Origin of the sequence: Aggregatibacter aphrophilus ATCC 33389 (assembly GCF_900636915.1) — a bacterium.
In the GTDB taxonomy this organism is placed as follows: domain Bacteria; phylum Pseudomonadota; class Gammaproteobacteria; order Enterobacterales; family Pasteurellaceae; genus Aggregatibacter; species Aggregatibacter aphrophilus.
In genome coordinates this window covers 1,670,209-1,727,879 of record NZ_LR134327.1, presented here as the reverse complement: position 1 = coordinate 1,727,879, position 57,671 = coordinate 1,670,209, and the positions used below count along the sequence as shown (strand labels likewise).

Below are 57,671 nucleotides of genomic sequence, written 5' to 3'. Positions count from 1 at the left end.
TGGCGACCGGAGTAAATCAAATCCTGCCATTGTTTCACTATGCCGAGGAAATGGTTATTTAAACAAATGACGACCACAGGAATATCATACTGTTTAGCGGTCGGTGGAAAGCCCTTGAATGTTCATTTGAATACTACCGCCACAGGTAATACAAACAACTGTTGCTTTCGGAGTGGCAAGTTTTACGCCAAGTGCAGCAGGTAAACCGAAGCCTATGATGCCGAGCCCACCGGAGTTGATCCAACGATGTGGTTTGTCGAACGGGTAGTGTAATGCAGCAAGCATTTGGTGTTGTCCTACATCAGATGCCACATAGGCATTACCCTTGGTTGGGCGATAAATCGTTTCAAGCACTTGCTGTGGTTTAATAACGCCACTGTTACGATCGAAATTTAGGCATTTTTCTGCTTTCCATTGTTCGATTTCTTTCCACTAATCGGTTAAATCAGATTGGGACTTCGCAAGGTTTTCATCTTCCAATAACGATAAAAATTCATCTATACGCTTTCTGCACTGCCTACAATCGGAATGTCAACCGGTACGGTTTTGGAAATGGAGGTTGGATCTACATCCATATGAATCACTTTGGCATGTGGGCAATATTTGGCGAGATCATTGATCGTGCGATCATCAAAGCGAACGCCGATACCTAAAATCAAGTCACTGTTATGCATTGCGGTGTTAGCTTCATAAGTACCGTGCATACCAAGCATACCGAGGAATTGTTTATCTGTGCCCGGAAAGGCGCCTAAACCCATGAGGGAAGAGGTTACCGGCAAATTTAACTATTTCGCAAACTGGGCCAAAGCATCGTGACAGTTGGCTGAAATCATACCACCGCCCACGAAAAGCACCGGTTTTTTGCTACTAATAAGGCCTTTAAAGCGCGTTTAATTTGCCCTTTGTGCCCCTGCACCGTCGGATTGTAGGAACGTAATGTCACGTCTTCTGGATAGGTGTAGGCAAATTTGTTTAATGGATTAACGACATCTTTCGGCAAGTCAATCACCACAGGACCGGGACGACCGGTAGAAGCGATATAAAAGGCTTTTTTGATAATAGTTGGAATGTCTTTCGGATCTTTTACTAAAAAGCTATGTTTTACTACCGGACGGGAAATTCCTATCATGTTGTATTCTTGGAAAGCGTCACTGCCGATTAAGCCGGAAGGTACTTGACCGGAAAGCACCACTAAAGGAATGGAATCCGCATACGCGGTGGCAATACCGGTAATGGTATTGGTGGCCCCCGGGCCGGATGTGACTAGAACACAGCCAACTTTGCCTGTGGCACGAGCATAACTGTCAGCCATATGAACTGCCGCTTGTTCGTGACGTACTAAAATATGTTCAATACCACCTAGGGTATGAATGGCATCATAAATGTCTAAAACCGACCCACTCGGGTAGCAGAATAAAAACTCAACCCCCTGATCGCGCAAGGATTGCACAACCATTTCTGCACCCTATAATTTCTTCATTTTTACCTCTTGATTAGCCGTAAATTGCCATTGCGATTATTTGAAATGTTAAAAAATTATAGACCCACTTGCTTACTTATTTACCCTAAGGGGACATTGATGAAGTCAACGTTGAAAAAGCATTTAATTTTTTGACTGCACTTTATATAGATGGTGTGCTATTCCAGCAGCGTGAACTTTGTATTTGTGATTCACTATGTAGTAGTTTTAACGGAAAATATTTTGTTTATCTATTGATAAAATGCATATTTTAAGTAATTTTTAAACATAAAATTTTGCAAAATAAATTTAAACGATATTTAATAAATAAAAATTAATCTTTAAATATAAAAATGCGACTTTATATCGCATTTTATAAAATATACAAAATAATCGTTTGAATTTAATTTTTGTGCGTCAGATCACAATTTAGCGTTTCTTAAAGATAAGCACTAATATGGCTAAAACTACGCCGGTGATAATAAATCCTAAGATACCGGAGTACGTTAGGCCAACAGTGATATAGCCCGCGATACTTGCGGTAGCAACCATTATGGCATAAGGCAATTGTGACGTTACATGATCCATATGGTCACATTTCGCACCGGTAGAAGATAAGATAGTGGTGTCAGACACTGGTGAGCAGTGGTCACCACATACTGCACCCGCCATAACGGCAGATAAACATGGCAACATAAGTTCTACGGAGCCTGCTGCTGCGTGAGCGGCAATGGCAGCAGCAATTGGCAACATAATGCCGAATGTTCCCCAACTGGTTCCTGTGGAAAAGGCCATGATCGCAGCCAAGATAAAGAGTAATGCAGGTAATAAAGCCAATGGTAACGTGTCGGAAACTAGAGACGCCAAATATGTCCCGGTTTGTACGTCACTGACCACATTATTAATCGTCCATGCGAAGAATAAAATTAAAATAGCGCCAAGCATGGATTTCATGCCGAGTAACCAACCTTTGATATATTCTTGACCGCTAACTAGACGATCTGCCGCAATACAAATAGACGCCATAATGACCGCACTTAAACCGCCGGCAACAAGGGAGATACCTACGGTAGTATTTTCAAATGCGCCTAATACACTAAATGGTTTGCCATCGGCGGCCAAGGCTTCGTTACCGGTATACATCATGGCAGAAACGGTGACAATGATAAGCGTTAAAATAGGTAACACGAGATTACGCACATGGCCGTTAACGCCGGAGAGTTTTTCTTCTGTATTATTTGCTTCTAAAGCCAGTTTTTCATGTCTTGCCATGGAACCGATATCAAAAGAAAAATAGGCCACGAAAAACACCATAAAAATAGAGAAAATAGCGTAATAGTTCATTGCACTCATTGCCATGAAAGCGCCAATAGGTGAATATCCGGTGATGGAATAGGTAGCTAATAAGCCTGCAATTAAGGTGATGATGTAAGCTCCCCAGCTGGATACCGGCATTAACACACACATCGGCGCTGCGGTGGAGTCTAAAATATAGGCTAGTTTAGCTCGGGAGACTTTGAATTTATCGGTAATAGGACGGGCAATGGCGCCTACGGCTAAGCTGTGGAAATAATCATCAATAAAGGTGATAAATACTAAAGAAGCCGCAACTAATTTAGCACCTCGACGACCTTTAATATGTTTTTGTGCCCATTCGGCAAAAGCGCGGTTACTCCCAGACATGCTTAAAAGTGCGGTTAAAATGCCGAGCAATAATAAGAAAATCAGGATATTTATATTATTGGTATTTAATCCGTCATCTTTTACGAATAGGGATGAGATGTTATTTTTTAAATAGATGAGGGTATTAAGCGGATTAAAATTAGCCAGCATGACCGCTCCGACCAGAATACCGATACTTAAAGAAAGTAATACTTTACGCGTCACAATAGCAAGTAATAAGGCAAGTACCGGAGGCAGTATTGACCAAGTTGATGTCGAATAGTTTATGAGTTCCATAATGTTGTTCTACCTAAATTAAGGGAGAACCACTGACTTTAAATATTTAAAATAATGTTAGAAATGATTTAAAAAAGGTAGGCAAAATAAGACCTAACCTAACCAGTAGCGCTCCATAGTTGTAAATATACTATGACAGTGACGGTTCTTTCGAAGACGCCACCAACCGATTAAAATGACTTTTAATCGATTTCGGCAAATGTTCCTTTCCATTTTCTTCACCGTTATCCACTCGGAAAATATACTTATAACATTTGCACCTCTACATACGTAGGATGGCATAAGACTACAATAAAAAAGTACTAATGCCAATAATTATTGTCTATAAATTTGCAAATTGTTTTATGACATAGTAAATCATATTTACGTTGCTCCATAATTTGTTTATGATAGCATATGTTTGTGTTAATTAATGTATATATAGAGAGGAGAGAAATTAATGACTGATGTGTTAAAAGTTTTAACCAATATTCGTAGTTTACGTGTAATTGCTCGTGACTTAGCATTAGAACAATTGGAAAGTATTTTAGAAAAAATTCAGTTGGTTGTGGCTGAGAAAAAAGAAGAGTTATTAAAAGCTCAACAAGAAGAAAATGATCGTCAGGAACGTATTGCCAAATATAAAGAATTGTTAAAACAAGAAGGCATCACTACAGACGAATTAGCCGAAATTTTAGGTTCTAATGTTGTTCGTAAAAAGAGAGAATCTCGCCCAGCTAAATACCAATATGTTGATGAAAATGGTGTGACTAAAACTTGGACAGGTCAAGGCAGAACACCAAAAGCAATTCAAGTGCAGTTAGATAAAGGTAAATCCTTATCTTCTTTTGAAATTTAATCATTTATTGCATTTTCACGAAGAAGCCCATTTTTATGGGTTTTCTTTTTTATTAAGATGATAGAAACTTATGATTGAAAATAAAATATTATTAACTGATTGTCCGGATGATAAAGGTCTGATCTCTAAAATCACAAATATTTGTTACAAGCATCAATTAAATATTATTCATAATAATGAATTCGTTGATTTTGAAACTAAACATTTTTTTATGCGTACGGAACTACAAGGCATTTTTAATGAAGAAACATTATTGACGGATTTAAATTTTAGCCTACCGGAAAAAACAAACTGCCGATTAATTAGTGCAAAACGTAAACGGATTGTTATTTTAGTCACCAAGGAAGCGCATTGTTTAGGTGATATTTTAATGAAAAATTACTATGGTGGTTTAGATGTAGAAATCGCTGCAGTGATTGGTAACCATGATGTGTTACGTAGTTTAACAGAACGTTTCGATATCCCATTCTTTTGTATTAGTCATCAAGATTTAACCCGTGAGCAGCATGATCAATTATTGGCAGAAAAAATTGATGAATTCGCACCGGATTACATTGTCCTTGCGAAGTATATGCGTGTGCTGAATCCAAAATTTGTGGCACGCTATCCTAACCGGGTTATCAATATTCACCACTCATTCTTACCGGCTTTTATTGGCGCTAAACCTTATCAACAGGCATATGAACGTGGCGTTAAGATTATTGGAGCAACGGCACATTTTATTAATAATGAGTTGGATCAAGGTCCGATTATTATGCAAAATGTGATTAATATCGATCATACTTACAGTGCCGAAGCTATGATGAAAGCAGGGCGTGATGTGGAAAAAACAGTATTAAGCCGCGCCTTAGATTTAGCGTTGCACGATCGGATTTTTGTTTATAAAAATAAAACGATCGTTTTATAGACCGCACTTTAGTTGCTACAATAAGCACCTTTCTGATTTAAGCCACCTTTCTGTCTGTCAAAAATCGAGGAGAGGTGGATTTTTTTATTAATTATGGTTTGAAGCTTGAAAAGTAAAGCTTCTGCCTTCATATACAACGACATTGCAAAATACAAGACAGGTTATGGGCAAAAAAAAACGCTCGGCGAGTTCTAGTCGCTGGTTAAACGAACACTTTAAAGATCCTTTTGTACAAAAAGCGCATAAACAAAAACTGCGTTCCCGTGCATATTTTAAACTTGATGAAATCCAACAAACTGATCGTTTATTTAAACCTGGTATGACCGTAGTGGATCTCGGTGCCGCTCCTGGGGGATGGTCACAATATGTAGTGAGTCAAATAGGTCGTAATGGACGGGTTATCGCTTGTGATATTTTGGAAATGGATCCTATTGTTGGTGTGGACTTTCTACAAGGTGATTTTCGTGATGAAAATGTGTTGAATACCTTATTGGAACGTGTGGGCGAAGATAAAGTGGATGTTGTGATGTCTGATATGGCGCCGAATTTCAGTGGAATGCCGTCGGTAGATATCCCACGAGCAATGTATTTGGTGGAATTAGCACTGGATATGTGTAAACAAGTTCTCGCCAATAAAGGAAGTTTTGTAGTAAAAGTTTTTCAGGGTGAAGGTTTTGATGAATACTTAAAAGAGATTCGTTCTCTGTTTAGTGTGGTGAAAGTTCGGAAACCTGAAGCCTCTCGAGATCGTTCTCGGGAAGTCTATATCGTAGCAAGTGGATATAAGCTTTAGTTAAATAGGTTAGCAATAAAACTAATTAATTTGATAACTTTAACTTTAGTAACAAATATAGTAACCTTGCGACATTTTGTTAACTTTATGAATGGGGTAATGCCTTGAACGACATGGTAAAAAATTTAATTCTTTGGGTGGTTGTTGCAGTTGTGATGATGACTGCATATCAAAGTTTTAATGCCGCTTCTAGCGGGGGAATAACGGACTATACAACGTTTATTTCAGATGTTGAAAATAATCAGGTACGTCAGGCTAAATTTGAAGACAATGAAATTTTAGTCACCAAAGCCGACGGCGCTAAATATACAACAGTTATTCCATTGGAAGATAAAGATCTTTTGAATGACTTATTGAAGAAAAAAGTAAAAGTTGAAGGCACCCCGCCAGAAAGAAGAGGATTGTTATCTCAAATTCTGATTTCTTGGTTCCCGATGTTGTTATTAATCGGAGTTTGGGTTTTCTTCATGCGTCAGATGCAAGGCGGTGGTGGTAAAACTATGAGCTTTGGTAAAAGTCGTGCTCGCATGATGACACAAGAACAGATAAAAACCACTTTTGCAGATGTAGCCGGTTGTGATGAAGCAAAAGAAGAAGTCGCTGAAATTGTTGATTTCTTACGTGAGCCAAAAAAATTCCAAAATCTTGGCGGTAAAATTCCAAAAGGGATTTTAATGGTTGGCCCTCCGGGTACGGGTAAAACCTTATTGGCGAAAGCCATTGCCGGGGAAGCAAAAGTGCCTTTCTTTACTATTTCCGGTTCTGATTTCGTAGAAATGTTTGTTGGGGTAGGGGCATCCCGTGTGCGTGATATGTTTGAACAAGCTAAGAAAAATGCGCCTTGTTTGATTTTTATCGATGAAATCGATGCCGTCGGTCGCCAACGTGGTGCTGGGCTTGGTGGTGGTCATGATGAACGCGAGCAAACCTTAAACCAAATGTTGGTTGAAATGGATGGATTTGAAGGTAATGAAGGCGTTATCGTGATTGCTGCAACTAACCGTCCAGATGTTTTAGACCCTGCGTTAACCCGCCCGGGGCGTTTCGACCGTCAAGTTGTGGTTGGATTGCCTGATGTGAAAGGTCGTGAGCAAATTCTTAAAGTTCACATGCGAAAAGTACCTGTTGGGCTGGATGTTGATGCAATGACGCTTGCGCGTGGTACGCCAGGCTATTCAGGTGCAGATTTGGCAAACTTGGTGAATGAGGCGGCGTTATTTGCTGCACGTACCAATAAACGTATCGTTACGATGGTTGAGTTTGAAAAAGCCAAAGACAAAATCAACATGGGGCCTGAACGTCGCACCATGATCATGACGGATAAGCAAAAAGAGTCCACTGCGTATCACGAAGCGGGTCATGCTATCGTTGGTTATTTAGTACCGGAACATGATCCTGTGCATAAAGTGACTATCATTCCACGCGGACGTGCCCTAGGGGTAACCTTCTTCCTGCCGGAAGGAGACCAAGTGAGTATCAGCCAAAAACAATTGGAAAGTAAACTTTCCACATTGTATGCAGGTCGTTTAGCAGAAGATTTAATTTATGGCGAAGAAAATATTTCGACCGGTGCATCTAACGATATTAAAGTGGCAACCAATATTGCGCGCAATATGGTCACCCAATGGGGGTTCTCCGATAAACTCGGTCCAATTCTTTATACAGAAGATGATGGTGAAGTTTTCCTCGGTCGTTCAATGGCGAAAGCAAAACATATGTCCGATGAAACGGCTCACGTGATTGACGAAGAGGTTCGCGCAATTGTTAACCGTAACTATGAGCGTGCAAGACAAATTCTGAGCGATAATATGGATATTTTACATGCCATGAAAGATGCTTTAGTAAAATATGAAACTATCGAAGAAGAGCAAATTAAGCAACTTATGAATCGTGAACCGGTGACTCCGCCATCAGGTTGGGAAGTGCCGAGAGACAATGGCAACAAGGCGCAGCCGCAACAACCAAAAGCGGAAAAGCCAAAAACAGAAGAGCCAGAGTCTACCGCAGACACACAAAGTGCGGTTGAAAAAGATACCGATTCCGAATCTTTATAATGCTAATTAAAAAGCCTTTCTCCTTTGTTAGAAAGGCTTTATTATTACAACCCACTTTTTGAAGTGGGTTTTATTTTTTTGGAGACAAAATGGAACTGGAACACAAAATCGAAGATTTAATTGCAATTTTCAATCAATGTTTTGAACAGGAATACAACACTAAATTGGTTAAAGGCGGAGATGAACCGCTATATGTGCCGGCAAATGAGGATTGCCCTTACAATGTCATCTATTTTGCTCGCGGATTTTACAGTAGCGGATTACACGAGATTGCGCACTGGCTGGTTGCCGGCAAGGAGCGGCGTAAATTAGAAGATTTCGGTTATTGGTATGAACCCGATGGGAGAACAGAAGAGCAACAGCGCTTATTTGAAAAAGTAGAAGTCAAACCGCAAGCGCTTGAATGGATCCTCGCCACAGCGGCCAATTTCCGCTATTTCGCCAGCTCCGATAACCTTAACGGCCAACCGGGCGATACCCAACCTTTTAAGCTGGCGGTGTATGAACAAGTCAAAACTTATGCGACTAAAGGGCTGCCGAAACGTGCTGAAACCCTCCGTCAAGCCTTAGCTAAGTTTTATGGCACGGAAAATAAAATTGATTTAACCAAGTTTGATGTAACAAGAATTTAGGACAAGAAATAAAAGTGCGGTTAAAAAACGAAGTGAATTTTAACCGCACTTTTGCTTTTATTATTGACGAGCCAATCTTAAATTTGGTGGTAATGGCTCAAAATTTGAACGATAAGGATTGATATCTAGGCCACCTCGGCGGGTATAGCGTGCGTAAACAGTGAGTTTTTCCGGTGCGGCGAAGTGCATTAAATCGCAAAAAATACGCTCGACACATTGCTCATGGAATTCGTTATGTTTCCGGAAGGAAATGATATAACGCAATAGCTGTTCACGGTTGATTTGCTTGCCTACATAATGAATTTGCAGACTGCCCCAGTCCGGTTGTTGGGTGATAAGACAGTTAGACTTGAGTAAGTGGCTGACCAACGTTTCTTCTACAATATTGTCGTTTGTACAATCTTTCAGTAACTCCGCATTAAACGCATAATCCTCAATTTCAATATCCAACCCATCAATACAGCTGCCGGCTAATGCTACGATGGGTTGTTGAGTATAATCCGTTAAGGAATTTAATCGCACTTTCACCTCACCCTTAGCACAATCTTGCAAATCCTGCTGCAAAATTTGCTGAACCTCATTGAAATTGGCAAATTGGGTTTGATTAAAGCTATTTAAATAAAGTTTAAAGCTTTTCGATTCGATCAAATTTTCACTACGAAAATCAATGCTGACATCGGCAATCGCCACTTGTGGAACGCCTTTCTGGTTAAGCCACGAAATTTCGTATGCCGTCCAAATATCCGCACCGATGGTGAAAGGTTGAGTTGTTGTAATGTTCAGCATGTCGCGGTTTAAGTGACGTGGAACGGGTTGTAATAAAGTGCGGTCATATTTTTCCGCATATTTTGTTTGTTGACCGAGTTTAAGGGCGTTTAGGCTTTTATCTTGATAATGCATGGGATTCCTTATTGCCAGTGCCATGAGAGATTGGAAATGAGGCGGCAATGATCACATTTAAAATATAAGAAGTCAAAAAGTGGTTGCTCCAGTGTCCAAGCACGTTTGCATAATGGACAATGGGAATGTAATTCGGCTTCTCGGCTTTCGCCGCCGATTCGATACAAATAATAGTATGTGGGGATGCCGCTGTGGCGAGTAATTTCTTGAGCTAAGTGATAACCATGTTTAAACAAATGAGTTTCCGTACTGCTAATTTGTTCCAATGCTTCTTTTTCTAACACGGAACCATTCATTTGCAACTGATCGCACGCCTGCCAATTTTCTTGCCATTTGATGGTGTCCATTGCCAAGTGCGGTATGTTTTTCAGTTGTTTATACAACGGAATCGGTTGCAAAGTATCACCGCTATGTAATGGTGAGCAAGATTGCAAATAGGTCGTGTAGAGCAGTTGCCAAGAAGGTGTTTCCGACGCGGTAATGTCGGAATTGAGATCTTCCGCTACGATTTGAAAACTCTCGAAAAACACACCGCACTTTTCTGCTTCTAGAAGGGCTTGGGTGACCGGCTGATTGTTAAATTCAGCCAATAATGAGGTTTGTTCGGGACAAGTCACACGCACGGCCAAGCCTTGTTGATTTTCCTGCTCAGCAAGAAATTGCGGGATTTCACGTCCAATAATCTGTCCGTTATAACGCCATTGCTCAATCAGTTGATTGACGCAATGGGCTTGTTTTTCCAGTGAAAAATCACTTTTTTGAAGAGAAAAAAAGGCTTCGATTAAATACATAATAGATCACGTTAATATGAAAAGCCGAATTTTACACTAAATTCGTTCAACTGGCGCAAAAGCATGAAATCTTCTACAATGGCGCGTTTATTTTTATGAGGTGTTTTATGCATCAACAAACCCGATTACATTTGCAAAATTTACAGCATACTATGGAACGCTTGGCGCTGTGGCAAAGTGTTCCGCCACAAGAAGCGGCTTTTTTAAGCGAACAACCTTTTGCGTTGGATACGATGAATCCGACGGAGTGGTTGCAATGGATTTTTATTCCGCGGATGCATGCTTTGGTTGAAAGCCAAGCGCCATTGCCGCGCCAAATCGCTATTAGCCCTTATTTGGAAGAGGCTTTGAAAGAAGAGGATTATTTAGCGGAATTATTAATCCCGATCATGGAAATTGAAAAGCTGTTGCAACAACAATGTTAGAGATTTTATATCAGGATGATGTATTGGTCGCCGTAAACAAACCGGCGGGAATGTTGGTACATCGCAGTTGGCTTGATCGCCATGAAACACAATTTGTTATGCAAACCTTACGCGATCAAATCGGGCAGCTGGTTTATCCTATTCATCGATTAGATCGTCCGACATCCGGCGTTCTGCTTTTTGCCTTAAACAGTGAAATAGCTAATTTGTTATGCCAACAGTTTCAGCAAAAACAAACGGAAAAACAGTATCTAGCTGTAGTTAGAGGATATGTGACAGGGCATGGCAAAATTGATTATCCGCTAAAGATTCAGTTAGATAAAATTGCCGATAAGTTTTCTCAACAGGATAAAGCACCACAAAGTGCGGTCACTTTTTATGAAGGATTGCAGACTGTGGAAATGCCTTACGGTGTAGGGCGTTATGCCACTTCCCGTTATTCTTTGGTGCGTTTGGTACCGAAAACGGGGCGTAAGCACCAGTTACGTCGTCACATGAAGCATATTTTTCACCCGATTTTAGGGGATACACAATATGGTGATTTACATTAAAATCGTGCTTTAACGGAGCACACCGGCTGTTCCTGTTTAATGTTACACGCGGAAAAATTAACCTTTGTTCATCCGTTGACTCAACTTCCGATTACGATTCAGGCAGGATTGGATGCACAATGGCGGAATTTAATGCAAACTTTTCAGTGGTAAAAAATACGTAAAAAAACGACCGCACTTTTCGTAAAAATAAGATAAGGAAAGAAAATGTTAGATAAAGACTTATTAAACCTCACTCATGAACAGCAACAACGTGCAGTTGAGAAAATTCAAGAATTAATGGCTCAAGGCATTGGTAGCGGAGAGGCGATAGCCTTAGTGGCAAAGCAATTACGTGAACAGAATAAAAATACGCAAAATCATAAATAATCAGCTAAAAAACCGGAAAAGCTGAAGGGTTTTTGCACGTTATTTTTATGAATTTTTGTGATCTCTGTTTGATTTTCAAACTTTTTTTATTGCATGAGCGATAAATTTATTTAAAGATGGGCACCAGCAAATTAAGGTGATAGGGCAGTATGTCTTATTGAAGTAAAGGTAGTTCTAAATGGACTAAAAAACCATAAGAGGTTTAAATTATGGAAGTTGGTGTTGTTAAATGGTTTAATAATGCGAAAGGATTTGGGTTTATTTCTGTAGAAGGCAGTAATACCGACATTTTTGCACATTATTCTGTCATTGAAATGGAAGGCTATCGTTCCTTAAAAGCGGGGCAAAAAGTACAATTTGAGGTCATTCATGGCGACAAAGGTTCTCATGCCACAAAAATTATTCCGGTTGTAGAATAACTATAAAAATTTCCTTATTTAGTCATTGAAATTTAAAGACAAGCACCTTTCGGTCTTGTCTTTTTTTATTTCAGTAAATCTTTCAACCCGGCTTTCATGGCTGACATTTGGCTTTCGTACAAGGCTTTCTTTTCACGTTCATCGATCATGTAAGAAATAGTTTCCGACAACGTCATTTTCATTTTGCGGGAATATTTGGACAAACGTAGCCAAACGGCATATTCCAAATCAATGGATTTTTTCTTGGTGGATTGTTTTTCACCGTTAAAGAAACGCTTTCTTCTGGCGCGAATGGCTTGATCGAGTTTAATGACCAATTCGGGTGCCAAATGGGTTTTTATCCATTCTTCAATTTGTTGCGGATAGTTTTGGCGACTGATGAGTTGCTTTACGATGTCTTCTTGTAAACTTTTTTCGGCGTAACGGGTGATATTTTCGCCTTCACGGGCTTTTTTGGTTAAATAAACCCATTTCCAATGTGCTTCTTGATTTTCTAGCTTTTGATATTTCATTTTTATACATGATTTTAGTGACGTGGTAACTGTGTCACTATACGCTTTTTGTGACGGATTTTCTAGCAAATTTTTACTCAATACGCATAAATATGCGATAATGCCGCCAAACAACCTTTAACTTAGAGAGTAGTCGTGACTTCATCTTATAACACTTTGCCTTGGCAGGAACTTCGTCCGGAATTGAGCGTGACGGAAATATCTTCACAGCCTCAAGATTTTTTCGCATTACAACCCCGCGCAGAAAAAGCGATTCGTCATTTCATTAAAAATTCCCACCGCACTTTATTGGTGCTTAAAGCTGATGATCAGGCAGAATATGCGCCGTTATTGGAACAATTTATTCAATCTCAAAAGCCAATGCCGGATTTGTGTGGCGTGCAATACATTATTGAACAAGGAGATTCTTTTTCTTTTCCTCGTATTTCTGCAGAATTGGCGCAGTCTCATGATGACAATTTTGCTACGCAAAAAAGCGTAGGAACGGCGTTATATTTCGATCAGTTTCAGTTATTTGGCTCAGTGAAAATTCACGCCACATCACACGACATTCAGCTTAACCCCGGTTTGGTGCATCAATTAAATAGCGGTGTTTTAATTGTGACTGCCGGCGCATTATTGGCACAATTTGATTTATGGCAACGACTAAAACAAATTCTCACCACCGGCGTGTTTAACTGGTATTCCGCGCATCCGTTTAAAACCTTGCCTTGTGACATTCCAAGTTATCCGTTGCAGTTAAAAGTCATTGTCTTAGGCAATCGTACAGAATTGGCGACATTGGAAGAGTTGGAAGAAGATCTTTATCATTTGGCGGATTATGCGGAAATCGAGAGTTATTGCCGTGTTGCCAATGCGGAGCAACAGCAACAATGGATGGGTTATGTTCAGTCCGTAGCGCAACAACATCAATTGCCGATGTTGGATTTGAGCGGCTTTAATAAACTTTATCAATTATTGGTACGTGACAGTGAAAACCGCGAATTGATTAATATATCGCCGTTGACGTTAAAAAATATATTGACGGAGACGGCACTTTTAACGCAGTCCACCTCCTTAAGTGCGGTGGATTTTGAGCGTTATTTTTTACATAAAGCAGAGCAATTTGGCTTCTTGCGTGAACAAACTTACGACAGCATTTTGCAGGAACAAATTTATGTGGCGACCGAAGGTGAAATGGTTGGACAGATTAATGGTTTGTCAGTCATTGAATATCCGGGGACGCCGTTAGTTTTTGGCGAACCTTCCCGTATTAGTTGTATTGTGCAATATGGTGATGGTGAAGTCGTAGACGTGGAGCGCAAAACCGAATTGGCGGGGAATATTCACAGCAAAGGCATTTTAATTGCAGAAGCCTGTTTGGCGAATATTTTAGAATTGCCTTCTCAGTTGCCGTTTTCTGCTTCCTTGGTTTTTGAACAATCTTACGGCGAAATTGATGGTGATAGCGCTTCTTTAGCCGGCTTTTGTGTGCTAGTCAGTGCCTTGTCCGATTTACCATTGCCACAATCTATCGCCATTACCGGGGCGATCGATCAGTTTGGTTTGGTGCATTCTGTCGGAGGCATAAATGAAAAAATCGAAGGATTTTTCACAATTTGTCAGCGTCGCGGACTTACAGGTAAACAGGGCGTAATTATTCCGAGCGCAGTGGTGAATCAACTGAGTTTATCTGAGACGGTTATAAGTGCGGTTAAAAATCAGGAATTTTTTATTTATCCTGTAGAAACCGTGGATCAAGCCTGTGAAATTTTGTTACAACGTGACTTAGTGGAACAGGAAAATAAAACCTACACGATGGATACCATGCCCTTGTCACGCTTAATTAATCAACGTATTAACCAATATGCAGATCGGCAGTCACATCGATATGGTTTTTGGGATTTTCTCTTTTCCCGCAAAAGCCATTAATTCAAAATTGCCATTAAAAATTAACTGATCGGACAAGTTAGGCGTACAAGTGTTAGCTATTCTAAATGCAGGAAGGCTTTGTTAGAATCCTTTTCGCGTTTGTATTTCAACAAAACATTTACTTTTTATAGGATTTTTATAATGAACACTTGTACACCAAACATTAAAGACAGTTATTCTTACGAAGATTTATTAGCTTCCGGACGCGGAGAACTGTTTGGCAAAGAAGGCCCGCAGCTTCCTGCGCCGACCATGCTAATGATGGATCGTATTGTGAAAATGACTGAAGATGGTGGTACATTTGGTAAAGGTTACATTGAAGCCGAACTTGACATCCATCCTGATTTACCGTTTTTCGCTTGTCACTTTATCGGTGATCCCGTTATGCCGGGTTGTTTAGGTTTAGATGCTATGTGGCAATTAGTCGGCTTTTTCCTTGGTTGGGTTGGTGGCAAAGGCAAAGGTCGAGCTCTTGGCGTAGGCGAAGTGAAATTTACCGGGCAAATCCTGCCGACCGCCAAGAAAGTGATTTATCGCATTAACATGAAACGCGTCATCAACCGCAAATTAGTGATGGGCATGGCGGACGGCGAAGTGGAAGTGGACGGTCGTGTCATTTATACTGCAACGGATTTGAAAGTCGGTTTATTCCAAGATACGTCAAGTTTCTAATTCACGTTTCCAAAAACACTGAAATTTTTGACCGCCCTTTTCTACCAATGAAAGTGCGGTTTGTTTTTTCGGTGTTTTTATCTTCATAATGAACTGGTTATTTTTTTTGCAATCATCAACACAATCAAATAAAAAACTTGTTTTAGCCTGAAAAGCTAGCTATCATTAGCGCACTTTTCACTGCGACCGTAGCTCAGTTGGTTAGAGCACCACCTTGACATGGTGGGGGTCACTGGTTCGAGTCCAGCCGGTCGCACCATCTTTTCTTTCCTTATAATTTCTTCATATTTAGTTATATTTTTTATTTCTCCAAACCCGTCGCAGTTTTTCTGATCTTTTGCTAGAATCAGCGGGAAAAACACCTTTCTTATAACCTTGTTTTTCATCGTCTTTATTTTGTCTCTGATTGGAAATAACAATGAAAAATCAATCTTTTCTACAACAATTCTTTAAATTAAAAGAAAAAGGAACCTCCTCCAAAACGGAAATTATTGCCGGAATCACCACTTTTTTTACTATGGTGTATATCGTTTTCGTGAACCCATCCGTGTTGGGTGATGCAGGCATGGATAAACAAGTTGTGTTCGTGACTACGTGTTTAATTGCAGGCTTCGGTACGATTGCCATGGGGTTATTTAGTAACTTGCCTATCGCATTGGCACCGGCAATGGGCTTGAATGCGTTTTTTGCGTATGTGGTTGTCGGTAAACTTGGTTATTCTTGGCAAGTGGGCATGGGTACCATTTTTTGGAGCTCTGTCGGCTTGTTGCTATTGACTATTTTCCAAATCCGTTATTGGCTGATGGCGTCTATTCCGCTCAGTTTACGGGTAGGTATCGGCGCGGGGATTGGTTTCTTTATCGCCTTAATTGGTTTCAAAAATATGGGTTTGGTTGTTGCAAATCCTGCAACCTTAGTTGCTTTAGGCGATCTACACAGTCCGCAAGTGTTATTAGGTATCCTTGGCTTCTTTATTATCGTGGTGTTGGCCGCACGCAATATTTATTCCGGCGTGTTAATTTCTATTGCAGCAGTCACCGCACTTGCATCGTATTTTGACGAAAGCGTGATGTTCCATGGCATCGTTTCCATGCCACCGGCATTAACTCAAGTGGTTGGCCAAGTGGATATCGCCGGTGCCTTGGATACGGCACTTATTGGTATCATCTTCTCTTTCTTATTAGTGAACTTATTTGACTCTTCAGGAACTTTATTGGGCGTGACGGACAAAGCCGGTTTCAGCGATGAAAAAGGGCGTTTTCCGAAAATGAAACAAGCCTTATATGTAGATAGTGCCAGCGCCGTAGTTGGTTCTTATATCGGTACCTCTGCAATCAGTACTTATATTGAAAGTGGTGCCGGTGTTTCTGTCGGCGGACGTACGGGAATGACTGCGGTTGTTGTCGGATTATTGTTTTTACTAACCATTTTCTTCTCGCCATTGGCCGGTATGGTGCCGGCTTATGCGACAGCAGGTGCGTTAGTTTATGTGGGTATTTTAATGGCATCCAGTTTGATTAAAGTGACGTGGGAGGACTTAACCGAAGCTACCCCGGCCTTTATTACTTCAGCTATGATGCCATTTACATACTCCATCACGGAAGGGATCGCCTTCGGTTTCATCAGCTATTGTGTGATGAAAGTGGGAACAGGACGTTGGCATGAAGTTAACGCGCCGGTTTGGGTGGTTTCCGTATTGTTCTTGATTAAATTTATATGGATAGGTTAATCATTATGCAAAAAATTCTTTTTATCTTAAATGAATCGCCGTATGGCAGTGAAAAAAGCTTCAATGCCTTACGTTTTGCCGTCAATTTGCAGGAAGAGCATGGCAAAGAAGTGGGCATTAAAGTATTCTGTTTCTCCGATTCAGTTTTAAGCGGTCTCGTTGGTCAAAATCCAAATGAAGGTTCTAATGTGCAACAAGTTATGGAGATTTTGATTGCACAAGGCGCTGAAGTCAAACTTTGCACTAGTTGTACAAAAGCCCGCGGCTTGTCTGAGGCCAAACTTATTGACGGCGTTACCCGTGGCACATTGGATGATGTGTCTAACTGGACGTTATGGGCCGATAAAGTTATCAACTTTTAATTGAGCATCATCGGGCGGAGACTTTCCGCCCTTGTTTTATCTTTTTTCATTCATCGATCACCATGCAACAACTCAATCCTATTTCTACGCCACTTAATGCCATCAGCCTTATTGAAGCTTCCGCCGGTACGGGAAAAACCTATACCATGGGTTCGCTTTATTTGCGTTTATTGTTACAGGCGGGGGAAAATGCTTTTCCTTATGCGTTAAATGTAGAACAAATTCTCGTCGTGACGTTTACCGAGATGGCGACAGAAGAGTTGAAAAAGAAAATCCGTGAACGAATTTATGATGCAAAACAGAAATTTATCATTTATCACCAAACACAGGATTTATGTGCATTTGAACAAGATGATTTTTTACGTGGATTAGCCGAAACAATCACTGATCTGCCTCTTGCCATCCAACGGCTGACTTTGGCGGAACAGAATATGGATTTGGCGGCGATTTATACCATTCACGGATTTTGTCGCCGAATGCTCGTGCAATATGCCTTCAATTCGGGGATTCATTTCAATTTGGAACTGAGCGGCGAAGAAGACGAATTGTTGTTACATTTAGCACAAAATGTGTGGCGCACACATTTTTATTCGCAACCTTATACCGTTGTGGAATTTATTCAACAAAACCTCACTTCACCATCCAATGTGATTTCTCGAATTAAAAAATTTGCCGGTACGGAATTAAAACTTCCGAAAAATCTACCGCACTTTTTTGATGGTTCTTTATCCGAATTTCTCCCCAAACTTGCCGATTATTCACAACAGTTAACAACACGAATAATGGAACTGAAAGGAAAATGGTTAGAAAAAGAAGCGGAAATCGTGGAGTTGATTGAAACGGAAGTCAACACCAAATATAAAAACACGAAAGAACAAAAATTAAACCGACGTAGCTTCACTTCAGCAACTCGCCCGAAATGGCTTGCCGCCATGAAACAATGGGCGGAAAAAGAGACCGCAGATTTCCCCGATTGTTTTTATCGTTTTGGGCAGCAGGCAATGAACGAACAAGCAGGGGAAGCGTGTGAACAACCTTTGACCCATGCCGTGTTTAGTCAAATTGATAAATTATTACAAGTGTTCCAACAGAGCGAATGTTTGGCACAAGCGCTGTGGTTTCATTATTTAAATGCCCTTAATACGCAATTAGTGGAATACAAACTCAATCACAGCGAAAAGAGTTTTAACGATTTGTTGCGCCTGTTAAAAGAGGCGTTGTATCACCCGCAAAATACCGAATTCGCCCGTCTGATTAGGTATCAATTCCCATTTGCCATGATTGATGAATTTCAAGATACGGACGCGGTGCAATATCAGATTTTCTCAAAAATTTACGTAGAACAATCGCAGCCCGATTTCCAGCCAGATAAAGGTTTTATCATGATTGGCGATCCGAAACAGGCGATTTATAAATTCCGTGGTGCAGACATTTTTACTTATTTCCAAGCCGCCCGCCAAGCCGAACATTGTTTCAATTTAGATAAAAACTACCGTTCTGAACAAAATGTTGTGGCTTGCGTCAATCATTTATTTGATTTCAGCGAAAATTCCCCATTTTTATATCAAGATATTCAATTTTTACCGGTAAAAGCGCGAGAAGATCATCCGCAATTTTGGTTAAACGGAAAGGCTGAGCCTGCCGTGCGTTTTTATCTAGATGAATCTTCTGTAAAAGAAAATATGGCGAAAAACTGTGCCATTTCTATTCAACATTGGCTGCAAAGTGCGGTGGAAAATCAGGCTGTTTTTAGCACTGATGGTCAGACAGTAGAAAAAGTGCTGAAACCGGAAAGCATTGCTGTCTTGGTGCGTAGCCGCAAAGAAGCGGAATTGATTAAAAATGAGTTGCGCCAACTTGGCATTGCCTCAGTGTATTTGTCGGAAGACAGCAACGTGTTTGACAGTCATGTAGCGAAAGATTTGCTACTTATCCTCACAGCCTGCCTGAATCCGTTTAGTGAACGCCATATTTTAAATGCCGTGGCAACGGAAATTTTTGCGCAAACATCTGCCGATATTCAACGTATCAGATTGAATGAAACGCTTTGGGAACACTGGGTGGAGAAATTTATTCAGTATCAAAAAACGTGGCAAAAACAAGGGGTGTTGGTGATGTTACACCGTTTGTTTTTACAAGAAAAAATCACGGAAAAATGGTACCTAACGGCAGATGGCAAACGCATAGTCACAGATTTATTACATTTGGCGGAACTGTTGCAGGAAGCGGCAACATTAAATGAAAGTGAAGCGGCGTTGTTGCGTTGGTTTGAAAAACAAATTCAGGGTGAAGATCGGCAAAAAGAGCAACAAGTGCGGTTGGAAAGCGAGTTGCAATTGGTCAAGATCGTGACCATTCATAAATCCAAAGGTTTGGAATACGATTTGGTTTGGTTGCCGTTTATCGGTTATGCCTCTTCATTTAAACCGAATCAACTTTCCACTTATTTTGATGAAGAACAGCAACAGGTGCTGTGGGATTTTGATAAATCACATATCGACTTGGTACAAAAAGAAGATTTTGCCGAACAATTACGTTTGCTTTATGTCGCGTTAACTCGAGCCAAATATCAGTTGGTCATTGGCGTGCCTCAAACCTTTGAGAAAAAATGGAGTAGTTTGCTTTATGTGTTGACGCAGGGGGATATTCAAACGGAAAGCAAGCCGAATGCGTATGAAAGTCTGCCGTTGTTGGATAAATTGGTGGCAAAAGCGCCGGCAAATAGTATTGTGATTACCGATACGAAGACATTAACACCATTACCGTTGCGGCAACAGGCCGAAATTCAAACCACCTTGCAGGCTGCCAAATTTAGCGGACATATTGAACAAAACTGGGCGGTTACCAGTTTCAGCGCCATTGAAAACATTCATCAAAATAAAAAATATTATAAAGCGCAACAGGTAGCGGAAAGTGCGGTCATTTTTGAGCGTGTTTTTGATGTCGGTAAGGATTACGATTTTAATGAACAACCGACAGAAACGCTGCCGGAAACCGCAAGCTGTGAATCCGCCTATCCTTTCGGCTATTCACCGTTTGATTTTCCGCATGGCATTAAAATCGGTACGGCATTGCACCGCTTTTTAGAAAAATACGATTTTAGCCAACCGTTGAATGAAGAAAAAGTCCAAAAACTTTGCCACTGGTTACAGTTAGAGGAAACTTGGCTGCCGTCGTTACAACAATGGATGAACGCTATTTTACATACGCCGTTAAGTGCAGAGGAACCGACTTTAAAATTAGCGAATTTATCCCGTCGGCACTGTGTGAAAGAAATGCAATTTTATTTGAAATTGAATCAATTATTTGATGTTTCGGTATTCAATCGTGCGTTGCAACAATACCATCACCTGCCTTCCGAGTCGCTACAATTTGATGCTATCCGAGGAATGTTACGGGGTTTTATGGATTTGGTGTTTTATCATAATGGCCAATATTATTTGCTGGATTACAAATCCAATTTCCTTGGTGTAGAGCCGCAAAACTACGTTGGCAAAAGCCTTGAGCAAGCCATGCTGACGAACCACTACGACTGGCAATATCTGTTTTATACATTGGCACTGCACCGTTATTTACAACAACGTGACGCAAATTATGCCTACGAAACCCATTTCGGCGGTGTGTTTTATTGCTTCTTACGTGGCATGAACGGCGAAAATCAAAACGGCGTGTTTTTTGATAAACCGGATTACGCGTTGATTCAGGCTTTGGAGAATTTGTTCTAATGTTAGCTTTATTATCCCAACTCAAAGAAAAGGGCATTATCAACGCCGCCGACTATTATTTCGCTGAATTTATTCACCGCAAACAACAGCCATTTCAATATACGCCGTCGATTCAAAATTTGGCGGTGCTTATGGCGGCGTTGTGTAATTTCAGTTATCGGCAGGGCAATACTTGTATTTTGCTGAATCACGCCACGGAGCAGGATTTGTTCGGTTTGCAGGATTATTTTAACGAACGCGTTTATTTAACGGACATTCAGCAAAAAATTGATTATTTACCCATTGAGCAATGGCAGGCAGCATTGCTGGCGGCGCAACATATCGCTTTCACCGCCGCGCCGTTGCAACAGATCGCGCCGTTGGTATTGCAGTTTGACCGCTTGTATTTTTATCGCATCTGGCAGGATGAATTCCGTATCGCCGATTACTTTAAAAGTGCGATCTGTTTTCAACACGTTTTTTCAGCCGAACAGATGGCGCAAATCGCTCCGATTTTGAACCGCTATTTTCATGAAGAACAGGGTATCGACTGGCAAAAAATCGCGGCGGTGATGGCGTTGCGTCAACGATTTTGCCTTATTACCGGCGGGCCAGGCACGGGCAAAACCACTACCGTCACCAAACTGTTATTGACCTTGCAGGAGCTTCACCAAAACGGCTTGCGCATTAAACTTGTCGCCCCGACAGGGAAAGCGGCGGCACGGCTTACGGAATCCATTGTGGACGCGGTAGATCGCCTGAAACAGACTTTTTCCACGGAAAAACACGAGCGAGAAATCATCGAAAATCTGCGCATTCCCATGAATGCGGAAACCATTCATCGCTTGCTCGGCGTGCGTTTTTTCAGTGAGGAAACCCGCTATCATGCCGACAATCCTTTGCCGGTGGATGTGTTGGTGGTGGACGAAGCGTCCATGATCGATTTAACTTTGATGGCAAAACTGCTTAATGCGCTCAAACCGGAAACCAAATTGATTTTATTGGGTGATAAAGACCAGCTGGCTTCTGTAGAAGCCGGGGCGATTTTAGGCGAATTAGGACGTTTCGTGAATGCGTCGGCGCCGACGTATAGCCCCGCAATGACGCAATATTTACAGGCGACCACGGGCATTTCTCTTGCTGCGTCGGAACATGGTAATCCTATCAGCGACAGCATTTGTTATTTGCAGGTCAGCCGCCGTTTCGGGGCAAATCCGGAAGTGGGTGCGTTGGCGGCTGCGGTGAATTCAGGCAACGCGGCGGAAAGCTGGCAGTTATTGCAGCAATATCAGCAACATCAAGCAAAAAAATGCGGCGTATATTTAACGGATTTTGCTCGTTATTTGACCAACAAAGAAGATAGTCAGCAACATAAAACCTGTGTGAAGCTCATCGTGGAACGTGCGGCAGAGGAATATCGTCGTTATTTGCAGTTGATTTCACAAGAAGGGCAGATGGATGAAGAAAAAGTGCGGTCGATTTTCGCGGCGTTTAACGGCATTCGTTTTTTAACAGCGTTGCGTGTGGGCGAATTCGGCGTGGAGCAATTAAATCTCGCCATCGCAGAAAAATTACGCCAAAAACGCCTGTTGCAATTTCATCAGGAACGGGAATGGTACATCGGCAAACCGATTATGGTGACGCAAAATGATAGCAATGTGGGCTTGTATAACGGTGACATCGGCATGTATTTGGGAAACGGACGGGTATGGTTCGAGCAGGGACAAAACAGTTATAAAACTGTGCTGGCAAGTCGTGTGCCGAATCATGAAACCGCATTCGTAATGACGGTACACAAATCACAAGGTTCGGAATTTCCGCATACTTTCCTGATTTTGCCGCTGGAAAACAGCCCCGTGTTATCCAAAGAACTAGTTTACACCGGCGTTACCCGCACCAAAGATTTTTTAACGGTGTTCGCGCTGCAAAGCGTATGGGAAAGTGCGGTGAAAAATCCGGTGCAACGGCAAAGCGGATTGGGTCAATTACTGGAAATCTAAAAAGGAGAAACTATGACAAAATGGGATGAGCGTTATCAAACGGAAGACTATATTTTTGGTACGGAACCTAATGAATTTATCGCCAGAATTCAATCTTATCTGCCCACTTCCGGGCGAGCATTGGATCTGGCTACCGGAGAAGGGCGTAATGGTGTCTTTTTAGCTTTGCATGGATTGGAAACGGAAGGGGTTGATATGTCTAAAGTGGGTTTGCTCAAAGCGCAAGCGTTGGCGCGTAAGCAAAATGTTTCGTTTACTACAAGATTGGCCAATATTGCAGAGATGGATATGCCGACAGCATATTATGCCGTAATTACTTCCGTTTTTTGTCATTTTATGGAACCGCAAAGAACGCAAGTGATGCAACGTATTGTGAATGCATTGCAACCGGGTGGGTTATTTGCCGGCGTGTTTTATCATCCGGACCAAATTCATTATGGCACTGGTGGACCCGGTCAGGTTGAAATGTTGGGTACATTGGCACAGATGCAGCAGGCGTTAGCAGGCTTGGAATGGCTTATTGCAGAGCATAGCGTGCGTGAGATGAATGAAGGAAATCGCCATATCGGCACCAGTTCGGTAATTTGTCTGTTGGGACGTAAGCCTTAAGTATTTTTGGCATTATGGTGAATGAAAAGAGAAAAAGTGCGGTTAAAATTTATCATGTTTTCCGGATAAACCGTTAGCTTTTCATTGAAACTTTTTGTATAATCGCGCGACCCTGTGAATGCTGCGGATTCCCACCGCGCATTATTTTGTCGAGATCGCACTCGAAGGGGTGAAGATTAAGATAACTGGTTGTGCTTTTTTAAGCACTGGGTATTAATATTATTATATTGGTAATTAATTAATGAAAACTTTTGTAGCAAAACCAGAAACGGTTCAACGCGACTGGTATGTAGTAGATGCGACAGGTAAAACTTTAGGTCGTTTGGCGACTGAATTAGCGCGTCGTCTTCGTGGTAAACATAAAGCTGAATATACTCCGCACGTTGATACAGGTGATTACATCATCGTGATTAACGCGGACAAAGTTGCTGTAACCGGTAACAAAGAAAGCGATAAAATTTACTACTGGCACACAGGCTATGTAGGTGGTATCAAACAAGCGACTTTCAAAGAAATGATCGCGCGCCGTCCTGAAGCAGTGATTGAAATTGCGGTTAAAGGTATGTTGCCGAAAGGTCCATTAGGCCGTGCAATGTTCCGCAAATTAAAAGTGTATGCGGGTGCTGAACACCAACACGCTGCACAACAACCACAAGTATTAGACATTTAATCACGAGGTTTTAGGATATGGCAGAGAATCAAAACTACGGCACAGGTCGCCGCAAAAGCTCTTCAGCTCGTGTATTTATCAAACCGGGCAATGGTAAGATCACCATCAACCAACGTGAATTAGACGTATATTTCGGTCGCGAGACTTCTCGTATGATCGTACGTCAGCCATTAGAATTGGTTGAATTAACTGATAAATTAGACCTATACATCACTGTTAAAGGTGGTGGTATTTCCGGTCAAGCGGGTGCAATCCGTCATGGTATTACCCGTGCATTGATGGAATACGATGAAACCCTACGTCCTGCACTTCGTGCAGCCGGCTTCGTTACTCGTGACGCACGTCGCGTTGAACGTAAAAAAGTGGGTTTACACAAAGCACGTCGTCGTCCACAATACTCCAAACGTTAATTTTTATACGTTTTTCCAAAAAAGCAGAGAGCAATCTCTGCTTTTTTTATGTGTGAAATTCAGCAAAAGTGCGGTGGGTTTTTAGAATGTTTTTGAGATCCGCCAAGCCTTGTTATAATGCACGCCGTTTTAAGTAAAATCAGGGCAGAACATGAAAATTGCATTAGGTGTGGAATACGACGGAAAAGATTATTTCGGTTGGCAGAAACAAGAGAAAGTTGCCAGCGTACAGGCTGAACTGGAACGGGCGATTTCCACCGTTGCCAATGAGGAAATCGGTATTTTCTGTGCAGGTCGTACGGATTCCGGCGTACATGCCACAGGGCAGGTGATCCATTTTGAAACAACAGCCAATCGTCCTGAGAAGGCCTGGAGTTTCGGTGTCAACGCCAATTTGCCTGATGATATTGCTGTGCGGTGGGCGAAAGTAGTCGATGATGATTTTCATGCCCGTTTTAGCGCCACCGCCCGCCGTTATCGTTACATTTTATATTGCAACAAACTGCGTTCAGCCATTTTGCCGCAGGGCGTAACTCATTGCCATTTGGAACTCGATCATCAATTAATGCACCAGGCGGGGCAGGCGTTGCTCGGTGAAAATGATTTCAGTTCTTTCCGTGCCGCGCAATGCCAATCCAACACGCCGTGGCGTAATGTGCACCATTTAAACGTCAGTCGCCAAGGGCAATATATCATCGCGGATATTCAAGCTAACGCTTTTGTACATCACATGGTGCGTAACATTGTGGGGAGCTTGATTGAGGTAGGTTGCGGCAATCAATCGGTGGAATGGTTAGCTTGGTTGTTGGCTCAGAAAGATCGTACTCTCGCCGCACCAACGGCTAAACCGGAGGGGTTGTACTTAGTGAATGTGCTTTATCCCGACCGATTTGCATTGCCGAAAATGCCGTTGGGACCGTTGTTTCTAGCAGATTAAGCATAATAATACTAAGAAAATAACCGCACTTTAATTTGCTCCTCACGGTTAAATAGCAGATCAAAGTGCGGTCATTTTTTAGCTAAATTTTCTTGCCTTTTCCACAAAGTGAGAAATTTTCTTATTTACCTCGATCGGGTTATAATCCAAACAGTATTTTCTGATTGGAGGCTATTATGGCGAAACAAAAAATCGATCCACAATATGTTGATCAACTTATTCAATACATTGGTGGACGGGAAAATATTTCCACCGTCACCCATTGTATTACCCGTCTACGCTTTGTTTTAAACGACGAAAGCAAAATTGATACCGCAGGCATTGAATCCTTGCCAATGGTAAAAGCTAATTTCTCCACCGGTGGGCAGTATCAGGTGGTGATTGGTCAGGAAGTGGGGGATTATTACAAAATCCTGCTGGAGAAAACCGGTTTGGCGAGCGTGGATAAAGAACAAGTGAAAGCCGCAGCACGCAAAAACCAGAAATGGTATGAAAGCCTGATTTCCCACTTGGCAGATATTTTTATTCCGTTACTACCGGCGTTGATCAGCGGAGGTTTGATTCTCGGTTTCCGTAACGTCATCGGTGACATTGCCATGTTTGATGGCAAAACCCTGACTCAAGTCAGTCCGTTCTGGGCAAGTATGCACTCCTTCTTATGGCTTATCGGTGAAGCGATTTTCTTCTTCCTGCCGGTGGGCATTTGTTGGTCTATCGCACGGAAAATGGGGACTTCACCGATTCTCGGGATCGTGCTTGGTGTAACATTGGTTTCCCCTCAACTAATGAACTCTTACGCCCTCGGTACGCAAACACCGGAAACCTGGGATTTCGGTTTATTTATGATTGAAAAAGTGGGTTATCAAGCACAAGTGATTCCGGCCATTATGGCAGGTTTGGCGTTATCTTATATTGAACGCTTCCTCAACAAAGTTGTGCCGGATTTCTTGAATTTAATTATCGTCCCCGTAACGTCTATAATTTTGGCTGTGATTTTAGCCCATTCCATCATCGGCCCTATCGGACGGGAAATCGGTAACGGCGTTGCCTTTGTGGTAAAACACGCGATGACCGGTAGCTTTGCGCCAATTGGTGCGGCATTATTCGGTTTTTTATATGCGCCGTTAGTGGTAACGGGTGTTCACCAAACCTCTCTTGCCATTGATATGCAAATGATTCAAAGCATTGGCGGCACACCGGTTTGGCCGTTAATTGCGTTATCCAATATTGCACAGGCCTCCGCGGTACTCGCTATCATTTATGTGAACAAAACCGCACAATCCCGTGAAGTAGCAATTCCTGCCGCTTTATCTGCTTATTTAGGTGTTACCGAACCGGCAATGTACGGTATCAACTTAAAATACCGTTTCCCAATGTTGTGCGCAATGACAGGTTCCGCCTGTGCGGCATTAGTGTGCGGTTTTGCCGGCGTGTTGGCGAATAGTATCGGTGTAGGCGGTTTGCCGGGCATCTTATCTATTCAACAACAATTCTGGGGCACTTTTACCGTTGCCATGGCTGTTGCTATCGCTGTGCCTTTTCTTCTCACCACGATCATTTATAAACGTAAAGAAAAAGCGGGAACTTTAGCTTAATTCTATGAGTTAACCTCCCAAAGTGCGGTCGTTTTTTACGGTAAATTCTGACCGCACTTTTAACTTTTTTGCTAGCACGCATCAGCAGACGCGTTCCATCCAGATTCAAATTAAGAAATGAAAAGGACACAACATGAACAACTCCCAATGGTGGAAAAACGGCGTTATCTACCAAATCTATCCGAAATCCTTCCAAGACACCACAGGCAGCGGAACAGGCGATATTCAAGGCATTATCAAGCGCTTGGATTATTTACAAACCTTAGGCATTGACGCTATTTGGATTACGCCTATGTATGTATCGCCACAAATTGATAACGGCTATGACATTGCCGATTACCGCAATATTGATCCAAGTTACGGCACTATGGCTGATTTTGAACAGCTGGTCGCCGAAGCTCATAAACGCAATATTCGCATTGTAATGGACATGGTGTTTAACCACAGTTCCACTTTTCACGAATGGTTTCAAAAAGGCGAAGATCCATCCTCCGAATATCATGATTACTACATTTGGTGCGAACAACCCACCAACTGGAAATCTAAATTCGGTGGTTCTGCGTGGAAATGGTCGGACAAAGCACAGCAATATTATTTGCATCTATTTGCAACCGAACAGGCGGATTTAAACTGGGAGAATCCGAAAGTGCGGTCGGAATTGTTTGCGATTTGCAAATTTTGGGCGGAAAAGGGCATTGACGGTCTGCGTTTAGATGTAGTGAATTTAATTTCCAAACCGGAGGTATTTGAAAACGATTATGAGGGCGACGGTCGCCGTTTCTATACTGATGGGCCCAAAATTCACGAATATTTACAAATACTTAACCAAAACGCCTTAACGCCTTACGGCTTGATGTCAGTGGGCGAAATGTCTTCTACACAATTAGAACATTGTCAGCAGTATGCCAATTTAGACGGCACCGAACTTTCCATGACCTTCAATTTTCATCACCTGAAAGTGGATTATCCGAACGGCGAAAAATGGACCTACGCAAAACCCGATTATGTAGCACTGAAATCTATTTTCAATTATTGGCAGCAGGGAATGCATGGACGTGCTTGGAATGCGCTGTTCTGGTGTAATCACGATCAACCGCGCATTGTTTCCCGTTTTGGGGACGAAGGCGAATTGCATCAAACCTCAGCGAAAATGCTCGCTATGTTGCTGCACGGAATGCAAGGTACGCCATATATTTATCAAGGCGAAGAAATCGGCATGACCAATCCGAATTTTACCTCTATTAAAGACTATCGCGATGTGGAAAGCCTAAACGCTTACCAAGAATTGAAAGATAAACACTTGTCTGAGACAGAAATTCTGAAAATTTTGGCACAAAAATCCCGTGATAACGCTCGCACGCCGGTTCAGTGGGACGCTTCCGAAAATGCCGGTTTCTCCGACGGCAAGCCATGGATTAACGTGGCGCAAAATTATCATGAAATTAACGCAGAACAGGCTCTACAAGATAAAAAATCTGTGTTCTACACTTACCAACGGTTAATTAAATTACGCAAAGAATTGCCGGTGTTCACTGATGGCGACTATCGTGATTTATTGCCGGAACATCCTTGGGTTTGGGCATATCAACGCCATGCCGATGGCAAAACATTGACTGTGCTTGCCAATTTAAGCGATGAATTGCAATCAATTACATTAAATGTGAAAGGCGAAGAGTTAATGAATAATTATGTAGATTTGGAACGCAATACCGAAGAAATCGCCTTACAGCCCTACCAAGGTGTTTATTTATTATCCTAAAAATGGTGTTTGTTTTTTGTAAATAAGATTGTTTATTGGCTTTCTCTTAATGTGGTTATTGAAAAGCTAATATTTAAAAAAATTATATCATTATGTGACCGTACTTTGATTTTAACGTAAAAAGTGCGGTCGTTTTTTTGAGTGTTTCTTGCAATACATTACTTAGTTTTCAGCGTAGAATAAAACAGTTGCAATAAAAGTGAGGTTAGCATGGCAAAACAAAATTTAATCCGACAATTATTTGATTATGTCTTAACCCAATATGGCACTAAGCCGGAATATCTTTGGAAAAATCACCCTAACTATGGTGTATTGCGTCATGCCGATAATCGAAAATGGTATGCCATTGTGATGAATGTCGAAAAATCATCGTTGGGGCTAAGTGGTGCAGGGAAATTGCCTGTGATGAACGTGAAATGCACTCCTGAAATGTTGAGTTTATTTCTGCCGCAAACAGGCTTCCTACCGGCGTATCACATGAACAAAAATCATTGGTTGACGGTGTTGTTGGATGGCTCTGTGGAGAAAGATACCGTGCTGTTTTTATTGAACGCCAGCTTTGATCTCACAGCCACCCGACAAGTGAAGAAGCAACTTGGGATCTCCCGTTATACAGAATGGATCGTGCCGGCCAACCCGAAATATTATGATGTGGAGAAGGACTTGCGCGAAGGCGGTGAGATACATTGGAAGCAGAGCAACAATATTGCCGCGGATGACATTGTGTATATGTACGTCACTGAACCTACGGGTGCTATTCGCTATAAATGTTTGGTATTAGAGGTAAACATTCCGTATCACAAAAAACGAACGGATGATTTACAGGTGAAAAGAGTTATGAAAATTCGTTGTCTGAAAGAATACGATAAGACCCTAATCCTCCGCGCTAAAATGGCACAATTCGGTGTCACTGCTGTACGCGGACCACGGCATATGCCGTATGCATTAAAACAGGAAATTGCGATGCTAAGCGGGGAGTCCTGTGAAAAGTAAAAATACCTCCAAAACAAACCGCACTTTGATTTTATCAACCAAAGTGCGGTCATTTTTTATAGCGTTTTTACGCTGCGTGTTTTGGTTGTTTGAACACCGTGACTTCAGGGGCTTGGCCGACGAATTTTTCTACTTGCACGATACACGTATTCGGTGAGTTACCTTGCGCCAGTTTTGAGGTGCCTTCGTCGCGGGTAAGCACGTTCGGACAGCCGTTTTTGCACAATGGTTTTTCACTTTCGCCTAAATCCATCGGGTCATACCATGCGCCTTCGTGTAAGGCGACGGTGCCTTTGATGATATTTTCCGTGACAACTGCGCCTGCAAGCACTTGTCCGCGTTTGCTGTGAATGCGCACGATGTCACCGTCTTTAATACCACGTGGTGCGGCATCTTCTGGGTGAATCATCACCGGTTCACGATCATTGACTGCATATTTTTGGCGTAATGAGGTATGCGCCAATTGGCTATGCAAACGGTAGTACGGGTGTGGCGTCACCAAGGCGAGCGGGTATTCTTGGGTAACGTTGCCGGCAAACTCTTCCGGCTCCATCCAAGTTGGATGCCCTTTGCAGTCGTCGTAATCCATTTTGGCAATCACATCGGAATAAATTTCGATTTTACCGGATGGTGTGCCGAGCGGATTAAGCAACGGATCTTCACGGAATTCACCATAGCGTACCCATTTTTTCGCCGCTTCATTTGCTTCAAAATTTAGCGGTTTGTTTTCTGCCCAGAATTTATCAAAACGTGGCATCGCAACGCGGTTTGTGCGTGCGGCAGTAAAGGCGGCGTTGTAGAATTCCTCCAGCCATTCCATTTCGGTTTTGCCTTCGGTGTATTGTTCTTCCACGCCGGCACGTTTAGCGAGTTCAACGAAAATATCGTAGTCATTTTTGGCTTCAAATTGCGGCGGGACCACTTGTTTCATCGGGTAAATGCTCATCATGGAATAGTCGCCTGCCATGGTTAAGTCATTGCGTTCGTAACTGGTGGTTGCCGGCAACACAATATCCGCCATGCGCGCAGTCGGCGTCCAGTTCACTTCGTTCACAATCACCACTTCCGGTTGTTGGAAGGCTTTCACTAAAGTATTGGTGTCTTGGTGGTGAACAAATGGGTTACCGCCCGCCCAATATACGGCTTTGATGTCCGGATACGTGATTTCGGTGCCGTTATATTGAATGGTTTTGCCCGGATTGAGCAACACATCGGCAATACGAGCCAATGGGAAAGCCGATTTGGAGGTGTCATCCAACCAGGTTTTTGCACCGGCTTTGCCTGATGGACTTGCTGTGATGGAACCGATGATGCCGCCAGTGGCTGTCGGTACACCGCCGTTTGAATAATGGTAGCTCAAGCCGAAACCGCCGCCCGGTAAGCCGATTTGTCCTAACATGGAAGCGAGTGTGACCAACATCCAGTGGCTTTGTTCGCCGTGGCGTTGACGTTGCATTCCCCAGCCGCCCATTAACATGGTGCGTTTACTTGAGAAATCTTTTGCCAGTTGTTTGATTTTATCGGCGGGTATGCCACAGATTTTTGCCGCCCATTCTGCATCTTTCGGTTGGTGGTCGGTTTTGCCTAAGAGGTAATCCTCAAACTTGCTATAACCGGTGGTGTATTTTTTCAGGAAGTCTTTGTCGTGTTTATTTTCGCTCACTAAGGTGTGCGCAATACCAAGCATTAACGGCACATCCGTTGCCGTGTTAATCGGCAACCATTCGGCATTCAACATTTGGCAGGTTTCACTTTTTTGTGGATCGATACAAATAATGCGTTTGCCGCTGGCTTGGAATTTTTTGAAATACTCAATCCCTTTTTGATCGGTGGACATCCATGCAATACGCATGGTAGTGAGTGGGTTGGCTGACCAAAGCACGATAATATCGCTATTTTCCAACACCGATTCCCAGCTGGTTTGTTGTTCATAGACTTCAATCGTACCCAACACGTGCGGCATAATCACTTGCGCCGCGCCGGTGGAGTAGTCGCCTTTATGCCCTACGAAACCGCCGGTGGCGTTCATATAACGTTGTAACAACGTACGGGAAGCGTGCAATGAACCGCAACTAAACCAACCGTAAGAACCGGCAAAAATGCTTGTCGCGCCATGCTCTTCACGCACCCGTTTGAGTTGATTGTGCACTAAATCCAAGGCGTCATCCCAAGAAACGCGCACCCATTCATCGCGCCCACGCATGGTGGTGTCGCTTTTGCCCGGGTTGGTAAGAAATCCTTTGCGCACCATCGGATATTTCACGCGGGTTTCGCTATAAAGTTGATCGGGTACAACGCTTTGCAATTCATTGGGTACGGCAGGTTCAATCGCCGGGCCGGATTTTACCGCTTTACCGTTTTCCAATACCACACCAATCGGCCCCCAGTGAGCCGCAGTGACAACGGTTGTCATTTTGGTTTCTACTGCATTCGCATTTGAGGAAACCATAGAGCCGACTACACCACCGGACAGTGATGCGCCCGCAACACCCGCAGACGTTTTTTTCAAAAAATCGCGGCGTTGTTGATTAATCATTGTGTTTTTCATTTAAACCTCGTCTTGTCGTCGTCATTAAACTTAAAAATTGCCAAGATAGATTATTTTGTTTTCATATCTTTGGCATTGCGTTGCAAATAAATGGTGAGGGCGCGAACCTCATCTTTGTTCATTGAAGTACGATCTTTCATGGAATTGACCACGCCAATCCACTGGTTGGCCGTGTAGTGATCCGCGCCGATAACAGCATGGCAACCGCTACAATTGTTTTGATTTAAGTTGTTGCCATATTGACTAAGTGCGGTCAAATCCGAAGACATTTTTGCTTTTGCTACGTTTACGGCAACATTCACTTCTTTCCATTCGGAATCGGTCACTTCATCGTGTTTGGTTTGCAACACTTGCACATTGTTGCGTGCATCTTCATCTAACAATGCCACTGTAATACGTTTGCCTAAATCCAAATACACCACAGATTCCGCGCCTGTTTGTTGCCAACCATGTATCGTGCCGTGAACTTGATCGCCTTGCGCCTCCCACTGTATGACTTCGGTAAATGGCATTAAACGCACTTCGCCGCCTTTTGCATCTTGTGCTTTCACCATTTCGCTCGCGTAAAGGGATGGCGTCTCGACGATGTTGCTACCTTTTGGCGTAGCCGATTTATCGGTGGACTCTTCCGCGTGCATCACCGGTAAGAAGTGAGCGATGCCTTTGTGGCAATCAATACAGGTTTGTTTGTTGGCATTAGCTTCAATATGCATTTGTTTGGCCAGTTTGGTCTGTTGTGACAATTCCATAGCATCAAAACTGTGGCAGCTACGACAAGTTTCCGAATCGGTGGCTTTTAAATCATCCCAAACCGCTTGCGCCAGTTCCGCACGATGTTGTTCGTATTTCTCTTTGCTGTCCAACTTGCCGACGGCTTCGAAATACAAATCTTTCAAAGTGATAAATTTGGCTTTCACATAATGCCAGCCTTCCTGCGGAATATGGCAATCGACACATTCCGCTCGAATACCTTTTGCGTTGGCAAAATGTTTGGAACCTTCCCATTCTTGACGCGGATAATCCATGGAATGACAACTGACACAAAATTCAGGCGTACTTGTTTTGTGCATAATCCACTGAGAACCCCACAATAAGCCCGCACCCAGCCCCATGAGACAAAGTGCGGTCACTATTTTTGTTGTTTTCATAATTCACCCCTAACAAAGAAAATTTTATTATTTTTATAACAAGAAAGAATAATAACCATAATTGGTTAGATGGATTCTAGTGGGAGAGATGAAAAATAACCATGATCTTAATCAAACAAATGAGCCAACAGTTAGTATTCTCTTAATAATCAATTTGTTATAGAGGTTTTAAAAATGATGAATAATATAATTATTCATTATATAAATTAATATGCAAACAATACCTATAAAGACTTATGGGTACGGTGCGAATAGCATTTTTCCCCTTATCTGCTAAAATGCACGGCATTTTTTTAATGGAACAAAGAAGTTAACCCAACATGAAATTTATTATCAAATTATTCCCTGAAATTATGATTAAAAGCGAATCCGTTCGGAAACGGTTCGTGAAAATCCTGACCGGCAATATCCGTAATGTGTTGACAAAATATGACGACACGGTCGCGGTAGTGAAACATTGGGATTACATCGAAGTGCGGTCAAAAATCGAAGCGAATTTACCGACGCTCATTGAGCAACTGCAACGCATTCCGGGGATTCACCATTTTCTGCAAGTGGAAGAGAAACCTTTTTCCGGTCTGCATGATATTTTTGAGCAAACGTTATCGGATGTGGCATCTCAGTTGGAAAATAAGACCTTTTGCGTACGGGTAAAACGCAAAGGTAAACACGAATTTAATTCACTAGAAGCGGAGCGTTACATCGGTGGCGGATTGAATCAACATATTGCCAGTGCCAAAGTGCAACTGAAAAATCCTGATGTAACGGTGCGTATTGAAATTGAAGACGACAAAATGATGTTGGTTCGCGCCCGTTATGAAGGCATCGGCGGTTATCCGATCGGCACTCAGGAAGATGTGTTGTCGCTGATTTCCGGCGGGTTTGACTCCGGTGTGTCCAGTTATATGCTGTTACGTCGCGGTTCACGCGTACATTATTGCTTCTTTAATTTAGGCGGTGCGGCGCATGAAATCGGCGTAAAACAAATGGCGTATCACATTTGGCAACGTTATGGCAGTTCTCACAAAGTGCGTTTCGTAGCGATTAACTTTGAAGGCGTGGTGGGTGAGATCCTCGAGAACGTGGATAACGGACAAATGGGCGTGGTGCTCAAGCGCATGATGGTGCGCGCCGCGTCTAAAGTGGCGCACCGTTTCGACATTCAGGCGATTGTGACAGGGGAAGCGCTAGGACAGGTTTCCAGCCAAACTTTAACCAATTTACGTTTAATTGATGAAGCCTCTGAGGTGTTGGTGTTGCGTCCGTTAATTACGCACGACAAAGAACAAATCATCGCCATGGCAAAACACATTGGCACCGATGATATCGCCAAATCCATGCCGGAATTTTGCGGCGTGATTTCCAAGAATCCGACGGTGAAAGCGATAAGAGCGAAAATTGAACAAGAAGAAGGCAATTTCAATTTTGCCGTGTTAGAAAGTGCGGTGGAAAATGCGCAATATTTAGATATTCGCCAAATTGCCGAGCAAGCGGAGAAAGAGGTCGTTTCTGTGGATACGGTGTCCGTGTTGGCTGCAAATGATGTGATTATTGATATTCGTAGCCCGGAAGAAATCGACGAAAACCCGTTGCATATTGAAAATCAAGCAATGATACTTCTGCCGTTCTATAAACTTTCCGGTCAATTCGCTGACTTGGATCAAAGCAAAAATTATGTGCTGTATTGCGAGCGTGGCGTGATGAGTAAGTTGCAGGCGCTGTATTTAAAAGAAAGCGGGTTTAATAATGTGAGGGTGTTTAAGAAATAGCGTTAGAATTAATCGTAACTATTTAGAATAGTTTATTTTTTTATTTAAATGGCTACCAAATTTAACGTTTAAAACGTTGTTTTTTATGACCGCACTTTAGATGTAAAACTTCCCCAAAAGGGAAGTTTTTTTATTTTCTAGACCTTACATTTATTAAAATTTCCTATTGAGTTACTTTTTATTGATTTGTGTCAATAACTACTCATTTGTGATTAGGTAGTATTCCGCCCCATTTTATTATGAATATGGGGGATACTATGAATGATATAAAAAAACACTCGGAATGGAGTTCTTTATTGTTGCTACTATTTGTCATCCTGCCATTGGGCATGATTGCTTGTATTGGTATTTACGGCTTTGTCATATGGTTTTTACAACTCTATGTTATTGGCTTGCCGACGGCATAATAAGGAAGTTTTAGCATGAGAAACAAATTAAAAAGTTTATTTTTTACACCCTCTAAGCGTTTTGGGTTAGGAATTTTACTGACGTTAGGATTTATTGTTGGTGCTGTTAGTTGGCAGCAATTTAATAATGTGATGGATGCCACTAGCGCAGAAGAATTTTGTGTTGGTTGCCACTCTATGCAGACGCCTTTTAATGAATTAAAACAAACGGTTCACTGGAAAAATAACAGTGGCGTGCGTGCGACCTGTCCGGATTGTCATCTTCCGCACGATAAGACTAATAAATTTGCCCGTAAAATGCAGGCGAGTCGCGAAGTTTTGGCGGAAATGACCGGTAAATATAACGAAGAAGGTGCTTTTGAACAACATCGTGCGGAAATGGCAGAACGCGAATGGGCCCGTTTTACCGCAAATGGTTCAAAAGAGTGTAAAAATTGTCATAGTTACGAACGTATGGATTTCGATAAGATGTCGAAAGCAGCTCAGAAAGCTATGAAACCTGCGGCAGAACGTAACCAAAGCTGTATTGATTGTCATAAAGGCATCGCGCACCATTTGCCACAGAAACAAGCGGGCGCGGGAAATGCGTCTAAGTTTGAAGAGTTGGTGATTAAAAATCTTAAATCGAATCAAACCTATTATGCTAAAGGCAATGTACCGTTATTTGCTGACGAGGCATTGAGCCAAAATATCGGTAGTCTCGAAACTGCGGCTCCGGTCACTGTAGTGAAATCCGGTGATAAAGCGGATTTGGTAGAACTGCTCATGTGGCGTAAAGATAAAGGTTTCGGACGGATTTGGTATAACCAATTTGGTAAAAATATTACCGATGCCGTTTTAACCAAGGAATTTATGCAAGCCGAGCCAAAATTTGAGGTTTTGGAAACGAAGGAAGATTCATTAACCGGTTTAACTTGGCAGAAAGTGAAACTGCCGATATGGGTTGCCCATGATCAACTGATTGAAAATATCGATGCGGTGTGGGCAAATGCCGAAAATACTTATAAAACTCAATGCAGTACGTGTCATAGACAGCCGCAAGTGGCGCATTTTGATTCCAACACTTGGATCGGTTTATTTAAAGGTATGGTTGGATTTACTAATATCGATGAACAGACCGGTAAAGAAGTGTTGCGTTATCTTCAATTACATTCATCTGATTTTGACACCCATAAAGAACAAGAAAAATAGGAGATTTTGGAATGTTACAAACTCGTCGTCAGTTTTTGAAAAATATGTCTCTTATGGGGGCGATCTGCGCTATGCCGAATTGGTTGGTCGCGAAGGAAAAGGGTGCGGAAGATATTACGCAATGGAAAATGACTGGTTCGCACTGGGGTGCTATTCGTGCCAAAGTGGAAAATGGTTGCGTAGTAGATGTAAAACCGTTTGAGTTAGATAAATATCCAACGGAAATGATCAACGGTATTAAAGGGTTGATTTACAGTGATGCTCGGATCCGTTATCCGATGGTGCGGGTGGACTGGTTAAAAAACAGAGAAAAAAGTGACCGCACTTCCCGTGGCGATAATCGTTTCGTACGTGTAACCTGGGATGAGGCGCTGGATTTATTCTATGAAGAGTTAGAGCGGATTCAGCAAAATTACGGTCCGTGGGCGTTACACACGGGGAATATTGGCTGGCGTTCTACCGGGCAATTCCACAGTTGTGGTAATCACATGATTCGCGCTGTCAGTATGCATGGGCATAGCGTTAGCACCGCAGGTGACTATTCCACCGGTGCAGGGCAGGTGATTTTGCCTTATGTACTAGGTTCCACTGAAGTGTATTCACAAGGGACGTCATGGGAAGTTATTTTGAAAGAAAGTGAAAATATTATTTTCTGGGCAAGTGATCCGGTGAAAAACCTGCAAGTAGGTTGGAACTGTGAAACGCACGAGGCCTATGCCTATTTGGAACAGCTAAAAGCAAAAATTGCTGATAAGCAAGTGAACGTGATTAGTGTGGATCCGGTGAAAACCAAAACGCAACATTATCTAAACTGCGAGCGTCAATATATTAATCCGCAAACTGACGTTCCGTTTATGCTGGCACTTGCCTATGAGTTGTATACCAAAGATTTATATGACAAAAAATTTATAGAAGTCTATACCGTTGGTTTTGAGAAGTTCGTGCCTTATTTGTTAGGGGAAACGGAAGATAAAGTTGCCAAAACACCGGAATGGGCAGCGGAAATCTGCGGAATTAGTGCAGAACGTATTCGTCAATTTGCCCAAATGCTTGCGGGTAAACGAACGCAGTTAATTTTTGGTTGGTCAATTCAACGCCAACAACACGGTGAGCAACCGTACTGGATGGGGGCCGTGCTTGCTTCTATGCTGGGACAAATCGGCTTGCCGGGTGGCGGAATCAGTTATGCGCACCATTATAGTTCCATCGGTATTCCGGAATCCGGTGCGGCAATGCCGGGGGCGTTTCCGTTAAATTTGGACGAGGATCAAAAACCGAAATACGACAATACGGATTATAAAGGTTATAGCTCCGTTTTACCTTGCGCTCGCGTGACGGATTCCTTGTTGCAACCGGGAGAAACCATTAATTACAACGGCAGTAAAGTTGTTTATGCCCCATATAAAATGGCGATTTTCACCGGATGTAACCATTGGCACCGCCAATCCGATCGTAACAAAATGAAAAAAGCCTTTTTACAGCTGGAAACCATAGTATCCATCAATTACAGCTGGACAGCGACTTGTCGTTTTTCCGATATTGTGTTGCCGGCCTGCACGCCGTTTGAGCGTAATGATATAGACGCTTACGGTTCGTATAGCAACCGAGGCGTTATTGCGATGCAAAAATTAATCGATCCGCTATACCAATCTAAACCGGACTTTGAGATCTTTAAAGAACTCTGCCGCCGCTTTGGTAAAGAAAAAGAATATTGCCGGAATATGGACGAGATGGAATGGGTGGAGAGCCTATATGAAGATTGCCGAAAAGAAAACCAAGGCAAATTTGATATGCCGCCATTTGCTGAATTTTGGAAAAAAGGTTATGTCATGTTCCCAGAAGGAAAACCTTGGGTGCGTCATGCCGATTTCCGTGATGATCCTGAATTACATGCATTAGGCACACCTTCCGGCTTTATTGAAATTTTTAGTAATAAAATTGCAGGGTTTGGCTATGACGACTGTAAAGGGCATCCAATGTGGTTTGAAAAAGCCGAACGTTCGCACGGAGGGCCGCACTCTGACAAATTTGCTTTCTGGTTGCAATCTGTTCACCCGGATAAGCGCTTACACTCCCAGTTGTGTGAATCTGCAAAGTTACGTGAAACCTATAGTATTCAAGGGCGTGAGCCGCTGTTTATGAATCCGCAAGATGCTCAAAAACTTGGTATTCAACATGGCGATTTGGTTCGTGTATTTAATGAACGTGGACAAGCCATTGTTGGCGCTCATTTGTCTGACAGTTTTCCAAGCGGTGTAGTGCGTTTACAAGAAGGCGCATGGTATTCGCCTCTCGGTGCGGAAATCGGTGCGATTGATACTTACGGCGATCCGAACACAATGACGCTGGATATCGGTAGTTCTATGTTAGCGCAAGCGGTGAGTGCCAATACTTGTTTGGTTAATGTGGAAAAATTCCAAGGTGTTGCACCACAACCAAATGGTTTTAATGGGGCTATTGAACATGCTTAAGATAAGCATTCAGGAGAGGCAATTTGTCTACAGTTGGATATGTTCCTTGCTTAGCAAGGAACTGACACCGGAGCAGTTAGCGCATTATCAACGTGGTGATTTCGATAGCTTATTCGCTTTTTTAAACGAATTGGGCTTTGCTGAACAAACCGAACAGTTGATCGCTACGTTATATCCGATGGAATTTCAACAACTTGAACTGGCTGCTGATTTCGCGCATACGTTTTTGCTTGAAGGAAATATCAGTGCTATTCCCTATATGTCAGCCTATTTACAGGGTGAAGAGTTGGATGTGGCATTAAACTTGGTCGATCAATGGATGACACATTACCAACTTGGTGTGAATCGGGAGCAAAATGAGCCGAGTGATCATGTTAGCGTATTATTAGCAATTTTAATCCGCTTAATTGGAGAACAGCCTTTTCATGTACAACAAGATTTTGCACAGAAAGTTTTACTGAATTGGTTGCCTGAATTTGTGAGAAAAGCTAATGATGCTTCCTGTAAAACGAAATTCTATGCCATGTTATGCAATTTATTCTTGGCCTTTATGACGGAAGACTTTGCAGTTTAAGTTTAAGTTTAAGTGCGGTCAGTTTTTGTGATGAAAAACATTCAGAAAACCGACCGCACTTTTTTATTCACAATTAGATTTCAAACACCGAGCCGGCAGGAATATCTCGGCGCTGCATATTTTCACTGAAATGCACAATATTATGTTCACCTAGAATTTTCACCTGATTGCCGTTAATTAAAAACGCAGTGCCTTCCGGCATGGCGTAAATTTGTGCCGTCGGGTTCACCAATAAAAATTCTTCAAAACGTTCTTCACGGCTTTCCCCGTTATGCCCAGGCATTTTACCTGAAATGAAGTGTGGATTGATTTGATAAGGGAACAGATTAAGCGCATCAAAAGACGGCGGATAGGTGATCGGCATATCGTTGGTGGTCATGATGGATTTGCTCGCTATATTGGCGCCCGCGCTCCAACCGAAATACGGCGTACCGCTTTTCACTTTTTCACGAATAATGTCTAATAAATCATGTTCATACATTTGCTTTAACAAACAAAACGTATTACCGCCACCAATGGCGATCACATCCGCTTGTTCAATAATGGCGCGGTGCGGTTTGCCATGATGTACCGACTGAATCTCCATATTTAATGGCGCCAGAATTTGTTGCACTTTTTGTTCGTATTGATCGTTGGTTTGACGCACGCCTGCGTAAGGCACAAAAGCGATTTTCTTGCCTTGGTATGGTGCTAAAAAATCCTGTAACCACGGAATGGCATGTTCCAAATAGCCTGTATTGCCATAGCGAGAACCGCTAAGCAGTAACATTTTTTGCATAATTCAATCTCCTGATGAAATAACCTTTACCATTATGCTGAGTTATGTGTTTTTATTAAGCAAAAAATGTGAATTTTGTGATCTGCGTAGAGATTTAAGTGCGGTGAAAAAATGTTGTTTTTTATGACCGCACTTCACTAAATATTTGTGGCTTCCATTTGGATTTGCTGACTGATGTCCGGCTTTTCAACCAATTCGCCCACTAATTCATCAATCGCAGAGCAGAGCAGAGTGCGATCATGGCGATAGGAGACATCGTCGGCATTAAGACGACCGGCGAGAATTTTGAGATGAAGCTGCTCATCAATTGTGGTATCGGTAGGCACAATGGCACCATCGATAATGGGTTTGCCAACGGTTTCATGTATCCATTGAATTCGATCTGTCAGTGAAAGACGCGCTGCCGGACCACGTTCGGTGCCAAGATTATCGATAAAGATTTTTTTAGCTCGACTGTGTTGTAATTGCTCAATAATTTCCGGTAATAAAAGGGGAGGTATAATACTGGTTAAGAAACTACCGGGGCCAAATAAAATGACTTCGGCTTCCTGCAAGGCCTGAATGGCTTCCGGTGTGGCAGAGACATAAGGCACCAGAAAAACAGATTTTGGTAAGTCAACTAGACTATCTACGCTCACTTCTCCTACGACGCTAGAGCCGCAATCTAACACGGCGGCAAGGTGTACAGGTTGCTCTGACATGGGCACGATGAACGATTTCACCCGCAGTAGATCACGTATCAGATTCACCGCTTCCGTCGGGCGAATATGCATATCCTCCAAAGCTTTTAACATAAGATTGCCAAGGTTGTGGCCGGCTAATTCGCCATTGCCACTGAAGCGGTATTCAAAAAGGGCAGAGGCTGTGCTGGGTTCGGTGATAATTTGATTTAAGCAATTACGCAAATCACCCCACGCGATGCCGCCTTGAGCGGTACGAATACGGCCTGTGGAGCCGCCGTTGTCAGTAGTAGTGACAATGGCGGTTAGCCGTTCTTTCATAAAACTAAGCGCAGACATGACACGCCCCAATCCGTGCCCACCGCCGATGGCTACGATTTTTGTGATCCAACTGAGATTTTCGTGTTGTTGATAGCCTTTAAAATCCGCCATTATATTTCCTCTCATTTTCTGTCGAGAACATTATAGCGATCTATTTTAAATAGAGAAGTTGAACCTGATTAAAGGCTAAAAAGTACCAATTTTTCGTTATTTAATTTATCGCTATATAAATTTATATATAATTGATTTTAAAGAATTTTGTCGTTTTATAATCTAGATCAAATTAATTGATTGCTTTTGTTTTCGTGAATCTCTTACAATACTGGAAAATTCGTTAATCGCATAAACTCCGAGCTTACTTAACCTACGTTTTGTAAAAATATGGTGGTAATGCCAATAGTACGCAGTTTGTATTATTCAGGGATACGTTGGAAACGGCTTATCCTCTCCGTTTTTTAGAAAGGTGTCAAATGCAACCCATTCCAATAAAAAATGTTGGAGCAGTTCAACTTGTTGATCCGTTCCAGCGTGAATACTATTATCTACGACTATCTATCACGGATGTGTGTAACTTCCGTTGTAACTATTGTTTGCCGAACGGTTATCAGCCTGAGCCAAACAAGCCTAGTTTCCTTACCTTAGATGAAATTCGCCGTTTGGTGAATAATTTTAGTTTAATAGGAACAGAAAAAGTGCGTATTACCGGTGGGGAGCCGACACTGCGCAAAGATTTTCTGCCTATTGTAGAAACTATTAGCCAAATTGAAGGCATCAAACAAATCGCACTCACAACGAACGGATTTCGCTTACTGAAAGATGTTGCTGCGTGGAAAAGCGCCGGAGTGACGTCTATTAATGTAAGTGTTGATAGTCTCGATCCAAGAATGTTCCAACGTATTACTGGCGTTAATAAATTTGATGAAATTATGCGCGGTATCGATCGCGCCTTTGAATGCGGCTACCAGAAAATTAAGGTCAATTCCGTCTTAATGAAAGACCTAAATGCCAATGATTTTGAACGTTTTTTGGCATGGATTAAAGATAAACCGATTCAAATGCGTTTTATTGAATTAATGCAAACCGGTGAGATGGATTCATTCTTCCAAAAACATCACTTATCCGGTCAGGTTCTTGAACAAAAACTATTACTTTCCGGTTGGCAATTGCAAGCCAAAGGACGATCTGATGGCCCTGCAAAAGTTTTTCGTCATCCTGATTATGTGGGCGAAATCGGCTTGATTATGCCTTACGAGAAAAATTTCTGTGCCAGTTGTAACCGTTTACGGGTTTCTGCTAAAGGGAAATTACACCTTTGTTTATTTGGCGAAGAAGGCATTGAGTTACGCGATTTGTTACAGTCAGATGAACAACAACCCCTTCTACAAGCAAGAATTTTTTCTGCGTTACAAGGTAAACGTGAACATCATTATTTGCATATCGGCGATAGTGGTGTGCGCAATCATTTAGCAAGTATCGGCGGTTAACAGGCTGCCGATAACGCAAAAACACATTCAAAATTAACCGCACTTTTAATTATCATGACAACATTTACTCATATTAATGCTAATGGCGAAGCCAACATGGTGGACGTTTCCGAAAAAGCCGAAACCGTTCGTGAAGCCCGCGCCGAAGCCTATGTTCGTATGGCGCCGGAAACCTTACAAATGATTCTCTCCGGTCAACATCACAAGGGCGATGTTTTCGCCACAGCCAGAATTGCCGGTATTCAAGCCGCTAAACGGACTTGGGAGCTGATTCCGTTATGTCATCCGCTGTTGCTTACCAAAGTGGAAGTGAGCTTAACGCCAATGCCTGAGTCCAATCTGGTGCGAATTGAAAGTCTGTGTAAATTAACCGGCAAAACCGGCGTAGAAATGGAAGCCTTAACTGCAGCCGGCGTTGCTGCGCTCACAATTTATGATATGTGTAAAGCGGTGCAAAAAGATATGGTCATTGAAAACGTTCGTTTGTTGGAAAAGTGCGGTGGAAAATCCGGCCATTTTATTGCAAAGGAGACATCATGTTAACGGTCTTATTTTTTGCCCAAACCAGAGAATTGGTGGGGGTAGATAAACTCGAAATAGAAGGTGATTTTGCCACAGCTGAACAATTGCGCCAATATTTGACTGGCAAAGGAGACAAATGGGCGTTGGCATTGCAACCGGATAAACTCTTAGTCGCCATTAATCAAACGTTGATGCCGTTAGAAAGTGCGGTTAAAAATGGTGACGAAATTGCGTTTTTCCCACCAGTGACCGGGGGTTAAATGGACGATATACAAATTTCGGTGCAAGAGCAGACTTTCGATCAAAATGCAGTATATCGTTGGTTGAGTGAAGAAACTTCAGTAGGTGCCACGGTTATTTTTGTGGGTAAAGTGCGCGACTTAAATTTGGGCGATGAAGTCAGCAGTTTGTATTTGGAGCATTATCCCGCTATGACTCATAAAGCGTTATTGGATATTGCCCAACAGGCAAAAGTGCGGTGGGATTTACAAAAGATTTCAATTATTCATCGTGTCGGTCAACTGAATACCGGCGATGAAATTGTATTGGTGGGTACGTCATCTGTTCATCGGGGCGATGCTTACCACGCCAATGAATTTATAATGGACTATTTGAAAACCAAAGCACCTTTTTGGAAAAAAGAACAAACAACGAAAGGGGAGCGTTGGATTGAAGGACGTGACAGTGATTATGCCGCTGCCGATAAATGGAAATAATATATTGTAAAATCTCAGAAAATAAACAGAAAAATATCCGTTTTACCTACGAAACGGATATTTTTTTATTGTGATAAACACAAAAAGATTATGGTTTTCTTGGAAAATGTAACCTGCTTTGTGGTAAAATAAACGACCATTTTTCTTGGTATCACAAGATGCCAACTGAATATTTTTATTATTTTGAGTCGTCGGAGGAATAGATGACAAGTTCTGCAAATAAACGTTCTATAATGACGCTATTTTCAAATAAAACAGATATTTATTGCCACCAAGTAAGAATCGTATTAGCAGAGAAAGGCGTAGCTTATGAAACGGAAATTGTAGATCCGCAAGCATTACCGGAAGATTTAATGGAACTCAATCCGTATGGTACTGTGCCAACATTGGTTGACCGTGATTTAGTATTATTTAATTCACGCATTATTATGGAATATTTAGATGAGCGTTTTCCTCATCCGCCATTAATGCCGGTTTATCCTGTGGCGCGTGGCAAAAGCCGTTTATTAATGTTACGCATTGAGCAAGATTGGTATCCTACTTTAGAGAAAGCACAAAATGATCTGTCTGACGCAGAACGTGCAAGTGCGTTAAAACAACTGAAAGAAGAGATTCTTGCGATCTCTCCAATTTTCAATCAACACACCTATTTTATGAGTGACGAATTTAGTCTTATCGACTGCTATGTCGCACCATTGTTGTGGCGTATGCAGGAATTAGGCGTGGAATTCAGCGGTGCCGGCAGTAAAGCAATCAAAGCTTATATGTCTCGTGTGTTTGAGCGCGATTCTTTCTTACAATCCGTGGGTGAATTAGCACCAAAAAATTTAATGGATGAGAAATAATAGGTCGACAAATGGAATATAAATCATCTCCGAAACGTCCTTATTTATTAAGAGCATATTACGATTGGTTGATTGATAATGACTTTACGCCGTATTTAGTGGTCGATGCTACTTATTGGGGCGTGAAGGTACCGGTTGAATATGTGAAAGACGGGCAAATCGTGTTGAATTTATCTGCCAGCGCCACGGGTAATTTGCAGCTCACCAATGATTTTATTCAATTTAATGCTCGTTTTCGTGGTGTGCCACAAGATATTTATATTCCTATGGGGGCAGCATTAGCTATTTATGCCCGCGAAAATGGCGACGGCGTGATGTTTGAACCGGAAGCTGTTTATGAACATCCGGAACAAGCTGAAGAGCAACCAACGAGTTTTGAGAATGTGGTTGATAAAACGGAAAAGCAAAAAAGTACAGAGAAAAAATCCTCTTCTCATTTACGTATTGTAAAATAGCCGTTCATCATCAAATAGAAAAAACACCGAAAAAAGATACCGCACATTGGTATCTTTTTTGTTGTTTGATATTTTAAAGTGCGGTGAGTTTTAAATATGTTTTTACCGTTATAAAAAAAATCCCCTTATTCATAGTTGAAAAGGGGATTTTTGTTTTTTTAAGTATTAGAAATTAGCATTGCGTGGCGCACGTGGGAACGGGATAACATCACGGATGTTTTGTAACCCTGTCACATATACGATTAGACGCTCAAAACCTAGACCAAAACCGGAATGCGGCACAGTACCGTAACGACGTAAATCACGATACCACCAATAATCTTCCGGGTTTAAGCCCATTTCTACCATACGTTTATCTAACATGTCTAAGCGTTCCTCACGTTGTGAACCGCCGATGATCTCACCGATTCCCGGTGCTAACACGTCCATTGCCGCAACGGTTTTTCCGTCATCGTTTAAACGCATATAGAAGGCTTTGATGTCTTTCGGATAGTTTTTCACCACAACAGGGGATTTGAAATATTCTTCTGCCAAATAGCGTTCATGTTCGGAAGAAAGATCGATACCCCAAGAAACCGGGAATTCAAAGGTTTTGCCGGATTTCAATAAAATCTCAATAGCATCGGTGTAATCTACTTGCGCAAAATCGGAATTAATGAAACGTTCCAAGCGATTAATGACATCACCGTCAACATGTTTAGCAAAGAATTCTAAATCATCGCGACGCTCAGCTAAAACTGCGCGGAAAACATATTTCAACATATCTTCGGCAAGTTTTGCGTTGTCGGCGAGTGTTGCGAAAGCCACTTCCGGTTCAATCATCCAGAATTCCGCTAAATGGCGCGTAGTATTTGAGTTTTCGGCGCGGAATGTTGGCCCCAAAGTATAGATTTTACTTAATGCGCAAGCATAAGTTTCACCGTTTAATTGGCCGGATACGGTTAAGAACGATTCTTTACCAAAAAAATCTTCGCTAAAATCCACCGCACCTTTGTCTGTGCGTGGCAAGTTTTCCAAGTCTAAGGTGGAAACTCGGAACATTTCACCTGCGCCTTCTGTATCAGAAGCGGTGATTAACGGGGTGGCAACCCAATAGAAACCTTGCTCGTGGAAGAAACGATGAATGGCTTGTGCTAAGCAGTGACGAACACGTGCAACGGCACCAATGATATTTGTGCGAGGACGCAAGTGTGCTACTTCGCGTAGATATTCGATAGAGTGGCGTTTGGCTGCCATCGGATAGGTTTCCGGGTCTTCCACCCAACCGGCAACTTCTACATTTTCCGCTTGTAACTCAACGGCTTGTCCTTCAGCCGGGGATTCAACCACTGTCCCTGTCACAATAACGGAACAGCCGGCGGTTAAACGTAACACTTCAGATTCATAATTGGTGATGTCATTATTTACGATAGCTTGAATTGGTGCGAAGCAAGAACCGTCATAAACGGCAAGAAAGGATAGGCCTGCTTTGGAATCGCGACGGGTGCGCACCCAACCGCGCACAGTCACTTTTTCGCCAATTGCAATTTTGCCTTGTAGTACATCTACAATTGATGCAATTTTCGTCATATATACCTCAAAATTAATGCATTTTCATAAACCGCGTTAGTTTACCTCAAGTTAGAATAATTGCCAAAGCGTATCGGAAGTTTTTATTTTTGTGATGTGAGACGCAGATTTAATGTAAAGCACTTGAGTAAAAAAAACGAACTGGTATAAATAATTTCAGTAAATTAATTATTATAACAATATGGAATTATTTGATGAGAAAGGAAGAAAAAACCCCATTACGTTTAATCCAATTAGGTAAAATTTACCGACTAATTGAACAATTTGAAGAAATTTCCCGCATTGAGTTATCAAAACTTTCCGGCTTGGCGCCGGCCTCCATCACTTCCTTAAGCCGAACCTTAATTGAAGAACGTTTAGTTATGGAAAAAACAGTGCGTACAACGGATGTACGCGGACGTCCTGCCATTGCACTATGTGTGTCTCCATTTTATTGGCAGGCTTTATGCGCCACCTTAATGGAAGATCGGTTTGAAATCATCCTAAGCGAACTAGACGGTGCGATTATCGAACAATACATTTTTCCTTTATTAAAAAACGACTTACAGCATTTAGATAAGTTTTTAGTGCGAAGTTTGAAACAATTTCTTGCAGAAAGTCATGCATTGGCGAGGCCCATTACTTTTTCTGTTACTGTCGGCGGTGAATTGGATAAGGAGGGTTGTTTAATTAAATTGGGCCATACGAAATTTGAACATTTGGATTTAAAAACCTTATTTAAACCTTATTTCAAAGTGCCGATTTTAATTACCGAATATTTTAAAACCTGGTTATTAGCCGAATCGACTTTAGGCAATGTCATTAATTGTGACGATGTGTTATTCATACAATTGGATGAGGAAATCAATCTTAGCGTATTGTCACAGGGTGAAGTTTTGTTTAATCGTGAACAGGAGCGGGTGAATATTGATCATTTGATCGTGCCAAGACTAAACGAACTACAGGCACTGATGAATCATGATCTGCCTGAAGTTAAACGCTATCAAGTGCAGCATCAAATTACACATCGCGCCATTGTGCAACTTGTGGACGCTTTATATCCGAATAATATATTCACCAATAATTCTGACAAAATAAAATTCTTATGTGAACAAATTAAACAAAACGAAAGAAATGCATTGCGCATTTTAGACCATATAACAGATTGTTTTGCTTATATTTTAATGAATTTGGTTAATATTTTCTCTGCACAAAGAGTTATGTTGAATTCCGGCTTATTGGTAGTTAAAGACATTTTTCTTGAACAACTAAATCACAAATTATCTGCCTATTTATCGAACAAAGAAGCTCCCGTGGAAGTGATTACCGGTAAATACGAATGGAATAGCCCGATTGTTGCTGGTGCCGCGATTAAACAAGGGATTTATGATGGGAGTTTGTTGACTTATTTGGTAAAAAACGAATAAAAATAAGAGAAATCTATCAATTTTTGTTTTAGCTCAATATTACTCATTGGAATTTCCCTTAGAATTCTGCCACTAGTATGAGAAAGAGGAAGACAATGAGTAGTTTTTTTGTTACGGGTACAGACACCAATGTCGGCAAAACCGTCGTTAGTCGCGCAATTATGCAGGCACTTCAAAAAGCTGGCGTACAAATTGTCGGTTATAAGCCCATTGCCTATGGGCAAGAAGATATCGTTTATCCCGATTACCAAAAACTCGCCACTGATGATTATGATGCCAAGGATAATTCCGACGTGCTCACCTTAATGCATAGCACCAAAGAAAATGTAAGCTATGAAGACATTAACAGCTATACCTTTTTACACTCTATGCCAATTCTGACGGAAAATTGTAAACGGGTACAAATTAGTAAATTAAATGCTGATTTGACACGTTTATCTTCATGTTATCAGTCTATTTTGGTGGAAGGGGCTTTTGGTTGGCTGACACCGATTAACAAAGATTATAGTTTCGCCGATTGGGTTGCCGAGCATAATATGCCTGTTGTTTTGGTTGTAGGTATTAAAGAAGGGTGTATCAATCACACATTGCTGACGGCAAAAGCAATTCTTGATTGCGGTTTGCCATTATTAGGTTGGGTTGCTAATCGCATTAACCCTTGTTTAGGTTATTACGCTGAAATTATTGAGACCTTAAAGCAAAAAATTGATGCACCGTTATTAGGTGAAGTGTCTTACATCCATAAACCGGAAGAACAAGATCTAAGCCGTTTTATCACTAATCTTGATCGCTTAACCTATATGCAAACAGAATTGGTGGCTTAGGAAATAAGGCAAAAGTGCGGTCATTTTTTGCAATGAATTTATACTTAGTCATTGCCTAATAAAAAATCGTAGAGATTTTGTCTCTACGATTTTTTTCGTTATGAATAGCCGGAATTATATACCGGGCGCTTTCCAAAGTGAGGTTGTTAACCCGCTATCAACCAGTTGTAGCTGTCTTTTATAAATATTGACCCATTGCTTTTTATGCACTTGGTATAAAGCATGATTTTCCGAATTTGGTTGATGTTGTCGCTCAAATTTCACTAATTTCTTACCGGCTTCGGCTAAAGAAGAGTAGAGTCCAACCCCAACGCCGGCCGCAATGGCGCAACCTAATGCAGTTGCTTCTTTGACAACTGGAATATTCACGATTAAGCCGGTGACATCCGCTAAAATTTGGCTCCATAACTTGCCTTTCGAACCGCCTCCGGCAAAGACGATAGAGGTTAGTTTAACTCCGGAAAATTTTTGAACCTGCTCCAAATTGCAAGAAGATACAATCGCGGCATTTTCTTCTAATGCACGGAATAAGACGGCTTTATTGCACTTATCTGGATCGATAGAGATGTTAATGAAAGACGGTGCGGCGTGATACCAAGATTTAAAATGCATCGCATCGGAGAAAATCGGAATGACATTATTAGCTCCAACTGGTACACGTTCTGCCATTTGTTCCAGTAAACTGTAAGCATCCACGCCTAAGCGCTCGGCCAATCTTTTTTCCTCTTCACAAAAGGCATCGCGGAACCAACGCATGGTTAATCCGGTGAAAAAACTAATAGATTCCGCTTGTACTAATGGAGGAATCACATGCGGATTGATGCGCACATTCATTTCGGGGTCGGTTACCGCTTGAGGGAGGTTAACCACTTGTTGCCAAAATGTACCGCCGATAACTGCTGTTTGAGCATGTTCGGTGACACCTAAACCGATGCAACCAAGTTGCACATCCCCCCCACCAACAACGACCGGTGTACCTTCCTGCAAGCCGGTTTGATTAGCAACTTGCGTCGTGACTTTACCCAATAAGGTTCCTGTTTCTTTAACAGGCGTTAGAATATTGGCATTGAGTCCCGCCATATCCAGTAACTCGGGAGACCATTGACGTGTTTTCAGGTTTAACATTCCTGTTGTGCCGGCATTGGAAGGTTCAACCGCGAGTTCACCACTTAACATAAATGCCAACCAATCGCTAATCATGGAGATGGCTTTTGTTTGACGATAAATATCCGGACGGTGATGGGCAAGCCAGAGTAAACGGGGAACGGCGCTAAGCGCTAGAGTTTGCCCGGATATCGAATAGAGTTGTTGCTCAAAAGTATAGTTATATAGGGTTTTTAATTCTTTTACTTCTTCCACCGCACGAGCATCAACGTTGCCACAAGCCCAAATCGGCGTTTTATGTTCGTCATAAAGCACAATGCCTTCACGCATGGAACAGGTGGATATTGCGGCGATTTGTTGCGGCTGAATTTGAGACTTGGTTAACGACTGTTGAATACACTCACAGGTTAGTTGCCAGTTATTGGCCAGGTCAAACTCCATTGAGCCGGGGATATTCGGATCAGAGAAATGCGTCCATTCCCGTTGTGCGGCGGTGATCTGGTTACCATTTAAATCAAAAATGACTGCACGAACACTGCCGGTACCTGCGTCCAATGCCATTAAATAAGTTGCTTGATGACTCATCATTTCCTCCTGTTATTTAGGAAGAAAATCGCTCTTATTCAAAACCTTTCGCTAAACTAACTGCGCTAACATCATCCGAGCCGTGTTTTCTTCCGTTACCAATGAATTAATATGTTTTCCATACAATGCACTTAAAATTGCTTCCACTTTGTCTTCACCTCCCGCAATCCCAATAACATTTGGAATTTTCTTGAGATTTTCCAACGGCACACTAATTAATTCCTCGTGTAAGGGCATATCGGGCTGTAAACAGCCGTCTTTGCGCATAAAATAGCCGAGAATATCACCGACTGCGCCTTGGCTACGGATAATCTGTTGTTTTTCTTCCGTAATATAGCCGGAACGCAGTAGTGTTGCCTGCCCCTTTTGGCGGGTGGCTCCGATACCGACAATTGCTGCATTGGCGCTACAGGCCGCCAACATAATATCCCGGACGCAAGATTCCCGTTTAAAAAGCCTTGCCGCTTCCGTTGATGAGGCCCGCAACGGTGCCGGAATAATACTGACGGAACAAGAACCGTCCAATTGACCGATACCTTTCATGTAGGGCCCAACGCCACCGGATAAGGTAATCAGTTTTATGGCATTGTGGGTAATAAATTCGTTGGCATATTTCAATGTTTTCATGATGGTATCGCCAAATCCGATTGCCAACATTTGATTCGGTTTGAGTAACGACATTAACATTTGCGCCGCGCCAACACCCAAGCGCTCATTAATTTCATGTTGTGGCAAGGCAGGCAAAATACGAATATGTTTCAGATTAAAATACTGTTGCAATGCCTCTTCCAACTCCAAACAACCGGTGAAACGGGAATTAATTTGCACTTTGATAATGCCGGATTGCCGACCTTTCTCCAGCAGTCTGGAGACTTTTAAACGCGGTAATTTTAATTTATCGCCAATTTCGCTTTGGGTTAGGTTGTCGTGATAGTAGAACCATGCGATTCTCGCCAACAGATCCTCTTCACTAATGGTTTGAATAAATTCTTGTTGATTTGATGTTAGTTCATTCATGTTTTTTTATTTTAATTTTTGTGGCTGATTGAGCATCATTATTCATTTGTTTTTACTTATTATCAATTGTTCCTTTCGCTTTTTTGTAAAAGCATGACGAAGATCACTTTTTTAGAAAAAAGTAACAATACTCTTGTCTTTCGATCCAAATTTGTGATCAGGCTCGCAGAAATTTTTAAAGATTACACATAACATTCTGAAAAAATGTTTTATATAAAATACATTTGTTCAATGTGTATGGTGGGTAAAATGCAAACTCAAGTTTCTGAACAGCCATGTTTAATTTCCGCCCGAAATATCAGTAAATCTTTTTCCGGTGTGGAAGTATTAAAAGCAATTGATTTTTCTTTATACGCAGGTGAAGTGCATGCCTTATTGGGCGGCAATGGTGCGGGCAAATCTACGCTGGTTAAAATCATTGCCGGTATTCAGCCACAAGATAGTGGTGAATTGCTCATTCATGGCACATTGCAACATAAGCTGTCGCCGAACAAAGCCCATCAGCTTGGCATTTATCTGGTGCCGCAAGAACCGTTGTTATTTCCAAATTTAACGGTGAAAGAAAATATTCTGTTCGGTTTGCCCCGCAACGAAAAAACATCGGAAAAACTGACCGCACTTTTGCGTGAATTAAATTCTCATCTGAAGTTAGAAATGCCTGCCGGTTTATTAGAAGTGGCAGATCAACAGCTGGTAGAGATTATGCGGGGACTCATGCGTAATGCATCCATTTTGATTTTAGATGAACCGACCGCTTCACTAACACCTATTGAAACGGAGAATTTATTTAAAAAAATCCAATCCTTACTGGATAAAGGCGTCGGGATTGTTTTCATCTCGCACAAATTGCCTGAAGTGTGGAAAATTTCTCATCGCATTAGTGTTATGCGTGACGGTTACATCGCCTTAAGCGGTAAAACCGCCGAATTAAATAAAGACGAAGTAATCACCGCGATTACCCCGAAAGCTAAAAATGCCCAACTCACCGAAAGCCAAAAATTGTGGCTGGAATTGCCCGGCCACCATCGAATAAAGCGTAATGATAAACCGATTCTGAAAGTCGTTAATCTGACAGGAGAGGGGTTTAAAAATATTTCCTTCGACATTTATCCCGGTGAAATTCTAGGCTTGGCAGGCGTGGTGGGAGCCGGGCGTACCGAACTTGCAGAAACCCTGTATGGCCTACGAAAACAAAAGTGCGGTCAGATTTTTTTTAATTTTCATGAGATCAGTGATTGCGATACCAAAGCACGGTTGGAGCAGGGCATTGTTTATTTGCCGGAAGACCGCCAAGCCTCAGGGTTATATTTGGACTCACCACTGACATGGAATGTGTGTGGATTGACCTATAACAACATGGGATTCTGGTTAGATACGAAAAAGGAAAGTGCCATTTTAGAACGTTATCATCGCGCGATTGGAATTAAATTCAGTGATAAGCAGCAAGCAGCCAGAACCTTATCCGGCGGGAATCAACAAAAAGTTTTGATTGCCAAATGTTTAGAGGCGGATCCTGCATTGTTAATCGTGGACGAACCGACTCGCGGAGTCGATGTAGGCGCGCGTGCCGATATTTATCAATTGATCAAGAATATTGCCAAGCAGAATGTCGCAATCTTGTTTATTTCTTCCGACTTAGAAGAAATTGAGAAAATGTCCCAACGGGTATTGGTGATGCATGACGGACAAATCAGTGATTCGTTAATCGGTGAGGCGATTAATACCAACCGCATTATGCAAATGGCGTTCGGCAGTTCACATACATAAGGAGAAGGGGATGTGGAAATTAATGTTGAAACTCATTCAAGATAACCGTGAACTGACCATTCTCATTGCTATTGGATTGTTATTTTTATTGTTGGGGTTTGTGGGCAACGGGTTTCATTTACAAACAATAACCATGGTTTTTAGCTCTGCCCAAATTGTGATTCTGTTGGCAATTGGGGCGACTTTTGTGATTTTAACCCGCAATATTGATGTTTCCGTGGGATCCACCATGGGACTGAGTGCGGTAATTGTCGGCAGCCTGTTAAACTCGGGTTATGACTTAACTTCTGCCTTTCTGCTTACCTTATGCTGCGGTTTGGCTGCAGGGCTGTTAAATGGCGTATTGGTCACAACGTTGCGTATCCCTGCCATTGTAGCGACTTTAGGGACATTGGGGTTATATAAAGGCATTATGCTGTTAATTACCAGCGGGAAATGGATTGAAGGTTTGCCACAACAGCTAAAAACCTTATCCGAACCCATTTTTTTACATATTTCCCCCATCGGTTGGGTACTGCTTATTCTGATTCTTACCGCCTATTACTTCTTAACCAAGTTACCTGCCGGACGTAATTTTTATGCGGTCGGCGATAATCTGCAAGGGGCAATGCAACTTGGAGTGCATATTGATTGGGTGAGAATTGTCGCTTTTTCCATAAATGGTATGACGGCAGCGCTAGCGGGTATTGTTTTTGCCTCACAAATCGGTTTTGTGCCGAATTCCACCGGTAATGGCTTAGAAATGAAAGCTATTGCCGCTTGCGTGTTAGGCGGTATCAGTTTGCTTGGTGGGGCAGGTAATCTAATCGGTGCGGTGCTTGGCGCTTATTTCTTAATTCAAATCGATACGATTTTAGTACTGCTCAAAGTGCCGGCATATTGGAATAATTTTGTTGCAGGAATTGTGCTGTTGACAGTGTTGGTCTTCGATGGGCGCATTCGCGTGATGATCGCTAATAATTTGAAATTACAACGCTATGCCCGTTTCTTGAAAGAAGAAAATTCCGATGGCGTTGAAGTCAAAATGCGGTCGAAATAGGGAGAGAATGGTTATGTTGGCATTGAAAAAACACGGTTGGGAATTAGCGTTATTATGTTTGGCCATCATCGAAATTTTTGGGTTTGGCGCTTTTAACCCACGTATGCTGGATCTGAATGTCTTGTTATACAGCACCAGTGATTTTATTTATATCGGCATGCTTGCTTTGCCGTTGACCATGATTATCGTGAGCGGAGGTATGGACATCTCTTTCGGTTCCACCGTTGGCTTATGTGCTATTACTTTAGGCGTATTGTTTAAAGCAGATGTGCCGTTGATGTTGGCAATTCTACTGACCTTTACGGTCGGTGCGTTATGCGGTTTAATTAATGCCGGCTTGATTCTTTATACCAAAGTGAATCCGCTGGTGATTACGCTTGGTACCATGTATTTGTTCGGCGGAGGAGCGTTATTATTATCCGGTTTTGCCGGTGCCACAGGTTATGAAGGCATTGGCGGATTTCCTGATGTCTTGCTGGATTTTGCTAATCAAACCTTATTTGATATCCCAACACCAATTCTGTATTTTCTGTTAATGACACTGATGTTTTGGTTATTAATGCACAAAACGACCATTGGCAGAAGCACCTTCTTAATTGGGCAAAGTGAACGCACTTCCTGTTACAACGCTGTGCCTATTCGTCGCACTTTGTTTCTGATTTATTCCTTTATCGGCATTATTGCCGCTTTTGTTGCTGTGCTGTTGGTGTCTTATTTTGGTTCTGCCCGTTCCGATTTAGGGAGTTCGCTCTTAATGCCCGTATTAACGGCAGTGGTATTGGGTGGGGCAAATATTTATGGAGGTTCCGGCTCTATTATCGGCACGGCAATCGCCGCTATGCTTATCGGTTATTTGCAACAAGGTTTGCAGATGATTGGTATTTCCAATGAAATTTCCGGTGCGTTATCGGGCGCATTACTTATTATCGTGTTAATCGGCAAATCCATCAGTTTGCATTACGCTGCCATCATGCAATGGATCCGCCGACGGACCGAACGTCAGGCAGTAGTAGATTAATTATGGAAAACTCAACTGAGAGGAGAACGTCTTATGAAAACACGCGTAAAAATCACCGCACTTTCCGTGTTACTCGGCTTATCTGTGGTAGCAACCGCACAGGCCGCCGACCGTATCGCCTTTATCCCTAAATTGGTGGGAGTCGGTTTCTTTACCAGCGGCGGGCAAGGTGCTGCCGAAATGGGAAAAACCTTAGGCGTGAATGTCACTTATGATGGACCAACCGAGCCAAGCGTTTCCAACCAAGTGCAATTGATTAATAACTTCGTTAACCAAGGCTATAACGCCATTGTTGTGTCTGCGGTTTCTCCTGATGGGTTATGTTCCACCTTACAACGGGCTATGAAACGAGGCGTCAAAGTGCTGACTTGGGACTCCGACACCAAACCGGAATGTCGTAGTCATTACATTAACCAAGGGACACCGGAACAGTTAGGTTCTATGTTGGTGAATATGGTTGCTAATCAAATCAGTAAACCGAAAGCCAAAGTGGCATTTTTCTATTCCAGCCCGACCGTAACCGACCAAAACCAATGGGTGAAAGAAGCAAAAGCAAAAATTGCCAAAGATTATCCTGAATGGGAAATCGTAACAACCCAATTCGGTTACAACGATGCAATTAAATCCCTGCAAACCGCCGAAGGTATTTTAAAAGCCTATCCGGATTTAGATGCGATTATTGCACCAGACGCCAACGCCTTGCCGGCGGCTGCGCAAGCTGCAGAAAATCTGAAAGTGAATTCTGTAGTCATCGTTGGATTCAGTACACCGAATGTGATGCGCCCTTATGTGAAACGCGGTACGGTGAAACAATTTGGCTTATGGGATGTGGTGCAACAAGGCAAAATTTCTGTGGCTGCCGCCAATGCGTTGCTTAAAGGTGAAAAATTAAATGTGGGCGATAAATTAAACGTACAAGGTATCGGCACTATTGAAGTATCACCGAATAAAGTGCAAGGCTATGAATATGAAGCGGATGGCAACGGCATTATTTTATTGCCTGAACGTGTCGTGTTTACCAAGGACAATATCGATAATTACAATTTTTAGTGAGGAGAGTATTCAATGGCAGATTTAGATGATATCAGAGATGGCAAAGACTTTGGTTTGGATAGACCACAAACCAATCAGGCCTTTTATTTAAAAGGCGCGGGGGCGTTGGATTGGGGAATGCAATCCCGCTTAGCTAATATTTTTAATCCGAAAACCGGCAGAACTATTATGCTGGCATTCGATCATGGGTATTTTCAAGGGCCGACGACAGGGTTGGAACGTATTGATCTGCATATTGCACCGCTCTTTGAATATACCGATGTGTTGATGTGTACCCGCGGAATTTTGCGCAGCGTTGTGCCGCCGGCAACCCGAAAACCGGTTGTGCTTCGTGCTTCTGGGGCAAATTCTATTCTCACCGAATTATCTAACGAAGCGGTAGCGGTGTGTGTGGAAGATGCTTTACGCTTAAATGTTTCC

Annotated in this window: 50 protein-coding genes, 1 tRNA gene, 2 pseudogenes and 2 riboswitches (2 of these 55 only partly in view); of the genes and pseudogenes, 41 read left to right on the top strand and 12 right to left on the bottom strand. The window is 42.1% G+C overall.

Annotated features, from left to right (window positions below):
* Both EL144_RS11400 and EL144_RS08360 read right to left on the bottom strand, forming a co-directional pair.
* Window positions 1–1,456: pseudogene (locus EL144_RS11400) on the bottom strand (acetolactate synthase 3 large subunit) (its annotated part extends 187 nt beyond the left edge of the window); the annotation flags it as partial.
* A 432-nt stretch (window positions 1,457–1,888) separates the two neighbouring features.
* Window positions 1,889–3,418 carry a Na+/H+ antiporter NhaC family protein gene (locus EL144_RS08360; RefSeq protein WP_032994852.1) on the bottom strand — a complete coding sequence of 510 codons (1,530 nt, stop codon included), beginning with the start codon at window positions 3,416–3,418 and terminating at the stop codon, window positions 1,889–1,891.
* Between the two features lie 98 nt (window positions 3,419–3,516).
* A riboswitch (Lysine riboswitch) is annotated at window positions 3,517–3,691 on the bottom strand.
* 166 nt (window positions 3,692–3,857) lie between these two features.
* Here EL144_RS08360 and EL144_RS08355 point away from each other — a divergent pair.
* The 5 genes from EL144_RS08355 to EL144_RS08335 all read left to right on the top strand — a co-directional run bounded on the left by EL144_RS08355 (window position 3,858) and on the right by EL144_RS08335 (window position 8,642).
* Entirely contained in the window at window positions 3,858–4,256 is a 399-nt protein-coding gene (locus EL144_RS08355) for an H-NS family histone-like protein (protein ID WP_005703272.1), read from the top strand.
* A gap of 70 nt (window positions 4,257–4,326) precedes the next feature.
* Complete coding sequence (gene purU / locus EL144_RS08350; protein WP_005700590.1) at window positions 4,327–5,163, top strand: formyltetrahydrofolate deformylase; 837 nt, start codon at window positions 4,327–4,329, stop codon at window positions 5,161–5,163.
* Window positions 5,164–5,326: 163 nt separating this feature from the next.
* Window positions 5,327–5,956 (top strand): 23S rRNA (uridine(2552)-2'-O)-methyltransferase RlmE, encoded by a 630-nt coding sequence (gene rlmE / locus EL144_RS08345; RefSeq protein WP_005700586.1) that lies wholly within the window; start codon window positions 5,327–5,329, stop codon window positions 5,954–5,956.
* 113 nt (window positions 5,957–6,069) lie between these two features.
* Entirely contained in the window at window positions 6,070–8,010 is a 1,941-nt protein-coding gene (gene ftsH / locus EL144_RS08340; protein ID WP_005703270.1) for an ATP-dependent zinc metalloprotease FtsH, read from the top strand.
* Window positions 8,011–8,105: 95 nt separating this feature from the next.
* Window positions 8,106–8,642 (top strand): elongation factor P hydroxylase, encoded by a 537-nt coding sequence (locus tag EL144_RS08335; RefSeq protein WP_032994901.1) that lies wholly within the window; start codon window positions 8,106–8,108, stop codon window positions 8,640–8,642.
* 60 nt (window positions 8,643–8,702) lie between these two features.
* Here EL144_RS08335 and queF read toward each other — a convergent pair whose 3' ends face one another.
* Window positions 8,703–9,542 carry an NADPH-dependent 7-cyano-7-deazaguanine reductase QueF gene (queF, locus tag EL144_RS08330; RefSeq protein ID WP_005703267.1) on the bottom strand — a complete coding sequence of 280 codons (840 nt, stop codon included), beginning with the start codon at window positions 9,540–9,542 and terminating at the stop codon, window positions 8,703–8,705.
* Window positions 9,543–9,550: 8 nt separating this feature from the next.
* Window positions 9,551–10,333 carry a Zn-ribbon-containing protein gene (locus tag EL144_RS08325; RefSeq protein ID WP_005703266.1) on the bottom strand — a complete coding sequence of 261 codons (783 nt, stop codon included), beginning with the start codon at window positions 10,331–10,333 and terminating at the stop codon, window positions 9,551–9,553.
* A gap of 107 nt (window positions 10,334–10,440) precedes the next feature.
* Here EL144_RS08325 and EL144_RS08320 point away from each other — a divergent pair, with 107 nt between their 5' ends.
* The 4 genes and pseudogenes from EL144_RS08320 to cspD all read left to right on the top strand — a co-directional run bounded on the left by EL144_RS08320 (window position 10,441) and on the right by cspD (window position 12,097).
* Window positions 10,441–10,758 (top strand): YqcC family protein, encoded by a 318-nt coding sequence (locus EL144_RS08320; RefSeq protein ID WP_005703265.1) that lies wholly within the window; start codon window positions 10,441–10,443, stop codon window positions 10,756–10,758.
* Window positions 10,752–11,462 (top strand): annotated as a pseudogene (truC, locus tag EL144_RS08315) (tRNA pseudouridine(65) synthase TruC). The gene EL144_RS08320 and the pseudogene truC overlap by 7 nt, the downstream one beginning before the upstream one ends.
* A 54-nt stretch (window positions 11,463–11,516) precedes the next feature.
* Window positions 11,517–11,678, top strand: coding sequence for a YoaH family protein (locus EL144_RS11595; protein WP_005703262.1), 162 nt, complete (start codon window positions 11,517–11,519; stop codon window positions 11,676–11,678).
* A 209-nt stretch (window positions 11,679–11,887) separates the two neighbouring features.
* Window positions 11,888–12,097 (top strand): cold shock domain-containing protein CspD, encoded by a 210-nt coding sequence (gene cspD, locus EL144_RS08305; RefSeq protein WP_005700573.1) that lies wholly within the window; start codon window positions 11,888–11,890, stop codon window positions 12,095–12,097.
* Window positions 12,098–12,162: 65 nt separating this feature from the next.
* On the opposite strand, the gene matP is transcribed toward cspD, so the two are convergent.
* Window positions 12,163–12,609: a macrodomain Ter protein MatP gene (gene matP / locus EL144_RS08300; RefSeq protein WP_032994850.1), complete on the bottom strand. Its 447-nt coding sequence runs from the start codon at window positions 12,607–12,609 to the stop codon at window positions 12,163–12,165.
* A gap of 135 nt (window positions 12,610–12,744) precedes the next feature.
* Here matP and EL144_RS08295 point away from each other — a divergent pair, with 135 nt between their 5' ends.
* From EL144_RS08295 to EL144_RS08230, 14 genes are all read left to right on the top strand, one after another.
* The gene (locus tag EL144_RS08295) at window positions 12,745–14,520 is read left to right on the top strand and encodes an AAA family ATPase (protein ID WP_005703260.1); all 1,776 of its coding nucleotides are present in this window, start codon (window positions 12,745–12,747) and stop codon (window positions 14,518–14,520) included.
* Between the two features lie 141 nt (window positions 14,521–14,661).
* Window positions 14,662–15,192 carry a bifunctional 3-hydroxydecanoyl-ACP dehydratase/trans-2-decenoyl-ACP isomerase gene (fabA, locus tag EL144_RS08290; RefSeq protein ID WP_005703258.1) on the top strand — a complete coding sequence of 177 codons (531 nt, stop codon included), beginning with the start codon at window positions 14,662–14,664 and terminating at the stop codon, window positions 15,190–15,192.
* 182 nt (window positions 15,193–15,374) lie between these two features.
* Window positions 15,375–15,451, top strand: a tRNA-Val gene (locus EL144_RS08285).
* 159 nt (window positions 15,452–15,610) lie between these two features.
* Window positions 15,611–16,921, top strand: a complete 1,311-nt coding sequence (locus tag EL144_RS08280; RefSeq protein WP_005703257.1) for an NCS2 family permease — start codon at window positions 15,611–15,613, stop codon at window positions 16,919–16,921.
* A 5-nt stretch (window positions 16,922–16,926) separates the two neighbouring features.
* Window positions 16,927–17,283, top strand: a complete 357-nt coding sequence (locus EL144_RS08275) for a DsrE/DsrF/TusD sulfur relay family protein (protein ID WP_005703256.1) — start codon at window positions 16,927–16,929, stop codon at window positions 17,281–17,283.
* Window positions 17,284–17,345: 62 nt separating this feature from the next.
* Window positions 17,346–21,008, top strand: a complete 3,663-nt coding sequence (gene recB / locus EL144_RS08270; RefSeq protein WP_005703255.1) for an exodeoxyribonuclease V subunit beta — start codon at window positions 17,346–17,348, stop codon at window positions 21,006–21,008.
* Window positions 21,008–22,987, top strand: a complete 1,980-nt coding sequence (recD, locus tag EL144_RS08265; RefSeq protein ID WP_005703254.1) for an exodeoxyribonuclease V subunit alpha — start codon at window positions 21,008–21,010, stop codon at window positions 22,985–22,987. The genes recB and recD overlap by 1 nt, the downstream gene beginning before the upstream one ends.
* 12 nt (window positions 22,988–22,999) lie before the next feature.
* Window positions 23,000–23,596, top strand: a complete 597-nt coding sequence (locus tag EL144_RS08260) for a class I SAM-dependent methyltransferase (RefSeq protein ID WP_005551622.1) — start codon at window positions 23,000–23,002, stop codon at window positions 23,594–23,596.
* 241 nt (window positions 23,597–23,837) lie between these two features.
* A complete protein-coding gene (gene rplM, locus EL144_RS08255; RefSeq protein ID WP_005700564.1) occupies window positions 23,838–24,266 on the top strand; it encodes a 50S ribosomal protein L13 in 429 nt (142 codons plus the stop codon).
* 17 nt (window positions 24,267–24,283) lie between these two features.
* Window positions 24,284–24,676, top strand: coding sequence for a 30S ribosomal protein S9 (rpsI, locus tag EL144_RS08250; protein WP_005700563.1), 393 nt, complete (start codon window positions 24,284–24,286; stop codon window positions 24,674–24,676).
* A 151-nt stretch (window positions 24,677–24,827) separates the two neighbouring features.
* Entirely contained in the window at window positions 24,828–25,613 is a 786-nt protein-coding gene (truA, locus tag EL144_RS08245) for a tRNA pseudouridine(38-40) synthase TruA (RefSeq protein ID WP_005703252.1), read from the top strand.
* Between the two features lie 176 nt (window positions 25,614–25,789).
* The gene (gene treB / locus EL144_RS08240; protein WP_005703251.1) at window positions 25,790–27,208 is read left to right on the top strand and encodes a PTS trehalose transporter subunit IIBC; all 1,419 of its coding nucleotides are present in this window, start codon (window positions 25,790–25,792) and stop codon (window positions 27,206–27,208) included.
* A gap of 133 nt (window positions 27,209–27,341) precedes the next feature.
* Complete coding sequence (gene treC / locus EL144_RS08235; protein WP_005703249.1) at window positions 27,342–28,967, top strand: alpha,alpha-phosphotrehalase; 1,626 nt, start codon at window positions 27,342–27,344, stop codon at window positions 28,965–28,967.
* Window positions 28,968–29,177: 210 nt separating this feature from the next.
* Window positions 29,178–29,960, top strand: a complete 783-nt coding sequence (locus tag EL144_RS08230) for an MmcQ/YjbR family DNA-binding protein (RefSeq protein ID WP_005703248.1) — start codon at window positions 29,178–29,180, stop codon at window positions 29,958–29,960.
* A 67-nt stretch (window positions 29,961–30,027) separates the two neighbouring features.
* Here the strand turns inward: EL144_RS08230 and torA (EL144_RS08225) are convergent, their stop codons facing one another.
* Window positions 30,028–32,508, bottom strand: a complete 2,481-nt coding sequence (gene torA / locus EL144_RS08225) for a trimethylamine-N-oxide reductase TorA (RefSeq protein ID WP_005703247.1) — start codon at window positions 32,506–32,508, stop codon at window positions 30,028–30,030.
* A gap of 50 nt (window positions 32,509–32,558) precedes the next feature.
* Entirely contained in the window at window positions 32,559–33,659 is a 1,101-nt protein-coding gene (locus EL144_RS08220; RefSeq protein WP_032994846.1) for a NapC/NirT family cytochrome c, read from the bottom strand.
* A gap of 317 nt (window positions 33,660–33,976) precedes the next feature.
* Between EL144_RS08220 and thiI the strand changes: the two genes are divergently transcribed.
* The 5 genes from thiI (at window position 33,977) to torD (ending at window position 40,068) form a co-directional block, all read left to right on the top strand.
* Window positions 33,977–35,425, top strand: coding sequence for a tRNA uracil 4-sulfurtransferase ThiI (thiI, locus tag EL144_RS08215; RefSeq protein ID WP_005703245.1), 1,449 nt, complete (start codon window positions 33,977–33,979; stop codon window positions 35,423–35,425).
* 257 nt (window positions 35,426–35,682) lie between these two features.
* A complete protein-coding gene (locus tag EL144_RS08210; RefSeq protein ID WP_012771509.1) occupies window positions 35,683–35,832 on the top strand; it encodes a nitrate/trimethylamine N-oxide reductase NapE/TorE in 150 nt (49 codons plus the stop codon).
* A 15-nt stretch (window positions 35,833–35,847) separates the two neighbouring features.
* The gene (gene torC, locus EL144_RS08205) at window positions 35,848–37,023 is read left to right on the top strand and encodes a pentaheme c-type cytochrome TorC (RefSeq protein WP_005703242.1); all 1,176 of its coding nucleotides are present in this window, start codon (window positions 35,848–35,850) and stop codon (window positions 37,021–37,023) included.
* 11 nt (window positions 37,024–37,034) lie between these two features.
* Window positions 37,035–39,494 (top strand): trimethylamine-N-oxide reductase TorA, encoded by a 2,460-nt coding sequence (torA, locus tag EL144_RS08200; RefSeq protein ID WP_005703241.1) that lies wholly within the window; start codon window positions 37,035–37,037, stop codon window positions 39,492–39,494.
* Window positions 39,495–39,540: 46 nt separating this feature from the next.
* Entirely contained in the window at window positions 39,541–40,068 is a 528-nt protein-coding gene (gene torD, locus EL144_RS08195) for a molecular chaperone TorD (protein ID WP_005703240.1), read from the top strand.
* Window positions 40,069–40,141: 73 nt separating this feature from the next.
* Here the strand turns inward: torD and pepE are convergent, their stop codons facing one another.
* Both pepE and EL144_RS08185 read right to left on the bottom strand, forming a co-directional pair.
* A complete protein-coding gene (gene pepE / locus EL144_RS08190) occupies window positions 40,142–40,846 on the bottom strand; it encodes a dipeptidase PepE (protein WP_005703238.1) in 705 nt (234 codons plus the stop codon).
* A 137-nt stretch (window positions 40,847–40,983) separates the two neighbouring features.
* Window positions 40,984–41,958, bottom strand: a complete 975-nt coding sequence (locus tag EL144_RS08185) for a gluconeogenesis factor YvcK family protein (RefSeq protein WP_005703237.1) — start codon at window positions 41,956–41,958, stop codon at window positions 40,984–40,986.
* A 224-nt stretch (window positions 41,959–42,182) separates the two neighbouring features.
* A riboswitch (molybdenum cofactor riboswitch) is annotated at window positions 42,183–42,329 on the top strand.
* Between EL144_RS08185 and moaA the strand changes: the two genes are divergently transcribed.
* From moaA to EL144_RS08155, 6 genes are all read left to right on the top strand, one after another.
* Complete coding sequence (gene moaA, locus EL144_RS08180) at window positions 42,318–43,331, top strand: GTP 3',8-cyclase MoaA (RefSeq protein ID WP_032994843.1); 1,014 nt, start codon at window positions 42,318–42,320, stop codon at window positions 43,329–43,331. (Overlaps the previous riboswitch by 12 nt.)
* Window positions 43,332–43,385: 54 nt before the next feature.
* Window positions 43,386–43,874 (top strand): cyclic pyranopterin monophosphate synthase MoaC, encoded by a 489-nt coding sequence (gene moaC, locus EL144_RS08175; RefSeq protein WP_005703234.1) that lies wholly within the window; start codon window positions 43,386–43,388, stop codon window positions 43,872–43,874.
* Window positions 43,868–44,113, top strand: coding sequence for a molybdopterin synthase sulfur carrier subunit (gene moaD / locus EL144_RS08170; protein WP_005703233.1), 246 nt, complete (start codon window positions 43,868–43,870; stop codon window positions 44,111–44,113). Before moaC ends, moaD begins: the two co-directional genes overlap by 7 nt.
* Window positions 44,114–44,569, top strand: coding sequence for a molybdopterin synthase catalytic subunit MoaE (moaE, locus tag EL144_RS08165; protein WP_005703232.1), 456 nt, complete (start codon window positions 44,114–44,116; stop codon window positions 44,567–44,569).
* 203 nt (window positions 44,570–44,772) lie between these two features.
* Window positions 44,773–45,414, top strand: a complete 642-nt coding sequence (gene sspA, locus EL144_RS08160; protein WP_005703231.1) for a stringent starvation protein SspA — start codon at window positions 44,773–44,775, stop codon at window positions 45,412–45,414.
* Window positions 45,415–45,425: 11 nt separating this feature from the next.
* Window positions 45,426–45,869, top strand: coding sequence for a ClpXP protease specificity-enhancing factor (locus EL144_RS08155; protein ID WP_005703230.1), 444 nt, complete (start codon window positions 45,426–45,428; stop codon window positions 45,867–45,869).
* A 165-nt stretch (window positions 45,870–46,034) separates the two neighbouring features.
* Here the strand turns inward: EL144_RS08155 and asnS are convergent, their stop codons facing one another.
* The gene (gene asnS, locus EL144_RS08150; protein ID WP_005703229.1) at window positions 46,035–47,438 is read right to left on the bottom strand and encodes an asparagine--tRNA ligase; all 1,404 of its coding nucleotides are present in this window, start codon (window positions 47,436–47,438) and stop codon (window positions 46,035–46,037) included.
* Window positions 47,439–47,632: 194 nt separating this feature from the next.
* Here asnS and EL144_RS08145 point away from each other — a divergent pair, with 194 nt between their 5' ends.
* Together EL144_RS08145 and bioD are read left to right on the top strand one after the other, a co-directional pair.
* On the top strand, window positions 47,633–48,844 hold the full coding sequence (locus EL144_RS08145) for an ROK family protein (protein ID WP_005703228.1): 1,212 nt from the start codon (window positions 47,633–47,635) through the stop codon (window positions 48,842–48,844).
* Between the two features lie 95 nt (window positions 48,845–48,939).
* Window positions 48,940–49,668 (top strand): dethiobiotin synthase, encoded by a 729-nt coding sequence (gene bioD, locus EL144_RS08140; protein WP_005703227.1) that lies wholly within the window; start codon window positions 48,940–48,942, stop codon window positions 49,666–49,668.
* A 114-nt stretch (window positions 49,669–49,782) separates the two neighbouring features.
* On the opposite strand, the gene lsrK is transcribed toward bioD, so the two are convergent.
* Together lsrK and lsrR are read right to left on the bottom strand one after the other, a co-directional pair.
* Window positions 49,783–51,357 carry an autoinducer-2 kinase gene (gene lsrK / locus EL144_RS08135; RefSeq protein ID WP_032994839.1) on the bottom strand — a complete coding sequence of 525 codons (1,575 nt, stop codon included), beginning with the start codon at window positions 51,355–51,357 and terminating at the stop codon, window positions 49,783–49,785.
* A 51-nt stretch (window positions 51,358–51,408) separates the two neighbouring features.
* A complete protein-coding gene (gene lsrR, locus EL144_RS08130) occupies window positions 51,409–52,374 on the bottom strand; it encodes a transcriptional regulator LsrR (protein WP_005700539.1) in 966 nt (321 codons plus the stop codon).
* A 249-nt stretch (window positions 52,375–52,623) separates the two neighbouring features.
* Here lsrR and lsrA point away from each other — a divergent pair, with 249 nt between their 5' ends.
* The 5 genes in view from lsrA to lsrF are tightly spaced (at most 33 nt apart) and all read left to right on the top strand, a layout consistent with a single transcriptional unit that may run on beyond the window.
* Window positions 52,624–54,141, top strand: coding sequence for an autoinducer 2 ABC transporter ATP-binding protein LsrA (gene lsrA / locus EL144_RS08125; protein WP_050332691.1), 1,518 nt, complete (start codon window positions 52,624–52,626; stop codon window positions 54,139–54,141).
* 10 nt (window positions 54,142–54,151) lie between these two features.
* Window positions 54,152–55,180 (top strand): autoinducer 2 ABC transporter permease LsrC, encoded by a 1,029-nt coding sequence (gene lsrC, locus EL144_RS08120; protein ID WP_005703222.1) that lies wholly within the window; start codon window positions 54,152–54,154, stop codon window positions 55,178–55,180.
* Window positions 55,181–55,193: 13 nt separating this feature from the next.
* Complete coding sequence (lsrD, locus tag EL144_RS08115; RefSeq protein WP_005700535.1) at window positions 55,194–56,198, top strand: autoinducer 2 ABC transporter permease LsrD; 1,005 nt, start codon at window positions 55,194–55,196, stop codon at window positions 56,196–56,198.
* A gap of 33 nt (window positions 56,199–56,231) precedes the next feature.
* Window positions 56,232–57,248 carry an autoinducer 2 ABC transporter substrate-binding protein LsrB gene (gene lsrB, locus EL144_RS08110; protein WP_005703220.1) on the top strand — a complete coding sequence of 339 codons (1,017 nt, stop codon included), beginning with the start codon at window positions 56,232–56,234 and terminating at the stop codon, window positions 57,246–57,248.
* 15 nt (window positions 57,249–57,263) lie between these two features.
* Window positions 57,264–57,671, top strand: partial view of a 3-hydroxy-5-phosphonooxypentane-2,4-dione thiolase gene (lsrF, locus tag EL144_RS08105; protein WP_005703219.1) — the beginning only. It continues 471 nt past the right edge of the window; only the first 408 of its 879 coding nucleotides appear in the window; its start codon is at window positions 57,264–57,266; its stop codon lies off the right edge, out of view.

What these genes read in the sequence shown, in the direction of transcription:
- thiI (WP_005703245.1), top strand. Translation starts at nt 33,977, where the DNA reads ATGAAATTTATTATCAAATTATTCCCTGAAATTATGATTAAAAGCGAA.
- EL144_RS08275 (WP_005703256.1), top strand. Translation starts at nt 16,927, where the DNA reads ATGCAAAAAATTCTTTTTATCTTAAATGAATCGCCGTATGGCAGTGAA.
- treC (WP_005703249.1), top strand. Translation starts at nt 27,342, where the DNA reads ATGAACAACTCCCAATGGTGGAAAAACGGCGTTATCTACCAAATCTAT.
- matP (WP_032994850.1), bottom strand. Translation starts at nt 12,609, where the DNA reads ATGAAATATCAAAAGCTAGAAAATCAAGAAGCACATTGGAAATGGGTT.
- EL144_RS08230 (WP_005703248.1), top strand. Translation starts at nt 29,178, where the DNA reads ATGGCAAAACAAAATTTAATCCGACAATTATTTGATTATGTCTTAACC.
- truA (WP_005703252.1), top strand. Translation starts at nt 24,828, where the DNA reads ATGAAAATTGCATTAGGTGTGGAATACGACGGAAAAGATTATTTCGGT.
- torC (WP_005703242.1), top strand. Translation starts at nt 35,848, where the DNA reads ATGAGAAACAAATTAAAAAGTTTATTTTTTACACCCTCTAAGCGTTTT.
- ftsH (WP_005703270.1), top strand. Translation starts at nt 6,070, where the DNA reads ATGGTAAAAAATTTAATTCTTTGGGTGGTTGTTGCAGTTGTGATGATG.
- lsrB (WP_005703220.1), top strand. Translation starts at nt 56,232, where the DNA reads ATGAAAACACGCGTAAAAATCACCGCACTTTCCGTGTTACTCGGCTTA.
- rlmE (WP_005700586.1), top strand. Translation starts at nt 5,327, where the DNA reads ATGGGCAAAAAAAAACGCTCGGCGAGTTCTAGTCGCTGGTTAAACGAA.
- EL144_RS08185 (WP_005703237.1), bottom strand. Translation starts at nt 41,958, where the DNA reads ATGGCGGATTTTAAAGGCTATCAACAACACGAAAATCTCAGTTGGATC.
- lsrR (WP_005700539.1), bottom strand. Translation starts at nt 52,374, where the DNA reads ATGAATGAACTAACATCAAATCAACAAGAATTTATTCAAACCATTAGT.
- rpsI (WP_005700563.1), top strand. Translation starts at nt 24,284, where the DNA reads ATGGCAGAGAATCAAAACTACGGCACAGGTCGCCGCAAAAGCTCTTCA.
- lsrA (WP_050332691.1), top strand. Translation starts at nt 52,624, where the DNA reads ATGCAAACTCAAGTTTCTGAACAGCCATGTTTAATTTCCGCCCGAAAT.
- fabA (WP_005703258.1), top strand. Translation starts at nt 14,662, where the DNA reads ATGAACACTTGTACACCAAACATTAAAGACAGTTATTCTTACGAAGAT.
- cspD (WP_005700573.1), top strand. Translation starts at nt 11,888, where the DNA reads ATGGAAGTTGGTGTTGTTAAATGGTTTAATAATGCGAAAGGATTTGGG.
- moaA (WP_032994843.1), top strand. Translation starts at nt 42,318, where the DNA reads ATGCAACCCATTCCAATAAAAAATGTTGGAGCAGTTCAACTTGTTGAT.
- asnS (WP_005703229.1), bottom strand. Translation starts at nt 47,438, where the DNA reads ATGACGAAAATTGCATCAATTGTAGATGTACTACAAGGCAAAATTGCA.
- recD (WP_005703254.1), top strand. Translation starts at nt 21,008, where the DNA reads ATGTTAGCTTTATTATCCCAACTCAAAGAAAAGGGCATTATCAACGCC.
- lsrK (WP_032994839.1), bottom strand. Translation starts at nt 51,357, where the DNA reads ATGAGTCATCAAGCAACTTATTTAATGGCATTGGACGCAGGTACCGGC.
- sspA (WP_005703231.1), top strand. Translation starts at nt 44,773, where the DNA reads ATGACAAGTTCTGCAAATAAACGTTCTATAATGACGCTATTTTCAAAT.
- moaD (WP_005703233.1), top strand. Translation starts at nt 43,868, where the DNA reads ATGTTAACGGTCTTATTTTTTGCCCAAACCAGAGAATTGGTGGGGGTA.
- recB (WP_005703255.1), top strand. Translation starts at nt 17,346, where the DNA reads ATGCAACAACTCAATCCTATTTCTACGCCACTTAATGCCATCAGCCTT.
- treB (WP_005703251.1), top strand. Translation starts at nt 25,790, where the DNA reads ATGGCGAAACAAAAAATCGATCCACAATATGTTGATCAACTTATTCAA.
- moaE (WP_005703232.1), top strand. Translation starts at nt 44,114, where the DNA reads ATGGACGATATACAAATTTCGGTGCAAGAGCAGACTTTCGATCAAAAT.
- EL144_RS08355 (WP_005703272.1), top strand. Translation starts at nt 3,858, where the DNA reads ATGACTGATGTGTTAAAAGTTTTAACCAATATTCGTAGTTTACGTGTA.
- lsrC (WP_005703222.1), top strand. Translation starts at nt 54,152, where the DNA reads ATGTGGAAATTAATGTTGAAACTCATTCAAGATAACCGTGAACTGACC.
- EL144_RS08155 (WP_005703230.1), top strand. Translation starts at nt 45,426, where the DNA reads ATGGAATATAAATCATCTCCGAAACGTCCTTATTTATTAAGAGCATAT.
- torA (WP_005703247.1), bottom strand. Translation starts at nt 32,508, where the DNA reads ATGAAAAACACAATGATTAATCAACAACGCCGCGATTTTTTGAAAAAA.
- queF (WP_005703267.1), bottom strand. Translation starts at nt 9,542, where the DNA reads ATGCATTATCAAGATAAAAGCCTAAACGCCCTTAAACTCGGTCAACAA.
- moaC (WP_005703234.1), top strand. Translation starts at nt 43,386, where the DNA reads ATGACAACATTTACTCATATTAATGCTAATGGCGAAGCCAACATGGTG.
- EL144_RS08280 (WP_005703257.1), top strand. Translation starts at nt 15,611, where the DNA reads ATGAAAAATCAATCTTTTCTACAACAATTCTTTAAATTAAAAGAAAAA.
- rplM (WP_005700564.1), top strand. Translation starts at nt 23,838, where the DNA reads ATGAAAACTTTTGTAGCAAAACCAGAAACGGTTCAACGCGACTGGTAT.
- purU (WP_005700590.1), top strand. Translation starts at nt 4,327, where the DNA reads ATGATTGAAAATAAAATATTATTAACTGATTGTCCGGATGATAAAGGT.
- EL144_RS08360 (WP_032994852.1), bottom strand. Translation starts at nt 3,418, where the DNA reads ATGGAACTCATAAACTATTCGACATCAACTTGGTCAATACTGCCTCCG.
- EL144_RS11595 (WP_005703262.1), top strand. Translation starts at nt 11,517, where the DNA reads ATGTTAGATAAAGACTTATTAAACCTCACTCATGAACAGCAACAACGT.
- pepE (WP_005703238.1), bottom strand. Translation starts at nt 40,846, where the DNA reads ATGCAAAAAATGTTACTGCTTAGCGGTTCTCGCTATGGCAATACAGGC.
- EL144_RS08210 (WP_012771509.1), top strand. Translation starts at nt 35,683, where the DNA reads ATGAATGATATAAAAAAACACTCGGAATGGAGTTCTTTATTGTTGCTA.
- EL144_RS08320 (WP_005703265.1), top strand. Translation starts at nt 10,441, where the DNA reads ATGCATCAACAAACCCGATTACATTTGCAAAATTTACAGCATACTATG.
- torA (WP_005703241.1), top strand. Translation starts at nt 37,035, where the DNA reads ATGTTACAAACTCGTCGTCAGTTTTTGAAAAATATGTCTCTTATGGGG.
- lsrD (WP_005700535.1), top strand. Translation starts at nt 55,194, where the DNA reads ATGTTGGCATTGAAAAAACACGGTTGGGAATTAGCGTTATTATGTTTG.
- EL144_RS08260 (WP_005551622.1), top strand. Translation starts at nt 23,000, where the DNA reads ATGACAAAATGGGATGAGCGTTATCAAACGGAAGACTATATTTTTGGT.
- bioD (WP_005703227.1), top strand. Translation starts at nt 48,940, where the DNA reads ATGAGTAGTTTTTTTGTTACGGGTACAGACACCAATGTCGGCAAAACC.
- EL144_RS08325 (WP_005703266.1), bottom strand. Translation starts at nt 10,333, where the DNA reads ATGTATTTAATCGAAGCCTTTTTTTCTCTTCAAAAAAGTGATTTTTCA.
- EL144_RS08145 (WP_005703228.1), top strand. Translation starts at nt 47,633, where the DNA reads ATGAGAAAGGAAGAAAAAACCCCATTACGTTTAATCCAATTAGGTAAA.